Origin of the sequence: Mesorhizobium sp. M6A.T.Cr.TU.014.01.1.1 (assembly GCF_004022765.1) — a bacterium.
In the GTDB taxonomy this organism is placed as follows: Bacteria; Pseudomonadota; Alphaproteobacteria; order Rhizobiales; family Rhizobiaceae; genus Mesorhizobium; species Mesorhizobium mediterraneum.
The window spans coordinates 1-57430 of sequence record NZ_RZPG01000016.1 but is presented as its reverse complement, the minus strand read 5'-3'; the positions used below and the strand labels follow the sequence as shown (position 1 = coordinate 57430).

The following is a 57430-nucleotide window of genomic DNA, read 5'->3' as shown; positions in this document are numbered from 1 at the left end:
GCACGGCGGTGTTGCGCAGGCCCGGCCAGGTGACATAGCGGAAGGTCTGCCATTTCGAAGCCCCTTCGATGGCGGCGGCCTCGTAGAGCGTGGGGCTGATCGTCTGCAACCCGGCCAGCCAGATGACCATATGGAAGCCGACGGCCTGCCAGATCGACATGGCCATGATCGCGGGCAGCGCAGTCGAGGGATCGCCCAGCCAGTCGACGGGCTGGAAAAGACCGAAGCTGAGGCCCTGGAGAATGCTGTTCAACAGCCCGTTCTGGCCGTCATAGATGAACCGCCAGAGAAGCGAGACCACGACGATGGAGACCACCACCGGCATGAAGTAAATGGTCCTGAATATGCTGATGCCCCTGAGCTTCTGGTTGATGAGCAAAGCAAGCATAAGCGCGAGGCCGCCCTGCACCGGCGCCACGACCAGAACGAACAGGAAGGTGTTTACCAGCGCCTTCATGAACACAACGTCTCTGGCGATGACGACCATGACGTTCTCGCCGGACTGCCACCGAAACCACTCACGCATGCCGCGATATTGGGGATAGTCGTCGCTACGGGTGATCGCACGCAGGCGGGGGTACTGGATTTCGCCGGCCTCGTCTCGGACCACTTCGCCAGCCTCGTCGCGCTCTGGCTCGAGGGTCACCACCGCAAAGCCCAGGAGCTGACGATAGTTTTCCAACCCGACGAACTGGGTGGGGTTCGGTGACAGCAGTCGCTGATTTGTCAATGAGAGACCGATCGCGAAGAAAAACGGCAGGACGATGAATGTGAAGATGAGTGCGAAGCCCGGCAGGGCGAATGTCCAGCCCGTCCGGTTCGACAGGGTTAGTTTCGACGCCATTTGCGATATCCGCCCAGGAACCCAGAAAGCGTGGAGTCCGCGGCCGGCGAGGACCCCGGCGCGACAGAACTACCGATGGCCGTAGCCGCCGTTGCTTTCGATGTCGGCGTCGATCTCGTCGACCGCCGCATCAAGCGTGTCGGCCACATCGGCACCATTGGCAATGTCGGCCAGTGCCTTGGTGAAGACCTTGGCCTGGACCACGTAGCCCGGGGTCACCGGGCGCACCAGAGCTTGTGCTTTAGAGAGGTCGAAGAACATCGCGAGCGGGCCGCCGTCCTTGTAGTTCTTTGTCATCTGTGCCGCCGAGGGCGTGGGCGGGATCAGGCCGATGCCGTCGGAGAAGGCGGCCAGATATTTGTCCTGCGCGGCGAACTTGATGAACGCGGCAGCACCTTCCGGATGCTTGGACTTGGCCGAGATGCCGAACTGCCATGAGCCCGCGCCGATCTTGTTGCCCGCGCCGAAGTCGGGTGCTGGAAGGAAGACAACGTCATCCACGGCCGCCATCGTCGCCACCGCGCGCCAATTGCCGTTCCACTGGAAGGCGAACTTGCCGTCGATGAAGCCGGTCTGCTGATCGGCGGGGTCCTCACTGGTGCCAGGCGCATAGCCTCCGGTGAACAGCGATTGCCACCACTTGCCAAAGGCCTGTGCAGCCTCGCCGTTCAGCGCGCCTTCCGCGGTCCGGTAGGTCGAACGGTCGACGATGTCCCCGCCGAAGCTCTGCAGGAACGGCGAGAAGGCATAGGAATACCACTCGGCTTGGTCGTTCATGCCGAGATCGAGGGCAAATTCATACTTGCCGGAGGCCTTGGCGGCATCGAGCGCGGCCATGAATTCCTCACTCGACCAGGGCTTGTCGACGGTCGGGGTGCGCAGGCCCAACTCGTCCAGTGTCGATTGGCGTGCAAAAAGCGCCACCGCCGCGTCCCACAGACCGACCGAATAAAGCTTACCGTTCCACACACCTTTGGTGCCGGGCAGGAAGTCGGCGAATTCGCTCTCGTCGATCGGCAGCGGCTGCAGATAGCCGGCCCAGGCCCAATTGGGCATGATGGGCCCATCCACATCCAGGATGTCGGGCAGGTTGCCCGCCAGCGCCGCCGCCGCGACGGAATCGTTATAGCTCTTCTCTGGGAAGCTCTCGATACTCACCGTCCAGTCGGACTGGCTGGTGTTGAAGTCTGAGATGATCTGGTTGAGGGTTCGCGACTCCACCTCGTTGCCGGCGCCGTGATACCACAAGGTCAACTTCGTCTGCGCCAGCGCGGGCACACACAGACAAGTCGACGCGATCATCACACCGGCGAGGTGTTTTGTCAGGTTCATTGGCTATTCCTCCCTTTTGACGGACGCTGACTGAATTCAAGGTCACCCCCGAGGCCCGCCAGGACACCGGGCCGGAAGCCAGCGTCTTGGTTTCGGGTCGGCCGCTACGGGCCCTTGATGGGGTCCAGCAATGTTCGCGGAAGCCGGACGCATTTGCAATTGCGCAGTTTCACCTAGTCGGAGCAGGAGGTTGACGGCGATTTCCCCTCGTCAGTTCCCGGGGTACAACTATTGAGATAGCAGCTCACCTAGGACGATTTCGTCGTCCGTCAACTTTCTCCCGGCCGCGTTCAATATGCAGGTTGAGTGATTCCAAGGTGGATAGCGCTTAGTGATGTGTCCCCAACTGCCCGGCGGATCGCATGAACCGGGTCGTGGCAAACCCGGCGACGAGGCAGAAGTTCGAAGCGTAGGCGACCGCGAAGCGGATGATAGCTTCGCACTGGGAGCGGGTATTGGTGGGCGATGCAGGGATTGAACCTGCGACCCCACCCGTGTGAAGGGTGTGCTCTCCCGCTGAGCTAATCGCCCGCTCGTTGCCCGAAGGCCAAGCGCGCCGCGATATAAGGGAGGCAGGCCTGGGAAGTCAAGGCGATGTGCTGGCGTTCCGACGAAGACCGAATGCAACCCGCCGGGACACGCCCGGTCGCCGTCGTGCTCAGCGCCCCGCAGCGGCAATTAGGCGTTCTGCCAGGCCAAGCGTCAGCGCATCGAAATGCGAGATCACTGCCGACGGTTCGAATTCGCGCACATGGCGGTCGGTATAGCCGAAATCGACCGCCACCACGGGAATGCCGGCGGCTTTCGCCGTATCGATGTCGGTCTGCGAATCACCCACCATCAGCGCAAGATGTGGATTGCCGCCGGCCAGGGCGATGGTTTCGGTCAGATGGCGCGGGTCGGGCTTGCGGAACGCAAACGTGTCCTGACCGCAAATCGCTGCGAAATGCTTCGCCAGGCCGAGCGCCTCGATCAGTGCCACCGAGTTGGCTTCGTATTTGTTCGTGCAGACGGCCAAGAGATAACCGGCTGCCTCGAATCGGGCGATCGTCTCGACGACGCCGGGGTAGGGGCGTGATTTGCCCGGGATGTTGTCGGTGTAATGATCGAGAAACAGTTTCAGCAGCCGATCATGCTCCTGGCTTTCCAGCGATCTCTGCTGCGCGGCATGGGCGCGCTCGATCATCACCCGTCCGCCATGGCCGACGAAGCGCCGGAAGCCGACCTCGTCGACGGCTGCGAGTTCGCTGGCGGCAAGGCTGTGGTTGAGGCTGTCGAGCAGGTCCGGCGCTGTGTCGATCAGCGTCCCGTCGAGGTCGAACACGATGATCGGTCGGGTCATGGCCTGTCCTGTGGCGATTGCTTCGTTGGCAGGCGATAGCCGCTGCGATCCATTCAGGCAAGCCGGCTCAGTCAATCCACAGCCAAGGTCTTTGACCGGACTTGCAAAAATGCTAGGAGCGCCGAAACAAATTTTTTGGGGCGCGACACGCAGCATGGATGCGAGGCAACTGAAGGTCGAAGCCGCACGGGCAGCACTTGCCCATGTGAGCGACGGCATGCGGCTGGGCATCGGCACCGGCTCGACGGCGGAAGAGTTCGTGCGGCTGCTCGCCGAAAAGGTCGCTACCGGCCTCACTATTGTCGGCGTGCCGACCTCGGAGCGCACCGCCATCCTTTGCCGCGAGCTTGGCGTGCCGCTGTCGACGCTGGAGGAAACACCTGAACTCGACCTTACCGTCGACGGCGCCGACGAGATCGATCCGGCGCTGACATTGATCAAGGGCGGCGGCGGTGCGCTGCTGCGCGAAAAGATCGTGGCGGCGGCTTCCGCCCGCATGATCGTCATTGCCGACCGTTCGAAGATGGTCGAGACGCTCGGCCGTTTTCCGCTCCCCATCGAGGTCAACCCGTTCGGCCTGCGTGCCACGGAAATCGCGGTCGCCGCGGCGGCCGGAAGGCTCGGCCTTTCCGGTCCCGTCACATTGAGGATGACGGAGCGCGAGCCTTTTGTTACAGACGGCGGCCATTTTATCCTCGATGCATCTTTTGGCCGCATTCCGGATACAAGAGCGCTTTCGAATGCTCTCCATGCCATTCCGGGCGTGGTCGAGCATGGTCTTTTCATCGGGCTGGCATCAACGGCTATCATCGCGGGCGACGGCACCCAAACCGTCTATGCCGCCCGAAAACCAGGGAGTTTTATCGATCATGATGTTGCATAACCGGGTTCGCCGTTTTTCTGCCGTTCTGGCAGCCTCAGCCGTCTTTGCGTTTTCATCGCCGGCGTTTTCGCAGGACGTCACCGACGGGCATCTGAAGGCGGCGCGCGCCGCGGTCGCGGCTATCCACGCCACGGACCCGTTCGACAACATCCTGCCGCAGGCCGCCGCCGCGCTTCAGCAGCAGCTTATCCAAAAGAATCCGGACATGCAGGAGCTGATCGGCAGGACCATCAGCGAAAAGGCGATGGCGCTGGCCTCGCGCCGCGCCGATCTCGAGAAAGAAGCAGCCATGGCCTATGCCAAGGTATTTTCCGAAAAAGAGCTTACCGAAATCGCCGCTTTCTACAATTCCGATTCCGGCAAGAAGCTGCTCGACAGCGGCCCGGCCGTGACGCGTGAACTGCTCAAGGCCGCCGATATCTGGCAGAACGGTGTCGCTCGCGATCTCGCCCAGCAGGTCGGCGAAACGCTGGCCGCGGCGGCAAAGGCCGCAGCACCGGCAAATGCCGCGGCTCCTGCTGACGGCACGCAGCCGGAAGCACCGAAGAACTGAGCATATTTTCCGGCGGCGTTATCGCTGCTGGACCGGAAGCCCGGCCGCCGTTGCGCACATCCGACAGCATGCGTGGCGTGGTGGTCCGGGCTTTTCTTTTGATGGTTTGCAGCCTACCTGTCTCAGACATTTTGAAGGGCAAGGAGCCGCACCATGGCCGGTTACGACTACGATCTTTTCGTTATCGGCGGCGGCTCCGGCGGGGTGAGGGCGGCGCGCATTGCGGCGGCACTCGGCAAGCGCGTCGGCATTGCCGAGGAATACCGCTATGGCGGCACCTGCGTCATTCGCGGCTGCGTGCCGAAGAAGCTCTATGTCTATGCCTCCCAGTTTCCCGAACACTTTGCCGACGCCGCCGGTTATGGCTGGACCGTGCCGCAGGCGAGCTTCGACTGGCAAACACTGGTTGCCAACAAGGATCGCGAGATCAGCCGGCTGGAGGCTATCTACAGGAAGAATGTGCAAGGCGCCGGCGGCGAGACGTTTCAGTCGCGCGCCATGCTGGTCGATCCCCATGTGGTGCATCTTCTCGGCGAGGACCGCACCGTCACCGCCGACCAGATTCTTATCGCCACCGGCGGCCGCCCGGCACCGCACCCCGCTCTGCCCGGCCATGAGCACTGCATCTTTTCCAACGAGGCCTTCGACCTGAAGGAATTGCCGAAGGCAATCATGATCGAAGGCGGCGGCTATATTGCCGTCGAATTCGCCAACATCTTTCACGGCCTCGGCGTCGACACCACGCTTGTCTATCGCGGCAAGGAGATCCTCTCCCGCTTCGACATGGATCTGCGGCGCATGCTGCACGAGACGATGGAAAAGAAGGGGATAAGGATCCTTTGCCATGCTGTATCCGAATGGGTGAGGAAGCGCCCGGACGGACGGCTAGACGCCGTCGTCACTGGGGGCGAGGTGCTGACGATCGATCAGGTCATGCTCGCCATCGGGCGTCTGCCCAACACCGAGAACATGGGTCTGGAAGGTGTCGGCATTGAATTGTCGAAGACCGGCGCGATCCATGTCGACAAATACTCCCGCACTAATATCGACAACATCTGGGCGATCGGCGACGTCACCAACCGCGTGCAGTTGACGCCAGTGGCGATCCACGAGGCGATGTGTTTCGTCGAGACCGTCTTCAAGGGCAACCCGACCGCGCCCGACCACGATACGATCGCCACCGCTGTCTTTTCGCAGCCCGAGATCGGTACGGTCGGCCTGTCGGAAGACGAGGCCATAAAGCGTTTTTCCGACATCGAGGTCTACCGCGCCACCTTCCGGCCGATGCGGCATACACTGTCCGGCCGCGACGAAAAGATGCTGATGAAGCTGGTAGTCGACGGCGCCTCGAAAAAGGTGCTCGGCGCCCATATCCTCGGACCGGATGCCGGCGAAATGGCGCAGCTTCTCGGCATTCCGCTGAAGGCGGGGCTGACCAAGGATGACTTCGATCGCACAATGGCCGTGCATCCGACCGCGGCGGAAGAACTCGTCACCATGTACAAGCCGACCTACCGGGTGAAGGACGGCGAGCGCGTCTGACGCGCCAAGAACCCATCGCGGCAGCGAGATTGCCGCGACGGAAGCGCGAGAGTTGTTACAGCAGCGTGCCGCGCAGGATCACCAGCGCCACCGAAAAATAGATCACCAATCCGGTGACATCGACAAGCGTGGCGACGAACGGGGCCGACGCGCTGGCCGGATCGAAGCCGATCCGCTTCAGGGCGAACGGCAGCATCGATCCCGACAGCGAGCCGAAGGTGACGATCCCGATCAGTGCAGCACCGACGGTTGCGGCGATCAGTTGCCAGTGCGGGCCGTAATCATAGAGGCCTAGATACTGCCACAACGTGATGCGGCAGACGCCGACGACGCCGAGGATCGATCCAAGCACCAGTCCGGCCGGTAGTTCGCGCAGGGCCACCCGCCACCAGTCGCCAAGACCGATCTCGCGCAGTGCCAGCGCTCGGATGACCAGCGAGGTCGCCTGCGAGCCGGAATTGCCGCCGGAACTCATGATCAGCGGAATGAACAGGGTCAGCACAACAGCCTTCTCCAACTCGCCTTCATAGCTCTGCATCGCATTGGCCGTCAGCATCTCGCTGATGAACAGCGCGCACAACCAGCCGGCGCGTTTCTGGATCATGGCGAGAAAACTCATCTTCATGTAGGGCTCTTCCAGAGCCTCCATGCCGCCGAAACGATGGACGTCCTGCGTCGTCTCTTCGATCATCGTGTCGATGATGTCGTCGACGGTGACGATGCCGAGTATCTTCCCGTTCTCGACGACCGGGACAGCGAGCAGGTCATACTTGGAAATGAGGTGCGCAACCTTTTCGCGGTCGGTCAGCGGCGAAACGGTCACCGGCAAGCGATCTGGAGCGATCGCCATGATCGGATCGTCCGGCTCGCCGGTGATCAGCCGGCGCAGGCCGGTCGAGCGCACGAGGACGTGCGTCCGCGGGTCGACGACATAGATCGCGTAGACGGTCTCGCGGGTCCGCTCCACTTTGCGGATATGGTCCAGCGTACGGCCCACGGTCCAGTCCGAGGGCACGCTGACATATTCCGTCGTCATGATGGAGGCGGCGCTGCCTTCGGGATAGCCAAGAATCGTTAGCAGCGTCGCGCGCAACGGCGGCGCGAGGCCGTCGAGCAGCTCGCTACGTGCCGGCTCCGCCAGATCGCGCGATATGTCGGCGGCGCGGTCGACCGACATGGCGGCGAGGAGTCTACCCGCCTTGACACGAGGCAGCGCCTCGACGAGCTCGGACGCGCCATCAAGCTCGGGCTGGTCGAATATCTCGACCAGCCGCTCGAAAGGCACTTCACAGAGCAGTTCCGTCGCTGTTTCGCGAGGCTCCCGGTTCAGTGCCTCGACAATGTCGGCGACATGATCGTTTGCGAGGATACGGGCGATCGCGGTGGCATCGCCGCGCGCAACGAGGGAAGATTCGTTCATGGCTCACTCCTTGCCGCCCGGCAGGACGTGAACCGGTCAGGTCACGTTCAGGCGGACGGCGGTTGCGTTCGACTGTGACTGTCGCCAGGCATGGCGCGGTGACCTTTCTGCTCGCGGGTCAAGGCATGACCCCGAAAATCGAATTCGGCTTTCGGAAGAGGATCATGCCCAAAATCAAAAGTGCTACAGCGTCATTTGCGCGTCCAAAAGGATGAGCCGCGCTGTAGGTTGAAATTCTGCAAGCCGGCGGAACATAGGAGGGCGCCCGGCCGAGTCAATCGCAATGGCGGCTGAAAACGGCTGCGGATGGGTCAGATCGCAAGACTGTGATCGCTGTCGGATGCGCTGCGGCGATGCAGGACCGACAATGGGCAGCAATCGTCATGTCGCTGCTATTTCTGCCTGATGCGGCGAGGGAAGCGCAGCCATTTTTCCTCGACCGGCCTTGGGTGCGCGAGGATGGTGGTGAGCTCGAGCGGCAGGCTCGGCGCCAACGGCTTCTTGGTCGCGACACCGTCCGCGATGGTAACGATGCTGTGGTAGAATTCGGCGCCCGAAAGCGACCTTGGCGGCACGGCCTCGTGCATGATTGAGATCACCGTGACGTCTGGACAATTGTCCTTGATCGCCTGATGGAAAGCGATCTTCCCTTCGGGATCGAGCGCGCCGGTCGCTTCGTCGAGGAACAGCAGGCCCGGCTGCTGCAGGACGATACGAGCGACAACCAGCTTCTGTTTCTGGCCACCCGAAAGCACCTGGTCCCAGTTCATTCCCTCACGGGTTTCATCAGCCATGTGTTCGATGAAATCGCCAAGGCCCGCTCTGTGCAGAGCCGACGCAACCTGCGCGTCGGTGTGATCGTGCTCTGAGCCGGGCAGGCAGACCAGTTGCTTCAGCGAGACCTGCTGCAGCTTGACTTCCTGGGCGGCATAGAAACTTTCGACCCCTTCCGGGAATACGATGGTACCGCGGCCATAGGGCCACAAGCCGTTGATCGCCTTGATCAGCGATGTCTTGCCGCAGCCTGATTCACCCTTCAGGAACGTCCACTCGCCGCGTCGGAAGCGCAAATTCGCGGCGCTCAGGAAGGGCGAGGCGTCCTCGCCCTGATGGGTCAGCTCCAGCTTCTGGATGGTCAAGCCGAAAACCGGATTTTGGCGGTCGTAGCGGAAATCGGAGCAGCCGGTGAGACTGTAGAATTCCTGCGGATGCTGGACATTTTCGATCGCGTTGGCGAGTTCAGTCACGCGTTGGCTGTTAGCCCGCAGCGCCGCGATGGAAGGCATGACATGGATGAACCACGAGCATTGACTGATCAGCGAGTTGACCATCTCTGAGCCGGTTATGTAGCCCTTGAGGTCGAAACGGTTGTGGATGTAAGGCACGAGGCCCGGCCCATAGGCGACAATGCGGGCGCCGATGAAATTGTAGATCAGCTCGAACGAACGGTAGCCGGTGTTGACGATGTTCAGCCGCGCCCAGGTGCGGTCGATGTCGACATAAAGCCGGTCGTGCATCGTCTTTTGCACATTTTCGCCCTGTGACGCGGCGACGTGGAAACTACGGCGCAGGAACGTGGTCAGCTCGCCGCGATAACTGCCTTCGGACTGCTGCATCCTGATATTGAGCCGTTCCAGCAGTCTGCCGACCTTCACCGCGATCCAGGTGTTCAGTGGCACGTATATGGCGACCGCCAGGAAAGCCAGGACCGCGCTGCCATAGCTGCCGAGGAACTCAAGCCCTTTCACCTCTACCGAGGTTTCAAGCAGTTTCTGGCCGACGAAATAAAGCGATGTGGCGACAGCCATGACCCCAATGGCGAGGCCGATGGCTCCGCCGGTCATGTCCTTGATCGATTCCTGGACGCGCTGGTCGATGTTGTCGGGAGCGGCGGCGCCGGAGGACCCATGCTGGGCGTGGAAATGCGTATGGTTGGTGTCGAGAAGCGCTTCGTTGAAACGGCTGTCCAGCCAGCCGCGCCATTTGCGATGCAGCGTCGCCGAGACAAAGGTGCGGATGCCGGTAAAGCCCGCGTCCTTGAGCACGACCAGAAGGATGAGCATGCCGGCGTTGGTAAGCAGCGATGCGAGCGGCGTGGTGTTCGCGGCATCGTGATAAAAGGCGATCGAGTTGACCAGTTCCCCGGATGCTTCGGCGAACCAGACGCCGGCTTTGCTGGAGAGCGCGGTGAACAGCGCGATGACCAGCGTCAGCGTCCAGGCCTCCACCCAGCGGTCCGAGAACCAGTAGGCCCGCATCAGTCCCCAGAAGCTGCGCATCGAGGAAACCGGTGTCAGGAGCGGCGGCCTTGCGGCACCGCGGAGCCATTTTTCCGATATTGAATGTCGCTCTGGTCTACCGACCCGAATCACTATCCGCCCAAACCTCTTTTAGTTTTGTTACAGACAGTAACACCAATTGATCATTTTCCATTATCTTTTCTCGGCCTACCGGTGGATTGACCCACTCGGCGTTGCCATCAAGCAACAGAATTCAGGACCGCCATGTCATGCGGTCTCGTTCCCGAAGGCATATTGTCCCTATAATTTCAATGGCTTGTCGGCCCACATATGCGAACGCGAGCACTTTCCCTTAGGGAAGCCCTTCACACAGCTTTGTGAAAAGTCGATCAGCCGATTTTATGCTGCGGAAGACAGAGGCGCGCAAAAACGTGTCGTCTTCGACACGTCTTTGTTGGCATGTCGACCTGGCGGCGGCCGAAAAAGTGACCGGAAATGGCGCTGGCTGAAGCGCTGCTGCAGCGATGTCGCCAAGCTCGCCCACGGAAACAGCCGGAGCTAGGGGCCGTTTCCTGCAAGTCAGCCAGCCAAGGGATTGACCCGCACCAGCAGCAACGGCCACCGATTTTTAAGGTGACGGTGTATTCAGTTCGCCTTCTCCATCTCACCCCGCGCCTTGGCCGCCGCAACCTGGCGAATGGCGTCGGTGAGCGTATCGATGTCTTGCGCGCCCATCACCGCATACTTGCCTTCAAGCAGGAAGCACGGCACGCCCGTAATGCCCATGTGCGAAGCGGTGGCGATTTCGGTGCGCACCGCCTCGACATCGGCGTCCGTCGGCAAAAGCGTCTCGACCACGGATGCATCCATGCCGGCCTCGCGGGCGGCGTTGATCAGCACGAGATGGTCGCCGAGATTGGCGCCTTCCTCGAAATTCAACTGGAACAGACGTCGCACCAGCCGGTTCTGCACGACCTCGCCGACGGCACCAGCCCAGCGGATGACACGGTGCGCGTCCAGCGTGTTGGGCGCGACCTTGATGGCGGCGAAGGCGAAGTTGATCCCCTCGGCTTCGCCCAGTGGCTCGATGCGGGCGTGGATCTCGCGGATGCGTTCGTCGCTGCCGAACTTGGCCACCATGTATTCGCGGCGATCCTTGCCTTCGGGGGGGATGGTCGGGTCGAGCTGGAACGGCCGCCAGCGTATATGCACGTCGATATCGCTTGCCGCGGCAATCGCCTTGTCGAGCCGCTTCTGGCCGATGAAGCACCACGGGCAGACGACGTCGGACACGACGTCGACGGTGATGGAGTTCAGTTCGCTCATCATGATCTCCTGTCAGGAGGGGAAGCTTTTCTTTTGGGCATGACCTCATCCGGAGGTCGGCAAGCAGAACCGGGGGTCTAGTTTTCGCTGACGCGGACCTTCGGTTCGGATTGTATTCAGTTCGCCTTGCGCCACCACGTCGGCAGTCGATAGCCTGATATGGGCGTCTTTTCAGGATGTTCCAGGTAGCTCCAGTAGGCAAGCCATTGCTGCGTGTTGTGCTGCATCGGAACCATGTAGTTGCCGGAGATCAGCAACCTGTCGAGAACCCGGACGGCGGCAACATAATCTTCGCGGCTGCGGGCGTCGAGCATCGCCGTAAGTGCGGCATCTATTGCCGGATCGGCGACGCCGGCGAGGTTGAATGACCCTTCGGCATTGGCGGCAGCGGATCCCCAGCGCCCGACCTGCTCGATGCCGGGCGACAGCGAGTTCTCGAAGCCGCTGGTGCCGATCAGCACCTCGAAATCGAAACGTTGCTTGCGCGACTGGATCTGGTCGCCGTCAAGGCTGCGGATGGTGACATCGATGCCGATCTTCGCCAGCGTGCGCTGGTAGATGGCGGCAAGACGCTCCTCGTTCTGCGAGGCGGTCAGGATCTCGAAGCCGAAGGGTTTCCCCTCTGGATCGTGCATCGCTCCATCCTGCAAGGTAAAACCCGCGCCTTTCAATATATCGAACGCGGCCTTCAGCACCTTGCGGTCCTGACCCGAGCCGTCGGCGACGGGTGGCCGCCAGGTACCGTCCATGACATCGGCCGGCACACGGCCCGGGTAGGGTGCCAGAAGCGCCTTTTCTCTATCGTCGGCCGGATGGCCGAGCGCGGAAAGCTCGGAATTCTGCCAATAGCTCATGGTGCGCATGTACTTGCCGCCGAACAAGTTCTTGTTGGCCCATTCGAAGTCGTAGAGCATGCCGAGCGCGCGTCGAACGACCGGACTGGAAAACTTCGGCAGCCGTGTATTGAACAGGAACCCCGTCACCACTGGCGGGATGCCGGTGTCGAACGTTTCGGCGATCACGTCGCCCTTGTGGAAGGCCGGGAAGTTGAGATCGCGCTCGCGCTTGACCGGATCGCTGTCGTCATCGATGGCGCAAATGCCTTTCTTGAAAGCTTCCAGCTTGGCGTTGGCGTTGAGGAAATATTCGATGGTGATCTGGTCGTAATTATCGAAACCGCGCTTGGTGGGGATGTCCTTGCCCCAATAATCTGGGTTGCGCTTGAACACGATACGCTGGCCGGGCGCCACCTGCGCCACGGTGTACGGGCCACTGCCGATCACAGGTTTCAGCGTGGTCCTGTCGAAAGTCTCCTTGTTGAAAGCGTGCTTCGGCAGAATTGGCGTCAGCGCGATAATCAACGGAGTCTCGCGGTTGGCCTTGTCGTTGAATGTAAAGCGCACGCTGCGGTCGCCGGTTTTTTCGAGTTTGGCAACCATGCTCATACGGGCGCTGTAGGGTGGCCGGCCTTTTTCGGTAAAGACGTCGTAAGTGAATAGCACGTCGTCCGCAGTCACCGGTCGGCCATCCGACCACTTGGCCTTCGGATCAAGATGGAATTCGATGCTCTTGCGCTCTGGATCCATGTCGGCAGTGTCGGCAAGCAGGCCGTAAAGACTGAAGGCTTCATCGTCATTGCGCTGCATCAGCGGCTCGAAGACGAGATTACCGAAGATCTTATCCATCATTCCGCGCGCCGTCGTGCGCAGGCTCTTCAAGATGAACGGGTTGAGATTGTCGAAGCTGCCGACGACGCAATAGGTGATGCTGCCGCCTTTGGGCGCATCGGGATTGACGTAGTTGAAATGCGTATAGTCGGCCGGCAGCGCCGGCTCGCCTTGCATGGCGATCGCGTGTTTCGGCTCCGACAGAGCTGGCTGAAGCGAAAGGGTGATAGACGAGATCGCGGCGATCAGCCAAACAAGAACGCGGCCCATGACCGTCTCCTTACTGGGTCGGCTTGATGATTCGGAGCGCACCCTAACATGAGCCGGCCACCTGGCGGCCAATCGCGAGTTCAAGAATTGCGAGTATCGGGCTGGATTCGGCACCACTTGCGGTGTAACACGCCGTCCGAGTCATTCTGTTGCCTCATTTTGGCAACAGGTAGCTGGACCACACGGCGCGAAAAAGCCGGCCCTGGGATTATTTGAGAGGAAGTTCACGATATGACGAGCCTGAACAGCAACGCGTACCGCCTGTCGGTCCTGGCCGCTGGCGTGGTCGGCTTTTTGGGCGCACAACTTCCTGCTGCTTTTGCGCAGCAGCAACAGCAGATTCCGCAGGGCTGGTTCAAAGCCTGCACCAAGCAGGAAGACGTCGACATCTGCAATGTCCAAAACATCACCACTGCCGGCAACGGCCAACTCGTCACCGGCGTCAGCCTGATCGAGTTGAAGGGCAAGGTAAACCGCAAGGTGTTTCAGGTGACGGTTCCGACCGGTCGCCTGGTTCCTCCCGGCATTGGCCTTCAGATCGATACCGGAAAGGCGCAGAAGCTCGATTATGTGATCTGCTTCCCCGACCGCTGCGTGGCGGAAGTGCCGCTGACCGACCAGCTCGTCGCCTCCTTCAAGAAGGGTTCGAACCTGACGCTGACCTCGGTCAATTTCCAGAACCAGCCGAACCCTATTAAGATCGCGCTGACCGGCTTCAGCGGCGCCTTCGACGGGCCGCCGCTGCAGCAGTCGGATATCGAGGATCGGCAGAAGAAGCTTCAGGATTTTGTTGCCAAGAACAACCAGGACTTCGCCAAGAAGCTCAAGGAAGAGCAGGACAAGGCGAAGACCGCCAACTGATCGCGCCCAAGCGAACAAGAAAAAGCGGGGTCATGCCCCGCTTTTTTTCGTTCCGGCCGGCCATTTCCTGATCCCAGTCAGGCCCGCAATCTCGCCATGTCAATGTCTTGACTGGCGTCTCGGCGCGTAGCGCCCGTCCGGCCTCTTGTCGAACATCTCGCCGATCTGCGGATGCCGCACCGGTTCGCCAGACTGATCCTCGAGCAGGTTCTGCTCAGACACATAGGCGATGTATTCCGTTTCCGAATTCTCGGCGAGCAAATGGTAGAAGGGCTGGTCCTTGCGCGGCCGCACATCCGCGGGGATCGCCTCGTACCATTCGTCGGTGTTGGCGAACTGCGGATCGACATCGAAAATGATGCCGCGGAACGGAAACAGCCGGTGGCGAACCACCTGTCCGATCGAGAATTTGGCTGTCTTCATCGTACTCACCACTAAGTCCCGGGAATGCCGTGCGGCCTTGGAATGCGCAGACTCCCTAAGACCTTGAATTTACGCATTACGCTACAAAAATCGAGCCCGACTTTAGGGCTGATGCCTGGCTCTATTTGGCGCAGACGCCGCGTCAATTCAATGCCGAAGCGCTTGACGCCCCGTCAATCTACGGGCTAGCCCCGCCCGAGGGCGTGCTACCGCCGGATTTGTTTCCTTAATCCGCCGGCGAGCGCCGCAAAACCACTGCCGGGCAGCAAGCCCTCGCGCATGAAAAAGGCGCGCAGCGGCGCGAAGCCGCCGAGCACGCCGAGGCCGGCACTTCGGGCCATCTGTGCCGGCAGCATGTCCGAGAGCAGCGACTTGTTGAGCAGGTTGACCGCGCTGCTGCGTGCCACAATGTCGGGCCGACGCCTGAAATCATAAGCTGCAAGTGCCTTGACGGCGCCTGGATCGGGCCTGTTTTCGCAAGCAATTCCAATCAGATCGTCGATGTCCCTGATACCAAGGTTGAGACCTTGCGCGCCAATCGGCGGGAACACATGGGCGGCTTCGCCGACAAGCGCCACCCGGTTACGCGCGAAGCACCGCGGCGTCACGCCCGAAAGCGGGTAGATCTGCCGGCCGGGCTCGACAGACACCCGGCCCAGCATCGATTGCATCCGCAGTTCGACCCGCGTCGAAAGCGTCGCGTCGTCCAATGCGGCGAGTTCCTTCGCTGTTTCCGGTTCTACCACCCAGACAAGGCTGGACCGGTTGCCGGGCAGGGGAACCTGGGTGAACGGACCGGTCTCGGTGTGGAATTCGGTCGAGGTGAAAGCGTGATCGCTGCGGTGGCCGAAATTGAGAACCAATGCCGCCTGCGGGTAGGAACGGGCGGATGTCGAGATGCCGGCAGCCTCGCGGGCCGGCGACAGACGCCCGTCGGCAGCGACCGCCAGCGATGCCGCGATCTCACTGCCGTCAGACAGGACCGCATGGGCATGATCGGCGTCGAGGCGCCAGCTCTCCACCATCAATTTTCGCCATACGATGCCGGAATGCGCGGCAACAGCCCCGGCAAGCGCGGGGTTGAGCGCGCTGTTGGGTAAATTCAGCCCGAACTGCTCCTCGCCGATTTCGCTGGCGCGAAAAATGACCACCGGGCTGCGGATCAGCCGGCTGGTTGCATCGACGATGCGCATCACCTTCAGCGCTGCGGCCTGGGATCTCACCTCGTCGAGGACGCCCAACCGCTCAAGCATCTTCAGGGCCGGGTTCATCAAGGCCGTCGTTCTGCCGTCTTGGCCATTTGCCTCAGGTCCGACGAGCGTCACCGGAAAGCCGGCATCTGCGAAGCCAAGCGCCGCAATCAGCCCTGCCGGGCCGCTGCCGGCAACCAGTATCCGTGCTGTCTCCCGATGGTCCAAATTCGGCTTCCCGGTTGCGAGGCGAGGCGGTCGGTCCGACCTGATAGGCATATAGGTCAGATCATGCGGCTTGATCAACGCGGCGATTCGGCCCATTCGATTGCCATGACCGGCCAAGACCATGATTTCAGCCATCTCGACCGTGTCGGCCGTGCCACGGCAAGCGTCTCGCGCAATCCTCGACTGACGGTGAACATCGTCTTGGGGGCAGGCGTCCTCCTGGCATGGCTGCTTCTTGGCGCCATGGCGATACGTGGCGCCGAAAGCCGGGTTCCCGGCATCGATGCACCCGGCGACACGATGCTCAGATATCTGCCGGAGCTGCCGCTGCCGGATTTTCTCGAGCGCTTCTTCACCCTTTGTCTCGCACCCGCGCCGCTCGACGGAGGCGTCGGCGCGCAGGCCGGAGCGTTCATCGTCATGTGGTTCCTGATGGCGATCGCCACCATGCTGCCCTCGGCGGCGCCGATGATCCGTACCTATTGCGAGATCGCCGATACTGCGCGGATCAAGGGCGAACCGGTCGTCCATCCGCTGGTCCTGGTCGCCGGTTACCTCAGCGTGTGGTTGGCTGCGTCGGTAGTGTTTGCGGCGCTGACGCTCGCCGTCCACACCTTCGCCTCATCTGTGCAGATGCTCGATCCAGTGGTCGGAGCGACCGGAGCAGCCGCGCTTTTGGTTGCCGGCCTCTACCAGTTCAGCGGCCTGAAGGAAGCCTGCCTGACAAAATGCAAAAACCCGTTCTCGATCCTGTTTTCGAACTGGAGCGCGAGGCCCGGCCGCATTTTCCGGCTCGGCATGGAGCAGGGCGTCTGGTGCCTCGGCTGCTGCTGGGCGCTGATGCTGGTGATGTTCGCTGTCGGTGTGATGAACGTGTTCTGGATGGCGCTGATCGGCCTGTTCACCTTGATCGAAAAACAGACGGCGGGCAGGCTGCCAACCCGGGTCGCCGGTGCGATACTGCTTGTCTGGGCAACCGCCCTGCTAGTAGTCTCGGCATAAGGGGAGAGAATTCGATGGCAGATCAAAGCTGGGCAATGAAAGGAGAGCTGGTGCTCTCCTGCAATTGCACGGTTTTTTGCCCTTGCGTGCTGTCTCTCGGCAATCATCCGCCGACCGAGGGCTATTGTCAGACCTGGGCAGGGTTCCGCATCGATGCCGGCCATTTCGGCGAGGTCGACCTGTCCGGTCTCAACCTTGGGCTGGTCATGGAAATCCCCGGCTATATGAGCCGCGGCAACTGGACGGCCGGACTGTTCATCGACAAGCGCGCCTCGGTCTATGCGGTCAAGGCATTGACGAAAATTTTCACCGGCAAGGCCGGCGGAACCACCTCACTGCTCTCCATCTTGGTCGGAAAGTTCCTCGGCGTCGAGCAAGCGCCGATCACTTATGAGACGCGCGACAGGACGCGGGTCTTCCAGATACCGAAAATCATCGATGGGGCGGTGACGCCGATTGCCGGCAAGGACCGCGACAAGGATACGGTGATCAGCAATTCGGAGTACTGGATCGCACCGGAAATCATCGTGGCCAGGTCCGACAAGAGCAAGATGCGGGCCTTCGGCCGCAACTGGAATTTTGCCGGCCGCTCGGCCGAAATCTGCAAGCTGGACTGGCGGGGCCCGTGAGTAAAAAAATAACGGCCAGGAAAATCACGGACAGGATTCCAAGGCCGAAAAAGAAAGTCACGTGGCCGCAGGCACGCGCGTTTTCGGTCCACCTGCTGACCGCGTCGGGGTCGTTCCTGGCATTCCTGTCGCTGGTGGCTGCGAGCGAGCAGCGCTGGACAGCGATGTTCTGGTGGCTGGGACTGGCGCTATTCGTCGACGGTATCGACGGGCCGATCGCCAGGAAACTCGAGGTCAAGGAAATCCTGCCGACGTGGTCGGGCGAACTCCTCGACAACATCATCGACTACGTGACCTACGTGCTGATACCGGCCTTCGCGCTTTATCAGCGTGGCTTCATGGGCGAGGGCCTGTCGTTCCTGTCGGCGGCGATCATCGTGGTATCGAGCGCGATCTACTATGCCGACACCGGCATGAAGACGAAGGAAAATTTTTTCAAGGGGTTTCCGGTGGTCTGGAACATGGTGGTGTTCACGCTGTTCGTCATCGATCCGGGACAATGGGTTTCCTTCGCCGTGGTCGTGGTGGCCGGCATCCTGACCTTCATGCCGATCTATTTCATCCACCCGGTGCGGGTGGTGCGGCTGCGCCCGATCAACCTTGGCATGACGCTGCTATGGTGCGCTTTCGGAGCGCTGGCCCTGGCGCAGGCAGCTCTTGCCGCTTTCTACGACCAGATCGGCGTTTTGGGCGAGCAGGTGAGTGTCTTCACCAAGATCGGGATCACGGTCACCGGGCTTTACCTCGCTTGCATCGGCGGTATCATGCAGCTCTTTCCAAATCTCGGCGCAAAGCCGGATGACAAGAAAGCCTGATCCCCAAGAGCGCCTGATCCCGAGAGAGCCAGAAAATGTCCAAAGCGATCCGTATCCACGTCAATGGCGGTCCGGAGGTTCTGACCTATGAGGACGCCGAACCGGGCCAACCCGGCTCGGGGCAAATCCTGGTCAGACACACGGCGATCGGCCTCAATTTCATCGACGTCTATCATCGCTCCGGCCTTTATCCTCCGCCAGGCGGTTTCCCGCTTATACCCGGCAGCGAGGCGGCCGGATTGGTATTGGAAGTGGGCGCGGATATCGACTGGCTGAAGCCGGGCGATCGCATCGCCTACGCCGTGACGACTGGCGCCTATGCCGAGCAGCGCGTGATCGCCGCCGACCGCGTCGTGAAGGTGCCGGACGGCATCAGCGACGAACAGGCGGCCGCCATGATGCTGAAAGGGATGACGGCGGAGTATCTGCTGCGCCGTACCTTCAAGGTGAAAGCGGGCGACACGATCCTGTTTCACGCGGCGGCCGGCGGTGTCGGGCTGATCCTCGGCCAATGGGCAAAGCATCTTGGCGCAACCGTGATCGGCACCGCCAGCTCTGCCGAAAAGATCGAGCTCGCCAAGGCGCATGGCTTCGACCATGTCATCAACTACCGCGAGCAGGATTTCGTCGCCGGCGTCCTCGCCATCACCGGCGGCAAGAAGTGCGACGTCGTCTATGATTCGGTCGGCAACGACACCTTTCCTGCCTCGCTCGATTGCCTAAAGCCGCTCGGCATGTTCGCCAGCTTCGGTCAATCGTCAGGCCCGGTCCCGCCGTTCAGCATGTCGTTGCTGGCGCAGAAAGGTTCGCTGTTCGCAACCCGTCCAACGCTGTTCGTCTACAACGCCAAGCGCGAAGACCTGGAGGCGTCCGCCGCCGCGTTGTTCGAAATCGTGCTCAGCGGCGCGGTCAAGATCAAGATCAACCAGCGCTACGCGCTTAGGGATGCCGGCAGGGCGCATTCCGACCTTGAAGGTCGCAGGACGACCGGAACAACCATTCTTATCCCATGAGCCTACGCATGGTGCTTTTCCGAAAATCGATTTCGATTTTCGGGCCGATGCGCTAGGTTTCCGCTGAAATTCTTGAAGCTCTTTCAAGACGGGTGCCGCTTTGCGACGACAGCAGGCCGCGCATACCATGCCTGCGGGAACACAGAACATATCTGGCAAACCAGATGGGAGGCACTGTGAGTGCAAATCAGGACGGCGCAACCCTGCTTGAGGTTCGTGGCCTCACCAAGACGTTCGGCACGCTGACAGCGTGCGACCATGTCGATCTCAACGTCGCGAAAGGCGAAATCCACGCGCTGCTCGGCGAGAACGGCGCCGGCAAGTCGACGCTCGTAAAAATGCTGTTCGGAACACTGGAGCCCAATTCGGGCGAGATTTTCTGGAACGGTCAGGCGGTCACGATCACTAATCCCGGCTTTGCGAAGAAGCTTGGCATCGGCATGGTGTTCCAGCATTTTTCGCTGTTCGAGGCACTGACGGCGGCCGAGAACATCGCCCTGTCATTGGACGACGGTTCGCCGATCAGCACGATTGCCGCGAAGGCGAGGGCGCTTTCCTACAGCTATGGCCTGCCGCTCGACCCGCAATCGCTGGTCGGCGACCTGTCTGTCGGTGAGCGCCAGCGTATCGAGATCATCCGCTGCCTTCTGCAGACGCCGCAGCTCATCATCCTCGACGAGCCGACTTCGGTGCTGACGCCGCAGGAAGCCGACAAACTGTTCGAGACGCTCGAACGGCTGCGCTCGGAAGGAAAGTCCATCCTCTACATTTCGCACCGCCTTGAAGAGGTCAAGCGCATCTGCGACCGCGCCACCGTGCTGCGCCACGGCAAGGTGGTTGGCCATTGCAACCCGCGCAAGGAAACCGCAGCATCACTGGCGCGCATGATGGTCGGCAACGACGTGCAGGCCGTGGTGCGCGCGCCGGCCCAGGGTATCGAGACCGCGCAGCCGCTGCTTGAAATCCGCGCGCTCAGCCGCAAGCCGGCAACGCCGTTCTCGATCCCGCTCAGGAACATCAACTTGACGGTGCGCGCCGGCGAAGTGATCGGCATTGCAGGCGTCGCCGGCAACGGCCAGGGCGAGTTCTTCGAATCCGTTTCCGGCGAGGCGCCGCAGCAGGATGCCGCTTCGGTGCGCATCCGCGGCAAGGATGCCGGCGGCCTCAGCATCACCGGCAGGCGGTTGATGGGCGCTGCCTTCGTGCCGGAAGAGCGGCTCGGCCACGGTGCGGCGCCGCGAATGAAGCTCTCGGAAAACCTGCTTCTGTCGCGCCATGCCACCGATGGAAAGGTGTTTGTCGGCGCCGGTGGAATGGTCAAAAGCGACGCGATCTATGCCGCTGCCCAGCGCATCATCAAAGCGATGGATGTGCGCAAGAGCGCTCCGGATCCAGAGGCGGCAGCGCTTTCAGGCGGCAATCTGCAGAAATTCATCGTCGGCCGTGAACTCGACCGCAGGCCAAGCGTGATGGTCGTCAATCAGCCGACATGGGGCGTCGACGCCGGTGCTGCCGCCCACATTCGCCAGACGCTGATCGAACTGGCGCGCAGCGGCTCGGCAGTGCTGGTCATCAGCCAGGATCTCGACGAATTGTTCGAAATATCCGACGCGATCGCGGTGATGCACAATGGCGAATTGTCGAAGCCTTTGCTGATCGCTGAGGCCACGTTCGAAAAGATAGGACTGCTGATGGGCGGGGCCGAGCCCGGCCACGCCGAACACGCTCTGGAGACGTCATGATGCGCCTCGAACTCGTCAAACGGCCACAGCGCTCGATGCTGTTCTCGGCGCTGTCGCCCTTCATTGCATTCGTGTTGACGATCATTGCCGGCGCCATCTTGTTCGCGCTGCTTGGCGTCAATCCTTTGAAGGCGTTCCAAATTTACTTCATCGAGCCGATCAGTCAGGTCTGGCAGCTGCATGAGCTGGCGATCAAGGCGGCACCGCTCATTCTGATCGGGGTCGGCCTGTCGGTCTGCTACAGGGCCAATATCTGGAACATCGGCGCGGAAGGCCAATTCATCCTGGGCGGCATCGTCGGCTCGAGCATTCCGGTGCTGTTTCCGCAGTTTGAAGGCCCGCTGGTGCTGCCGCTGATCCTGCTGTTCGGCATGATCGGCGGCGCCGCCTACGCCGCCATTCCGGCTCTGCTCAAAGCGCGCTTCAACACCAACGAGATCCTGACCAGCCTGATGCTGGTCTATGTCGCGCAGCTGTTTCTCGACTGGCTGGTGCGTGGTCCCTGGCGCGATCCTAAGGGTTTCAACTTCCCGCAGACGATACAGTTCAACGACTCGGCCATCTTGCCGGAATTGATGCCGGCCTCCGGCCGCGCCAATTGGGGTTTTGTCTTTGCGCTGGTCGCGGCGGTGCTGGTCTGGATCCTGATGAGCCGCATGCTGAAAGGCTTCGAGGTCCGCGTGCTCGGCTCAAGTCCCAGGGCAGGGCGCTTCGCTGGCTTCGGCATCAACCGGATGGTGTTCTTCGCCTTCATGCTGTCGGGTGCGCTGGCCGGACTTGCCGGCATCTCGGAAGTCTCCGGCGCCATCGGCCAGTTGCAGCCGGTCATTTCGCCCGGCTACGGCTTCACCGCCATCATCGTGGCGTTCCTCGGCCGGCTCAATCCACTAGGCATCGTCGCGGCGGGCCTGGTGCTGGCGCTGACCTATCTCGGCGGCGAGGCGGTGCAAAGCGCGCTCGGCATCTCCGACAAGGTGGCGCGCGTGTTCCAGGGCATGCTCCTGTTCTTCGTGCTCGGCTGCGACACGCTCATTCACTACCGCATTCGTCTGATTGGCTTTGCCGCGCCGAAGCTTGAATCCGCACCGAAGCTGGAGGAGGCCCGCTGATGGACATCACCGTCAACATTCTTTTGACCATCGCAACCGCGGCGACGCCTTTGCTGATCGCGGCGATCGGCGAGCTGGTGGTCGAACGTTCCGGCGTGCTCAATCTCGGTGTCGAAGGCATGATGATCATGGGGGCGGTCGGCGGTTTCGGCGCCGGCTATCTCACCGGATCGCCGTGGATCGGGTTGTTGGCGGCGATCGCCTTGGGTGCGGTGTTTTCGCTGCTGTTCGCCGTCATGACGCTGTCGCTGGCCACCAACCAGGTGGCGACCGGTCTGTCGCTGACATTGCTCGGCCTCGGCCTTTCCGGCATGATGGGCACCAGCTTTGTCGGCCAGCCCGGCGCGAGGCTGCCAAACCTCGACATTCCCGGCCTGACAGCGATCCCGGTCATCGGCAGGTTGTTGTTCGGCCAGGACCCGATCTTCTACATCTCGATCGCATTGACCGCCGCCGTCATGTGGTTCCTGTTCAAGACCCGCACCGGACTCACGCTGCGCTCGATCGGCGACAGCCACACATCGGCCCATGCACTTGGCATCCAAGTCATCCGCTACCGCTATCTCTCAGTGATCTTCGGCGGCGCCTGTGCAGGCCTTGCCGGGGGCCACCTGTCGTTGGTCTATACGCCGCAATGGGTAGAGAACATGACCGCCGGGCGCGGCTGGATCGCGCTGGCGCTGGTCGTGTTCGCATCATGGCGGCCATGGCGGGTGCTGGCCGGCGCCTATATCTTCGGCGCGGTATGGATCGGCCAGCTTCATGCACAGGCTTTTGGCATTCCGGTTCCCTCACAACTGCTTTCTTCGTTGCCCTATCTGGCAACCATCGTGGTTCTCGTTCTAATCTCGCGCAACAAGCGTTTGACGATGATGAACACACCGGCTTCCTTGGGGCAGCCATTCGTTCCGGATCGTTGAATAATAAAAGACAGCCGGGAAGCTCCAAGGCTTAACTCAGAGAGGTAACACGATGAAAAAACTGCTTATTGCGCTGATGGCCACGGCGGCAGCATTGTCGCTGGCGGCGACCGCCGAAGCGCAGGAAAAGCTGAAAGCCTGTTGGGTCTATACCGGCCCGATCGGTGATTTCGGCTATTCGTACCAGCATGACCAGGGTCGCCTGGACGTAGAGAAGGCGCTCGGCGACAAGGTCGAGACCGCATACCTGGAGAACGTCTCCGAGGGTCCCGATGCCGATCGTGCTTTCGAGCGCCTGGCGCGCGAAGGATGCAAGATCATCTTCGGCACTTCCTTCGGCTTCATGGACCCCGAAGTGAAGGTCGCCAAGAAATTCCCCGACGTTAAGTTCGAGCACGCGACCGGCTACAAGACGTCGGACAATCTCGGCATCTACAATGCGCGCTTCTATGAAGGCCGCTACATCCTCGGCCAGATCGCCGCCAAGCAATCGAAGTCGGGCGTCGCCGGCTACATCGTTTCGTTCCCGATCCCCGAAGTGGTGATGGGCATCAATTCCTTCATGCTCGGCGCCCAGTCGGTCAACCCGGACTTCAAGGCGAAGATCGTCTGGGTCAATTCATGGTTCGATCCGGGCAAGGAAGCCGACGCCGCCAAGGCCCTGTTCGACCAGGGTGCCGACATTATCGTCCAGCACACCGACTCGACCGCTGCCCTGCAAGTCGCCGAAGAGCGCGGCCTGCAGGGGTTCGGCCAGTCTTCGGACATGATCAAGTTCGCTCCCAAGGCGCAGTTGACCTCGATCGTCGACGATTGGGGACCCTATTATATCAGCCGGGTGAAGGCCGTGCTCGACGGCACATGGAAGCCCGGCAACGTCTGGCTGGGCATCAAGGACGGCGCCGTTAAAATGGCGGCTTACACCAACATGCCCGATGACGTGAAGGCGATGGCGCAAGCCACCGAGAAGAAGATCGTCGAGGGCTGGAACCCCTTCACCGGGCCGATTGCCAAGCAGGACGGCACGCCATGGCTCAAGGACGGCGAAGTCGCCGACGACGCTACGCTGCTCGGCATGAACTTCTACGTCAAAGGCGTCGATGACAAGCTGCCGCAGTAAGCGCAAGCACTGGGGAGGGCGCCTTCGGGCGTCCTCTTTTCATGCGCAGAGTTTCGAAGGTTAACCTGCCCGACTGCGAGTCCCACTCACGAAAGTTCAGCGGGCGATTATCGTATGGACGCCCGCGGGCAGCCTGATGCGATCCGATGTGGGAGCGAGCGCCGGGCGCCCTTCCGTCGTGATCTGCCATATCTCGACGGCGCCGCCAAGGGGCGCTTCGTCATTGCGGTAACGGTTCACGCCGACGAAGAGCTTTTGTCCCGTGCGATCAAAAGCGAGTCCTTGCGGCAGCACACCTTCGAGCGGCCATTCGCCGTGCGGTGACAGCCGTCCTGTTTCAGTGTCCAGCTGATAGAGGCTGAGCGACGCGTGCTCCGTCCAGTCGCGCGAGCCGTCTGGCTTGCCGGTGCCGCGAAGGTTGGACGTGACAAGAAAGCGGCCGTCGGGGCTGAAGGCGATCGTCTCGGCGCCCCAGCCACCAAGCGCGATGTGAGGCACGGTGTGCCTTGCCGCGTCGCCCGTCGCGCCGACATCGGCAAGCCGGACTGTGGTGAGAATGCCCTCCTGAACGCCATAGAAGCCAGTTGCATCGATTCCCCACTGAACATCGGAGGTGATGTAGTAGCGGCCGTCGGGCGAAAAGCGGCCGATAAAGGGGAACTTGTTCGTCTGGACGCGATTGCCCCAGGGACGAATAGCAGAAACCGCCCCGTCCTTTCCGCGCAGCACCTCATAGAAGGCAACCTGACCACGGTCGACGAGATTGACCCCAATATACCGGCCGCTTGGATGCCACTGCACCCAGGTCGCCTTCAATGGAATGAAACCCGTTGACGGCTCAAGATCGAGACCGAAGCTGGATACGGGCCCGAACCGACCCTCCCTGACCGGTACGAAAGTGAGTTCGTGTTCGGCGTCGACAGTAATCGCGGCGATAAGATCGCCTGCAGGATTGAGATGAATCGCCTGCGGCTGGATTCCGATCCTCACGCTGTCGACCGCCGACGAGTGGCCGCCATCGAGCCGGAGCGATCTGATCGTGTCGCCTTGCTGCAACTCGTCGAGGCGGGTCGCCCGTTCGGGCCGTTGACGGAAAGTTTCGGCGACGAAAACGAACCGGCCATCCAGGGAAACGTCTAGTGCTCCGGGCGGCCCATAGGTTGAATTCGAAACCTCCATCATCGCGACAGAGCGAGACCGCTCCGTCGGCGAGGTGATGATGGACAGCGTATCCAGATAGTGAGGGGCTGGAGGCCCGAGCTCGCCCGTCTCGTAGACGGTCGGCACCATATCGAGATCCGACAACACGAAGACGGCCCCTCCGTGACCTTCGGCCGGCTGAGCACTTGAGAGGCTCGGCATCAGGAATAGAACGATAGCAGCGAGAGAACAGCGTCGCATCCATGTCTCCATATCTATTGGAAGGCGCCTATCTTCCGGGTTCGCTTTCAGTCGTCCAATCGATATTTGACATCTCAATATTCCCTTCAGTAATAAACTGTCGGAGGCCCAGTGTGAATCTAGCTGCCGTCGATCTGAACCTGCTTGTCGCCTTCGACGCCCTCCTCAGTGAAGGGAGCGTGAGCGCGGCGGCAGCCCGCATCGGGCTCAGCCAGCCTGCGATGAGCAAGCGCCTCGCCCATCTGCGTCGGCTTTTCGCCGATGATCTCTTCGTTCGTCATGCCGATGGCGTGCGGCCGACCGAAAAGGCGATCGATCTCGCCGATCCGATCCGGGCCGCGCTACGCCAGATCCAGGATGCGTTGGGAGGATTCGGCCAGTTCTCGCCGGAGCGATCGGGTCGCATCTTCAGGATCGCGACCACCGATCACATCGCGGCGACTTTGATGCCCAGACTGATGCCGGTGCTTCGTTCAGCGGCGCCTAGAGTTTCGATCGTCTTGCGCAGCTTACATCGCCAGGAGATCGTTGATTGTCTTGAGAAGGGCTCGATAGACCTTGCGATCACTATCCTGCCCGATGCGCCGACGACGATCAAACGTGCATCACTCTTCCACGTGAACTGGATATCGATCGTCTCGACCGAGCATCCTGAGATCCGCGGCGCGCTGACGCTCGAACTCTTTCTGAAGTATCCGCACTTGCTGGTCACTCATGTCGGCGATCTGAAAGGCTACATCGATCGTCTGCTGGACGACCGCGGCCTGAAGCGGACCGTTGCAATGAGCCTGCCTTATGCGCTCGCCGTGCCGGCGATCATCGCTGAGACGGACATGATCTGCACCTTGTCGGCAAACGTGATCCGGCTTACGAATTGGCCGCGCGTGCGCTCTTTTCCGCTGCCCTTCGACTACTTCGGTTATCAGGAAACTCTGCTTTGGCATCGGAGGAATGACAGCGATCCCGGTCACGCCTGGCTCAGGCGGATGCTTATCCGCGTAAGCGAAACAGTCACGTCCTAGCGCGCCTTGCGTTTTGGTCGAACCAAAACCGCGCTCTAACTCTCTATTTTAACGCCTTTTGTCGGACGCCAAACGAAGACGTTTGGCTGCAAAATGCTCTAGCAGAAGGGGTCTTCACCCCGCCGGCCGTCAGACCGCCGAGCCGTAGAGATCGTAAGCGTCGGCGCGGTCGATCTTGACGGTGACGATGTCACCGGCGCGCAACGGGCGCCGCGACTGGATATGCACCGAGCCGTCGATTTCGGGCGCGTCGTATTTGGTGCGGCCCTTGGCCGAGGTGCCATGCGCCTCGTCAATCAGGACAGGCAGGCGCTTGCCGACCTTCCTGGCGAGTTGCGTCGCCGAGATCTTCTGCTGGCGCTGCATGAAGCGGTGCCAACGCGCTTCCTTGATCTCCTGCGGTACCTGTTCGAGGCCGAGGTCGTTGGAGCGGGCGCCCCTGACCGGCTCGTATTTGAAACAGCCGGCGCGGTCGATCTTGGCTTCGTCCAGCCAGTCGAGCAGCATCTCGAAATCGTCGTCCGTCTCGCCGGGGAAGCCGACGATGAAGGTGGAGCGGATGGCCAGATCCGGACAGATTTCGCGCCAGCCGCGAATGCGGTCGAGCGTCTTTTCGCCATGGGCGGGCCGGCGCATGTTCTTCAGCACCTGCGGCGAGGCGTGCTGGAACGGGATGTCCAGATACGGAAGGATATTTCCTTCGGCCATCAGCGGGATGACATCGGCGACATGCGGGTAGGGGTAGACATAGTGCATGCGCACCCAGATGCCGAGCTTGCCGAGTTCCTCCGACAGATCGAGGAATTTTGCCCGCACTTCGCGATCGCCGAACATGCTGGTCTGGTATTTGATGTCGATGCCGTAGGCGCTGGTGTCCTGCGAAATGACCAGGATCTCCTTGACGCCGGCCTTGGCCAGTTTCTCGGCTTCGCGCAACACGTCGGCCGCCGGTCGCGAGACGAGACCGCCGCGCAGCGCCGGGATGATGCAGAAGGTGCAGCGATTGTTGCAGCCTTCCGAAATCTTGAGATAGGCATAGTGGCGGGGCGTAAGCTTGACGCCTTGCGGCGGCAAAAGGTCGACATAGGGATCGTGGCTCGGCGGCGCGGCCTCATGCACGGCAGCCATCACGCTCTCGTAGGCCTGCGGACCGGTGATGGCGAGAACGTTGGGATGTTTTTCGCGGATGACGTCCGGTTCGGCGCCGAGGCAACCGGTGACGATGACCCTGCCATTCTCCGATAGGGCGGAGCCGATGGCATTGAGCGATTCATCGCGAGCCGAATCGAGGAAGCCGCAGGTGTTGACGACGACCAGATCGGCGCCGTCATGCTTGCGCGCGATCTCATAGCCTTCGGCGCGCAGGCGCGTGATGATGCGCTCCGAATCCACGAGGGCTTTCGGGCATCCAAGGCTGACGAAACTGACGCGAGGGGCAGACATAAAGGTTTTCCGGCTTTTCAGGATTGGCGGCGCAGTACCACACTTATTGCGGCATTGGTATGGGCCCGCGGCATCCGCGACGAAACGCACGATGAATGTATCGGTGCCGACGACGGAAACGGCGGGACAGGCGGCGTCAGCTCACCGCATTGTTCACATGCGGCCAGACTTCCAGCGCGCCTCGATAGACCATGTCGAGCGCGACATACAGAATGATCAGCAGGCCGATATAGGCAATCCAGCGGTGGCGGTGCAGCAGCTTGGCGATAAAGGTCGCGGCCAGACCCATCAGCGCGATCGAGAGAACGAGGCCGATGATCAGCACGGAGAAATGATCGCGCGCCGCACCAGCGACCGCCAGCACATTGTCGAGCGACATCGACACGTCGGCGACGACGATCTGCAGTGCGGCCTGGCCCAGCGTCTTGCGCGGTGACTTGCCAGCCACGGCATCGTCCTTGTCGAGATCGGCATTCGACAGCGCCTCGGTCGCTTCCAGCTCGTCGGCATGGGAGGTGCGCAGTTCGCGCCACATCTTCCAGCAAACCCACAAAAGCAGGATGCCGCCGGCCAGCAGCAGACCGACGATCAAGAGCAGTTGAACGGTTACTGCTGCAAAACATATGCGCAGCACGGTCGCGGCCAGCACGCCGATGAGGATGGCCTTCTTGCGCTGCTCGGCCGGCAGGCCGGCCGCGGCAAGGCCGATGACGATGGCGTTGTCGCCTGCAAGTACGAGGTCGATGGCGATAACCTGGAGCAGGGCGGAGAAGCCTGCGGCGGTAAAAATTTCCATCAACTGGAAGTTCCTTGCTTGTTTGTCGATCGTCGGCGCCGAGTATTCGGACGCCTAACGTGTATGGTTCCCGCGCGTCAAGAGATCGCTTGAGGGCAAAGGCCGGCAAACCGCCTGATCGCGGTGGAAATAGTCGGCAGCAGGTGAAAGCTACCATGGTCGAGATACGCTGGCGCATGATCCGGAATCGGGAAAGGATCATACGCCGATCCAGTGTTGGAGTGTCCATTGCGCGTCCAGTTGGACGCGCAACGCTCTAATTGTAGAGGTTGTATTCCGACCAATCGGTTTCCGGAATCTCCTCGCCGATCCGATAGCGAAAATCCAGAACCTGCATGTGGTCCTGCGCCGTCCGGCATTTGAATTTCAGCCGGTACCATTGTCCCTTGCTGCGAAAGGCAGCCCCAGGACTTGTGATTGCGTCGGTCTCCATTTCGGGCGTCGCAAAAGCGTAGGCGACCACGCGATCGGCTTTGTATTTGTGGTCATCATGGGTGATCCGGTCGAGCACTTCAGCATCGCATCGCTGTTCGAGCCGGGTTTGCGGGTCGAGCTTCAACAAGCCGGTGCGCAACGCGCTATCCATCGCGTTAGCCGGCCACGCCAGCGTCACCGACGCCAGAACCGTAAGACAGAGCTTCTTCATGGGCGGGAGGAGCATCATATTTGGGCGGAGAAATCAACCGCGTGCCGTTCCGAGCCAGGGTTATGAATGATGAAGACGCCATGAACGGGGTTTGACACCGGGCGAATTTTCGGTCCCGTGCAATCGTCACATCTGCACGGACATTCCGCCGTCAACGGTCAGCACATGGCCATTGACGAAGGATGCCGCATCGCTGGCCAGGAACAGGGCGGCGCCGGCGATTTCCTCCGGCCGTCCCCAGCGTTGCAGCGGAACCCGCTGGCGGGCGAAGGAAAGCATGTCGGGATCTTCCGCCAGCGCGGCATTGGTCTCGGTTGCGAACATTCCCGGGGCAATGGCGTTGCTGGTTACCCCGTGCGCGCCGTATTCGACGGCGATGCTGCGCATCAGACCGGTCAACCCCTGCTTGGCGGCAGGATAGACGGCATCGCCCGGACGTGCCATCTCGCCGACAATCGAGGTAACGGCGATCAGCCGGCCATGCCCCTGCGCTTTCATGATTTCCGCCGCATCCCGCGCCAACGAGATCGCCGAAAGCAGATCTGTCCGGATCAGATCAAGGATATCGTCGTCGCCGAACGCAGCGAGCGGCCTCCTGTCGCGGGCTCCGACATTGTTGACGAGGATATCGAGCCGGCCGCGGGTTCTGCGGATATCCGCGATCACGGTGCGGCCGGCCGCCACGTCCGCTATGTCGAAGGCGGCCGCCTGAGCACTGCCGCCGCTCGTTGCGATGGCGGCGACGGCGCCGTCGAGCACCGCGGCCGTACGTCCGGTCACAACAACATGGGATCCCGCTTCCGCAAAGGCGCGCGCGATCTCGAAGCCGAGCCCGCGCCCACCTCCGGTGACGAGCGCCACACGGCCAGCCAAGGAAAATCTGTCGAAAATGCTCATGCCAAGCGATCCTCCGCAGGCATAGGAACGGTAAGCCGATCCCAGGTGGTAAATGGCGGGCCAAGCCCGACGATCGAGCACTATGTCTACGCTACGGCACTCTCCAGTGAATTTTTCCATTCGGCGGATGGCTGCGCAAGTGTCTTGAACGCGGCCGCGCAGAGCGCTCGAAAAAATCCCTTAGACAAGACAGCCGCCGGACTTGACCTTTCGTCGCCCACTTTCCCGACTCTGTTGGCGGTTGTCGTGACCGGCTCCACCGCTTAGAGTTCGCCGAGAGGGGCAATCACATGAACACGCAGAGTCGGCCTTCATCTTTGGCCGCTAGGATGCCGCAGACGTTCGTCCGCGCGCTGGAAGAAATGCGGTGAAGACACAAATGCATGCCCGCATTTTCACCGACAGTGTCAGCTTCATGGATATTTCCATGTTCCGTGTGGAAGGCATGCAGGTAACGATTACGCCTGGTTGGAAGTATAAACCTTGCGACGTCGCGGTGATGTATGGGCTTGCCAATCCGCCTCGACGCTCCCAGCAGGGGCGTCTCAGGAACGCCATCTATCGGGAACACAACGGACCCATCGTCGTCATCGAAAGCTCGCTGATCGGCCGGAGTTTCAATCAGCGCCTGCCCGGTTGGCTCGCGGCGTTGCGCCGTCGGCCGCTGCGCCCGCGGCAAGTTCACCCGTACTACCGCGTGGCTGTAGGCGGAGCGTTGGGCGACGACGCCGATTTTTGTGCAGAAAACAGCCCGCCGGATCGATGGGAAAGGGTGCAGGCCGAATTCGGGATCAAGCTGACGCCCTACCGAACCGAGGGAGATTACATACTCCTGGTTGGACAGGTGCCCAAGGATGCCTCGCTACGGGGCATCGACATGGTGAGGTGGCTACACGAGACCGCGGCGGCGATAAGGAAGATCAGCGATCGTTCAATTCTGATCCGGCTGCACCCCAGCACGCGATGGCGAGATCAAGAAGCCGTTGTCGATGCTTGCTCGACCGTGCCCAGGGTCACCATCTCGCGCGGCAGGCGGCCGTTCGCTGACGAGGTGGCAAATGCGTGGGTGTGCGTAACCTTGTCATCCGGTGCCGCAATCGATGCGTTGATCGCGGGCGTTCCGCCGATATGTCTATCTCCGGCGAGCCTCGCATACCGCCTTTGTTCCAACAGTCTCGATGATATCGAGCACCCGAAGCAACCGGAGCGCGAGCAGTTTATGCGCGACCTCTGTCACAGTCAGTGGACGCCGCGTGAGATGTCCGACGGAACCGCATGGAGACATATTTTTCCGGCGGTCGAACGAGAGATGGCGCGAACCGGCGGTGATTCCGGCGAGCATGGTGCAGGGCGTTCCCGGGTCATTTGGGCGGTACAGGCCGACCATCAGGGCTATCACCGACCAGAGACTGTCCTGTCGGCGTCGGAGAAGCAACGTTGGGCGAGGTCGCTTGCGCTTTGGACAGTCGCCGCCCGTATTCTCCCAGGCAAGCGAAAAAGATATCTGCACAGGCGGGCCACGGCTCTATTCATGCTCGGGCGTTACGGCGAGGCCGAGTTGGTGTTCTCGGAGCTTCGCAGCCGCAATCCAGACTTTCCAGGCGGACATGAAGGAGCAGCCCGTTCGGCAGAGAAGCTGGGCCACTGGGGTATCGCGGCGGAGGCTTGGGCGGCAAGCAGGCTCGCGCCTGGCCGCAAGGCACTCGCCGGACATGCCGCGGCCCTGCTGAAACTTGGAAAGCTGGCGGAAGCCGAAGCGGTTTTTGGCCTGCTGTGCGAACGTTTTCCGGCGGAAATCGCCGGATATCGAGGCCTGGAGCGGATCGCTTCCGAACGCGGCGACTGGCCACTCGCACTGCAAATGCAGGATATCATCTGGAAGACATTGAGCGACCCCGACGCTATGCGGCGCAAAGTTCTGTTGCTTGTGCGGCTACAGCGAATTGCCGAGGCTAAGGAGATCGTCAAGGAGTTGGAAGCGGGGAGCTCGCCACTTGCTTACCTGCTTGCCTCGATGCCACTTCTGGAAGCCACGCACGACTGGGCCACCATGAGCCAGCTTTTAGGCACGAACGAAGCGCTGCTCCTCGGGAATTGGCAGCTGCTGCATTCCTATTTAGGCGTTCTGGGAAGGCTCGGCCGGGCAGATGAGGCACTGGACGTGCTTGACCGCAGCCGCGCGGGTAAGGAGGCAGCCCGCAAGAAGCTTCGGATCAACTGCCTTATACAAGCGCATCGGTACTTTGAGGCCGGTGAATGCTTGCGTCAGATTTGGGAGCACGGGAGTATCGACGAGTTCTCGCCTGAAATCCTGTCGGCTATGGTGAGTGCAGCCTGGGAGGTCGGCGGGGCTGGTCTCGCGAACGTCGTTTTGGATCGCGTAGACGCGGAAGCTCCCCATACCGTAGCGGGGGAATTGCTGAGGCTGTCTGCAATTTTTCAGCGTACGAGACTGCGCTCCCTTAATTGTCTGGTTTCCTCATCTGAAAGCGCCTTCGATCAGGGGCCTCACATTGAGCAACTGGTTCGGGATCATCTCGCGCACAGCCCGGGATCGGTGGGGGCTGAAAATCGACGAGATGCAGTTCGCGACATCTGCGGGATTTTTGTCCGGCTTCGTTCTGGGCATACGGACTTCTTCCCAGATCCCTCCTTCGTCCTGAATGAAGCGCTTGAAGTTGCAACGTGCATTGCTGAGGCATTCGATGAACTGAAGCCTCTTTCGCTGATCAGGTTGGGCGATGGGGAAGGGTGCATGCTTCCCTACAGAACCGAACTGGAGGTGTTTCGCGAGACGGACAGGGAAGCGACCCAGCAGACCTGGTGGGGGCGCGCTGCCCAAGTGGATAACGCGCTGGAGTGGCAGCTGAAAGAAGCGATACGTTCCGCCGATGTCGTTGGGCTTCCTGATCTCGATCGCACTAGTCGCGGTATTTTGAGCAACTCCCTGGAGGCGTTGGGAGACGGCGGCAGAAATGCCCGCGGCCTCCTTGCATCGATCGATTTCGCTGCCGGAAACACCAACAAGCAAGCCGTGCTGACCTCCTGCCATATCCACCAATCCCTATCCTTCTGGGGAATTTGGGACCTGCTGCTCCCCAGGCTTGGAGCCGTGTCCCTGATCACATGTCATGCCAAGCTCGGCGGCGTTCTGGCGCAGCGACACGGGATAACTATCGAGACCGTCCACCTGGTTCCGCCGGAACACAAATACGCCGCAGGCTTCGCCAGCATAGCCGGCGATGCACACTATCCACACGCCTTCACAAGGCTGAGGGATCGATTGTCGGGGCCGCTGCGCGGTCGTGTTTTTCTCATTTCAGCCGGCATGCTGGGTAAAATCTACTGCATGTGGATCAGGCAAGCGGGGGGTATCGCCATCGACATCGGAAGTGCCGCGGATTTCTGGTGCGGACACGATACGCGCAGCGTCGCGGATATCGTGACCTACAGGAGTCCTGCCGGTGTGGCGGAACAGGTCCGGGATCTAGCGTCGGAGCATTCCCGATTCGCCCGGTTGCTACCGCTCGATACCTCGGCAAAGTTGTTGCTTGGAAATCCCGCTTGAGCGAGGCATCTCCCGAACTTGCCGTGGTGGTCCTTTCCGTTGGTGCACCGGTGGAATTGAAGACGGCAGTGGACTCGCTGCTGGCGCAACCAATTCCGATCGAGATTGTCGTCGTCAACTCAGGCGGTGGCGATCCCCGCTCCGTTCTTTCGAGTGAAGCCTCCGGTATCAGCGTCATTTCCACCCCGCAACTGCTGTGGCCAGGGGCCGCGCGAAACGTTGGCATCAGATCCACTCGCGCACCCTGGGTCGCATTTCTCGCCTCCGATCTCGTCGCCAGTCCGGGCTGGGCGGCCAACCGGCTCCTGCTTCACAAGAAAGGCCGCAACTCCGTAGCCTCGGCCTTGGTCAACAGCCATCCGCGGAACCTCTATGCATGGGCAAGCCATCTCTCGGTTTTGGTTCGCCGGATGCCCGGTGTGCCCAAGAGGAAGGCGCTCCGCTACGGCGCAAGCTATGCCCGAACGCTCTTCGAAAAATATGGCGGGTTCCGGGAGGACCTTCGGGTCGGGGAGGATACGGAGTTCCACCGCCGGATGAAGCGTGCCGATCGTCCGGTCTGGGCCCCTTCGGTTCAGGCATCGCACCTGAACCCAACCAGCTTCCGGCAGATGATCCAGGATCAGCTTGCCCGTGGCAAGCGCGCCGCAATCCACTGGCCTGCGCTCGACGAGAGCTCGCTGCTGAGGCGAGGCTTCAGCCGGTTCATGCTCATCGCGCCGCTTTCTTTCAGATCGGTTCGAGGGCTGGATCGCCTGTTCGTTGTCGCATCATGGCCGCTCGTCCTGGCGTGCACCTTCGCCTACGAGCGCGGCGTCGACAGAGGTAAGCGCGAATTGGCGCGGGCGGACGGAGCAGGGGCCGCGCGCGTGACGGTAGTGGCAATCCTCGACCGGGATGACTGGCAAGCGAACACGGATATCATGGTGGTTGTCGATCCGACCTACAGGCATCTCACCTGGATTCCCCGTGATCTTTGGGTACCCAGCCTCAACGATCGCATCAATGCGGCATTTGCGACCGGTGGCGGCGATCTTCTCCTGAAAGCGGTTCGAGAACTGGGGTTTCGAGCTGAGAGCCTGCTGTGTGTCAGGCGCGCCGCGACCGAGGCTGCGCTCGAGGCGGTCAGCGTCACTGTGCCAGTGAGCGAACCTCTCGACTTCTGGTATCCCTTGCATCCTACGCGCCCGATCGAGGAGGGACGCAAGGCCATCTCGTTCCGCCCCCCAGAAGAGCTTCTTTCAGGCGAGCGACTTCACCAGTGGATGGGGGCCCGGAGCATGATCAATCGCAGCGGGTCGGACCTGTTGCGGCTGGATCGTCAGCAGTTGTTGCTGAGAGTTCTGCTCGCAGCCGACTTTGATTTCCAGCGTGTGCTTCGGGACCCGAGCTTATACCGGACTTCCGGAAAGAATCCCCTGGCGGCACTGTCCAGGGTGAGGCCTGATTGGTACTTTTCCACTCTCGGTCCCCTCAAAGATGCGACGACTGATGGAAAGGCTGTTCTCGTAAAGGGGTAAACATCCCTGGTGCGAGACTCAAGATGGCGCGAGCCGAGCGCGGGCGTCGCGGGCCTCAGCTTACGACCGCTTCCGTGGTCATGCCGGCCATTCCACGATCTCTTGGTGGAATACTCGACAACTGCCTGGTTCTTCCTGACGTGGCATCACACCAGATGGAGCTTGATTGAGAACGACAACAGGGGTTGAAGCAAGCCGCCATCGCAATAGATTTCGGGACCGAAGAGTACGATGCCTGCGAAAGTGTTCCTCACAGGAGAGGCGCGTGACGCCCGACGACAACCCACCCGTCCTTTCCGGGGCGCCCATCCTTTCCGGGGCGCCCATCCTTTCCGGGGCGCCCGTGCTTTCCGGGGCAATCGGGGAATACCGCGAGTTTAATCCTCCGGCCGCACTCGAAGGGCATTTCCAGTGTGTCTGGTCCAATACATTGCGACCGGACGCGGGGAGCTTATCGGCCGTGGTTCCCGACGGCTGCGTCGACATCACCTGGATCGACGGCGATCTGGTCGTAGCAGGCCCCGACGTGGCCGTTGCCCTCTCTACGCTGACACCCGGCTCTACTGTGATCGGCGCCCGCTTCCGACCGGGTGCGGCAAGCCGATGGCTCGGCCCGCCGATGTCGGAGATCGTTGGCGGCCGGGTGGCGCTCAGCCACTTCTTGGGAGCGCTGGCGCGCGAAATCGCCCAGAGAATTGGCGATGCATCCTCCACGGCGGAGCGGGTGCGGGCGATGCAAGCGGCACTCTCCAGGCTTGCGCCCGACGTCGAGCCGCCGCCTCCGGACATGGGATTTGTCTTCAACGCGCTGAAAACGGAATCCGCCGGTCCGGGCATGGCGGTGATCCTCGACCGGCTCGACGTCAGCCGGCGAACACTTCGCCGCCGCTGCCAGGAGGCTTTCGGCTATGGCCCGAAGACGCTCGACCGCATTCTCCGCTTCCAGCGGTTTCTGGGCCTGGTGCGGCAGTCGGCTGAGCCGCGCCTAGCCGATCTTGCGTTCGAGGCGGGTTATTCCGACCAGGCGCATCTGACGCGCGAGGTGCGGCGCCTGTCGGACTTCTCGCCCGCGACGGTTCTGCGACAGCTCGGCGCCTGAGCTGGCCGTTTCGTTCAATACGCCGCCGCCAGTTCCGCCTAGTCTGCCTTCATTGGAAAGGAGGCAGATATGACCATCTACAAATCCCGCATCATCACCGTGTCCATCGACCGGGATTGGCGCGAAGTCTATGACTTCGCCTCCATCCCGGAGAATTTCCAGCGCTGGGCGGCAGGCCTCGGCAGACGCTTCGAGAGATCGGGCGAGGAATGGGCGGCGGAGGACCCCGACGGCCGGCCCATCCGCATCCGCTTCTCCCGACCCAATGAATTCGGTGTCCTGGATCACATCGTCTTTGCCGAGGACAAGGAAACCCGCAATGCGGTGCGTGTGGTTCCCAATGGGACCGGCGCGGAGGTCATGTTCGTGCTCTTGAGGGCACCGGACATGACGGAGGAGATCTTCGCTGCCGACGCCGCGGCGGTGCAGCGCGACCTCAACACCCTGAAGGCAATGTTCGAACGCTGAGCCTTCCCAAAGACCACGAAAGGAGAAGATCATGGCCAAATCCAGCAACGACAAGCGCATCGACTATGTCGAATTTTCCGTCGGCGACATCCCGCGTTCCCGCGACTTCTATGGCAAGGCCTTCGGCTGGTCCTTCAAGGACTACGGGCCGAGCTATTGCGAGTTCAACGACGGCCGCCTGACCGGCGGCTTCGCCCTCGGTGGCCAGAGCAAGGCGGCGGGCGGGCCGCTGGTGATCCTCTATGCCGACAAGCTCGACGAGACCCAGCGCCGCGTCGAGGAGGCCGGCGGGAAGATCGTCAAGCCCGCCTATTCCTTCCCGGGCGGCCGCCGCTTCCACTTCTCCGATCCGGACGGCTACGAGCTGGCGGTGTGGTCCGAGAAGTGAAGAGGTGGAGAGGGACGCCGGGCCCAGGTCCGGCGCCCCCATCAATTTTCCTTCTGCATGTCCGGCACCTCCGACGAAGGCACGACCATTTCTCCTACTGCGACTCATGCCGTTGGAAAAAATTAAGGACAAGCTGAAGTAGCGCTCAGCGAGAAAGCAATGCGCTGTTCAGGTCCTGTTAGTCGGCGCCTATGCCTAGAAAATAGCCAATCGCAATGCGCCTTGGGTGGTTAGTAGCTTGTGCTTTTCGAAGATCGCTAGCTTCTGCGGATAAGTGATCCGGACCTTGGCGTTGCACCCGTCGCATCTGATGTGCGCGATTGTTCTTAGCGCAGAGCCCTTCCTTACAGTCGGATGCGAGCAATCCGGACAAGCGAATGTGAGCGAAACATCAGACAAGTTTTCGGCTAAACCCATTTCCATCTCCCTCGCCAGCGCTCTGGCGACACCATTCAAAGCCGCCGCATGTGAAACTGATATGAAGGCGCTCACATAGTGACCGAAGAAGTTCGCTGCCCCGCAATCTGCGAGCCTCGCTTCGAATGTACCAGACCGATTTCGGCCCCAACTCGGGCGAGTCTCAATTTGCAATTTAGATGTCAATCCGATTGCAATTTAGATGCCAATCCGATCGTGCCAAAACGGGACGAGGCATGCCGAGAAACTTAGGAGACCGAGCGCCTCTTCGAAAGGGTTGGACGGGCCACCAAGGATCCGATTGCGCGGCTGGCTACCGCTGCGCTGACCCCTCGTCAAAGGGGCAAGCGCTGCTGTTTAAGCGATGTAACAATTATTGTCCGATTGCGTGGCGTTCGCATCGTATAAGGCTGGCCTGAGGACCATCGCATACCGCACCGCGCATGACGGAACCGACACGAACGACAATACGGCAAAGACTGTATGCCTTGTTGATCGCCGGCCTGGGCGGGCTGGCCGCATCGGCAATCTCGTTTTCGATGACGCTCTACGAAGCTGCCCATCCGCCAAAGGTGCCTGTTGTGCAAGCAGGCCAGCAGATCGATACCGGTCGCTGGTTTGTGACCTTGCTAACGGCACGTGTCGGAACAATGCCCCCGACAGGCGTTCCCCCATCACAGCCGGTGCAGCTTCTGATGGTGGATCTGGATGTGGTGAACCGTTCCGCCACTCCCAACAACGTGCTCTACCGCGTCGTCACACTCGGCGCGCCGGCGCAAAAGCTGCCGATGCCAACGGTTTATCTCGATCGCGACAAGTATCTGGCGGGATATTTCAACCCCAACATGCCGGAACGCACGACGATGGCTTGGGAATGGCCGGCCGGTGTGCCCGTGCCGGACAAGGTGACGATCACCGTCAGCGGCCAGATCTACAAGCTGCGCGACAATCTTTACGGCGCAAGCGGATGGTACGACCGTGACCCCGTTGCGACGGTCGATCTGCCGGTGGAGAAGGCGCCATGATGCGCATGGTACGTTCGGCACTTGCGCTGCTGTTCGCTGCCGCCGTGCTCTACGGCATGCAGCACACGCGTCCGCTTTACAGCGACATTACCTCGCCGATCGTCTCTTCGGGCGGCATGAACAAGCGTGTGGAGGCTAGCGCGTTCGCGCTTTCGCTGGACAGCGCCAGGGTGGCGCGTGTTCTAAATGTCGAGACCTTCGGGAAGTCAAAGACCTACACGAGTTCCGGCGTGTGGGTTGTGGTGGAAGGCGAGGCCGAGGCGAAATTCGAAACGTTGGGTCTCACATCGGGCGAGTGGCTGAGCGGCAGCGGCGTCCGTTATGTCCTGACCGACCGGGTGCCGGCGACGATCGAAATGATGCCGGGCGATGCCTACCAGCCCGGCCTGCCACGCCGTGTCCTTCTGATATTCGAAGTGGCGGAGGATGCCGTCGCTGGCGGGACCGTAGTGGTCGCACGCACAAAGTTGCTGCCGCTCGACGATGAGATCCGCATCGCCACGAATGTTTCCGGCAAGGACATCGAGCCCGCGATCACCATCCGCCGCAACCAGGAAGGACCGCCATGGACAGTTCTCCCACGGAGGTGACATCAACGCGGCGAGGCTACTGGCTGAGCATGATGGCGCTGGTGGTTGCACTGCCTGCCGCGCTCTCCGCGCAAACGTGGGGAAGCATCAAGGACTGGCGCTCCCAACATTTGCGTCAGCCGGTATCTGCGACCTTGGGGCAACCGATCGACTATGCCGGCGCAAGCTGGACCGTGACGCGCCTCACCAGGCTGGCAGGCAGCGAGGGAAGCGCCGTCGTCCTTGCCGAGTTCGAGGCGCTCGCTGCTGACCCGAAGGCGCTCGGCGCCATTCCATGCCAGGTGCGGCTTTCCGATGAAAACGGTCGCGAATGGCAGCCAACCTTGTTTGCCGATCCGGTGGTCAGAAAGCAATATCCGGAGGCCCAGCAACGGTCCCTGTGTGGTGGCAGCGCGTTTGCGGCGACGGAGCCCGGCAAGCCGGCCCGGATGGCTGCCAGCTTTTCGATTCCACCTGCAGCGAGCAGCCTCACGCTGTCGATCGCCCTCTATTCGGCGCTGCCAAATTATCTCAGCGTCAGCGAACCGCGGACCTGACGCCACTCGCTTCACCAGCCGTGGCGACCGCGGTCTCAAGCACGGCTGCAAGCAGCGCGACCCGGACCGCGTCGAGCAGGATTCCCCCGTCGAGATCGCTTGGGCTGCCGATGAACAGGCTGATGGTGTCGGCGAAGATCTGCCAGGTTGCGAGATCATGCGCTCCGATCAGCCTTGTCAGGCCATACCACATCCAGGCGCCGACCCAGGAGATCGCCTGATAGGCGATGACGAAGGTGACAAGCGTGGCAAGGCCGGCACTGAGCGTCAGCTTGAGGCAAGTCCAGACCGGCGAGTAGCGGCTGCGATAGCCGCCAACGAAATGGGTCGCGAAATCCTTCAGCCACCTCTGCCAGGAGGTCGTGCGCAATGGCGCAGGACCGGGAGCGGCCGGCGCGGAAAGTTCATAGCCGTTGATGATTGCCGCCATCACCAGCCAGACAATCGGCAGCAACGCGAAAAAGAATAGATTCTGAAGCTGCTCTCCGAAGGGAAGCGGTCGGAATTCCACGGGAACGAACTGGCCGGCCGCGGCCGCCGAAGTCACCGGCGCAAGCAAATCGAGGCTGAGCTGTTGCAGCGCGGCACCTGCGCCAAGCCAACGGATGAACTGGTCTTTCCATTCTCCGAGCGCGTAGAGGCCGATGAAGACCCAAGTTGCGTCCGTCGCCACGATCAGCAGCCGCCAGTAGGGGTGAGAGGCGCGCGCGTTCAGCCGCTTGGCGGCAAAACGCACCAGCCAGCAAATGACGATCGACAGTACCACGCCGCTTGACTGAAGAATGGCGAAGATATCGACGCTCTTGCCGAGATCGGCTTGGGCTAGCGCCATGCGCGAATACTCACGGACCGTATCGCCGAGAAAACCCCAGGCGGCATAGTAGGCGAAGAACGGTAGGATCGCGGCCGCGGTAATCGCCAGGATCGGCTCGCGTTTTGTTTCGTCCGCTCCCTTTTTCGCTTTTTGTCTCAATGCCGCCACCGCCGGCATGTGCGGCCGGAGCACCACGAACATCATGACCAGCACCGTCAGCTTGGCGAGAACCACCAGCGATAGTATGACCATTCCGCCTAGCGGGAATTGGAGGCCGACCGTCACGGCGCCCTGTAGCAGCAGATCACGAGCGATCATACCGAGGCAGCCGACAAGCAATAGCTGCGGCCAGCACTGGACAAGAAACCGCGCGGTTAACGCCAGCGGCCGGTATATGTCTTCAATCGTCGTGGTCATCGCGTCAGGTGGCTTTCGCGCTCCGCTCGTGGACTTTTCAATACGTCGTTTCGCCAGACGGTCCGCATCCATTCCTGCAGACCGTTGCGATCAAATTCAAACCCACGGGTTTGGATTTGATCGAAGGTAACGCAAGTTTACCTGATACGCCTTTCCGGCTTGACCGGTGGGCCTGTGAACCAAGATCCGGAGGTTCCCAGCTTTGGAGAATAGCGGCCAAGATGACCGTCTTTCAGCCAAATCGGCAGCACCTGGTGACAGCATTTCTTCAAAAGCCCGTACTTTTGCAGGGTTTGTGCACTTAGGGCCGGGTTGTATTGGCGGAGGGAGTGGTCGTCGAAGAGCCACATCGGGCGCCGATGTCGGCAGGGTGAAGTGCTAGTCGGTCAGGTTAGTAAAATCGTGGCGGCGCGCGCGGACATGTGCCAGCAAATTCGTTTCATTGACGACCCCGGATTGAAAGAGAGTCAGCGTGGTCGAGGCCAGAATCTGACCGTCTATCGAGGTGCTGTACCATTTAGCGTCGGCAGCTATCTGGTCGACCACCCGCTGGCAGATCGCCCGATCTTCAGGTCTCAGGAACTGGCTTTGCGGTGCTCGTAGCATCTCGACGCCTTTAAAAGGGGAGTTACTGTGTCTCCCACGCGACACAATGCGTGGTCGCGGACAATGGACCGTAAACGCATTCAGACAGAAAATTGCCATTCATTTGAGTGGTGCACGCGAGGCCTTAGTCAAGATGTCGCAAAATGCGAGACAACGCGCTTCGCTCTAGCGGGGACGGCCCAGCGGCTTGGTTGCGGGGGGGACTGGCAGCTGGAGGCCGCTGGGCCTGACCAGCGAGCCTTAAGGTGCTCGCCTGGCTGGCGAATACATGCGCTCAAGCTAATGGAATCGAAACATGCAAACGAACTACGTGGCGGTAATTCCGCTGTGTAGAAGCCATAAGGTGCCCCGCAATGGGTCAATACATCTGGCACCGCAATTGCACGGTCAGGTGTGGGGGAATGGGGTGGAGGCCCGTCGCTTCGCAAATGTAGCGGCGGGTCTTCTACATACCGGTCGCGTCCCAGCCTACGCACTCCCGTCCGTTTCGTGGCAGCATACGGATGGCCGGCGCCGCTTGGGGGCGTGGGGTAAGACGCTTGACGGGCGCCGGCCAGGCGGTTGGAGTCCGCCGCCGTTGAATAGTACCGAACTCGGCAATTCAAATAATTCTAATTTCGTGATCGGGGAATGTCAGCGATCGACGACGCTCAGTCCTTTGCATCGTCATCGTCTTGCACAGAGCCTTCGTTTTCATCTGCCGGCCTTTCTAACCCGGCCAGTTGCCGGTCGGCCATTTCTTTAGCGAGGCCCACCAAGGCATCGACCTCTTGCATCTGGTCCACGTGACCGCCATTGGCGACGCGTTTCCGGATCCTCTTCAGTTGGTCAGAGGTTCGTCGTAACATCTCGGCAATAGACGGCTTCTCGGCCACGCCTGCATCTCCTGCATCCCAACCCTTGAGACGAGCAAGCGTTCCGGCCCGAAACTTTTTACGGCAAAATCAACATTCAATCGACCCGCTTTTAAGCCGGGTCATGAAGTCCGCGCAATCCGTGGCGCAAGTTCGAGCGGCCCGGCAGCCCTATTGGGGGTGACCATCAGCAGGCCGCCGGGCCTTGACCAACAGCGAGCTTAAGAGGAGGCGCCGTGCTGGCTGATCAAAAGCCTAGCCTCAAGGCAACGGAAAAGCATCATTCGAACGAACACTGTTCGTCCATCTGGATCTCGTTGTTTTTGATGCCGGCCTCGCCGCCGGCAGGGGAGGGCGGGCGCGCCGCTGACTTCTTAGTCGCCCCCGGACCGCCGAACTTGACGATCCGTTCCGCTTTCGAAGCAGCCGGCGCCACGCACCACCTAAAATGCCGTGTCTTGCGGGCAGAGTTTACGTCTGCCCGCCTAAGTCCTTGAATGCGAGCCCGGCCTTTTTGAGCGACCCGAGGAAGAAATCGACGTCCTCTGGTCGATTGATCCGCATCGCGACCTCCTGCCGGAGGTTCTTGATCAAGCCTGGCGCGTTTTCTTCAAGCCAGATACGCTCGCGCCGGGCGTCCGCTTCATATCCGCCCTCGCCGAAAATCGCGGCCGCGATGGTGTGATAGTTCGCGTTGCCGGGAACCGTTGCTTTCCTGATCCACATGGCCGCCTGCTGATAATCGCCGCGAAAATAGGCGCAAAGGGCAAGCGCGGTCTCATAATAGGCTAAGGGACCCGGATTGCGTGTGCGGGCTTCCGCGACCAGCGGACAGCCGTCGTCCCAGCCTCCTGAAAGCGCCAGCCGATATCCGTATTCGCCCATCAGTTCGGTATCGTTGGGGTTGATGGTCAAGGCACGTTTGCCCACGGACAGCGCCGCCTCGATCTCTTGGCTGAAATAGAGCGCGAACATTTCCGCCTGCAGGCCGCGGATGTTGAGCGGGTCTAGTTCCACGGCCCGCTTGGCCGCGGTAAGAGCGCGAGTGATCGAGGCCGACGTCGCGGCTGCGTCGGAAGGATAGAGGAATCGAATCTCGTCGATATAGGCCTGCGACAGCAGACCCCAGGCCGTGGCGTAACCCGGGAAACGCTCAACGGCCTTCTCCAGGCACGCACGCACTGCTGGAAGTGCCCTTTGATCGAGCTTTGCCCGGTATGCGTAGAAGGAAAGCGTGCAGGAATAGGCAGCCCAATCGTCGGGAGGATTCGAGACGTTGAGCGAGGCGTCAGCCTGAAAAATCACACCGTATGTCTGGGCGAGGCTCGTCGCCACCTTCTGAGCGATGTTGGCCTCGGTCTCAAGAAGCGCGGCGACTTTCATCTCTCCATCATAACTGTCCGCCCACAGCACGGAGCCGTCGGCGCGGTTGATAAACCTGACCCGAAGCCGGAAGGCATCTGCCGACAGGTGAACGCTTCCCGCAAGAACAAAGCGCGATGGCACGACCGAATCTTCAGAAGACTGGACGACGATGACGTCCTTGAACTTCGAGAGTTGCCCGACAATTTCCTGTGTCAATCCACTCGCAATCGCACTGGAGGCTTCCGTTCCTGAAAGATCGTCAAACGTCTCAACCAGCAGTCGCGGAATCTCAGGAGAAGTCGGGCGGACGCCGCCACTCGCCAATCCCAATGCCGCAACAGCCAATGCCGCGACGGTAGCCGCAAGAACCACTGTCAGCCATGATGCCCTCATCCATCGAGAAGGAGTCGGGACTTCCTCTGCCCGGCTGACCGGCAGGGCCGGCTCAATGATCTCGGCTGGCGATCGCACCGAAAATATTGGAACGTAACCGCCTTTCGGGATCGTTATGAGAATTGGATCGGCGTGTCCGGCAGTGAGGTAGTAGCGCTCGAGCCCACGCCGGAGGTGGCCAGCCTCGATGCGGACAATCGGATCCGTTTGCGGGTCGAAGGATGTATCGCGGCCGAACACTTCGACTGCGATCGAATAGGCCTTGATACGATCACCGCGACCCTCCAACGTCTCCTCCACCACATGGCTGAGGAAGCGGCGCTCGCGACCGGTTGCATCGAAGTCTGCGCTGTTGAGGATCAGGGAAAGCTGGGCACGACAGTCCTCTGGGGCGAGCCTATGCGCCCTCCCTGCGGCTGGTTCCGCGCGAATCACCTTGGTTCCCTCACCTGACGTTCTGGGGTGACTACTCCCAGTTATATTTCTTTTTTCGCCGGTTACCTCTCGCTGCTTAATTTATACGCGCGAGCCAATTCTTGCAATACTCTTGGTAATCTGAACGGATAACACCCGGATGACAGCGACGATTTGTGCAATGCAGCGGCGGACGTCAACGGATCGACTGTTAGGCGGCCTCACCGGCAAGCGACGCAATTTGAATTTGCGGTTTTGTAGGCTTGGTGCCCCACCGCACTCGCTATGGGTGCAAAGAAATTACCCTGTTGCCCACGTAACTTACATTCCGCAGCCGCCTCCATGCGATAGGCTACGGTGGTTTCGGGAAAACACGAATCTGCGCTATGAGGATGGACGACGAACCGGCTGATAGACAAAGAGCGGTCTCGGCGGCGGTACGTCGATTCCCGCAGTTTGAATTGGCGATCCATCGGCTGGTGGACCGAAGTGAGGGCTTTCAGGATATGTGCGAGGAACTTGCTGAGGCGGAACTCGCACTGTCGAGGATCGACAAGGTCCCACCGGCATTGCGCGAGTCCAGACGAGCCGAATGGCAGGAACTGGTGGATCGACTAGTTGGGGAGGTCGGAGCCGTGCTGCACGCGGATGCCGCCCGGAAATCGCGTGTCATTCCTTGGCCGCCACGCCAGAACTAATCGGAGGGTGCTTGGAATTTCCGTTGGCAAGCGATCTCTACTTAGCGGACCCGACGGATCCGGATTCCGCACGGGAATTTCCCTGCTGTTCCCGAAGTAGGCAACGAAGAAATAAGCCGCTGTCGATATGAAAAACGATCGGAATCCGATATCCATTAGCTGAGCGGTGCGGATAGAGAATAGAGATATGTTGTTGTCACTGCGGGCGCGCGAAACGATCGCATCGGACATGAAGTAAAAGACAGACTTAGAGGGGACTTCGATATGGGAATCATCCGAGCTCTCGTGTTGGCTTGGGCGGGAACAGCGGCAGCGCTGGTTGCGGTGCCGGCGATCGCCGCTGACGCTGCGACGCAACTTCCTGAAACCGCACCCGCGCCTGCTGAAGCCGCGCCGGCCTGGACCTTCACGGCAGAGCCTTATTTCTGGATGGCAGGCATGAAGGGCAGGGTCGGCGTCAGGGGCCTGTCGCCGGTCGATATCGACGTCGATTTCGGCCAGATTTTCGACCACATCGATTGGTCTCCCCCGCCGGTCATGTTTGCCGGTGAGGCGCGCAATGGCCGCTACGCTCTGTTCACCGACTTCATCTACCTGGGACTCGAGGCCGATGGCACGTCGTCCGGCCCGTTAGGTCTTTCGGCCGAGGCGGACATGAACACGGTGGTGTGGACGTTCGGCGGCTCCTATCGGGTCGTCGACAACGGCACCGCCACCTTGGACGTTCTGGCCGGCGGACGGCTCTGGTACCTGGACACGGATTTGACTGTTACTGGTCCTCTCGCCACGAATGAAGCCAGCGGCAGCAAGACCTGGATCGACCCCATTCTCGGCGTGGCCGGCGATGTTGCTCTCGGCAACGGATTCGGACTCCATGGCGAAGCGGATGTCGGTGGCTTCGGTCTTGGCGCCGATCTCGATTGGCAAGTGCTGGGCACGCTTCAATACCGGTACAGCAATTCGGTCACGCTGGAAGCGGGTTACCGCTACCTTGCCGTAGACTATGACGACGACGGATTTGTGTTTGACATAGCGATGCAGGGACCAATCATCGGTGCCAGATTTCGGTTCTGATTGGATCTGAGCCTGGGATGACTTCGAAACGGGAGAAGAGTTTGAGGAACTGTTTCGTGAGCCTGCCCAAAGTCGGGTGTATCAGCAACGTTTTGTTGGCGTCGGCGTTGGTTGGCCTGCTGTTGGGGTGCGCGTCCCGTCCGACGAATGTGCTGCTGCCTGTGGCCGATACCTCGCCTTCCTCAAGCAAGGTGGAGATGCTGGTCGCAACGACACGCAGTCGTTCCTCCAATCCGGCACAAATGTATACGGGCGAGCGCGGACTGGCCCCCTCGTTCGCGGAAATTACGGTTTCAATCCCTCCGGCATCGGTCCGCAAGGTTGGCGAGGTCGCATGGCCCAAGAAGCTGCCATCAAACCCCGCGACTGATTTCGCAGTCGTGCGGGCCCAGGAATTGACGCTCCAGACAGCGAAAGGGTGGCTTAGCGCCTCTGTCAGGAAGAGCCCGGATCACAGCGTCCTCGTCTTCATTCACGGATTCAACAATCGCTTTGAAGACTCGGTCTATCGCTTTGCGCAGATCGCGAAGGATACGGACACGCAGAGCGTCCCGATCCTGGTCACATGGCCCTCCCGAGGCAGTGCGCTGGCGTATGGCTACGATCGTGAGAGCACCAACTACACGCGAAACGCGCTCGAACTGCTGTTCCAGTATCTTGCACGCGATCCCGAAATCAAGGAAGTTTCGATCCTCGCCCATTCGATGGGCAACTGGCTTGCGTTGGAAGGCTTGCGCCAGATGGCCATCCGCAATGGCGGCCTTCCGGCGAAGTTCAAAAACGTCATGCTGGCCGCGCCAGACGTCGACGTCGATGTTTTTCGTACTCAGATCGCCGACATGGGCAAACAGCACCCGCAGTTCACCCTCTTTGTCTCGCAGGACGATCGCGCGCTCAAAGTTTCGCGACGGGTCTGGGGCGATATCCCCCGGCTCGGATCGATCGATCCGGAACAAGCTCCATACAAGGAAGAACTCGCCAGCAACAACATAACCGTCATCGATCTGACGAAAGTCAAATCCGGCGATCCTTTGCATCACGGCAAGTTCGCCTCGTCACCGCAGGTCGTGCAACTGATCGGGGCGCGAATGGCCGGTGGCCAGACCTTGACCGACAACAGGATAGGCCTCGGCGACACGATCATCCACGCAACGACCGGTGTGGCGGCAGCGGCAGGCAGCGCGGCAGGGTTGGTGATTGCGGCACCTGTTGCAGCGGTCGATCAAAACAGCAGAGAAAATTTAGGCAATCACATCGGCGCCTTGACGGGTTCCCAGACCAGCCGGAAATCGAGCGCTGGCAAGGATTGCGCTGTCTCCTCTCCGACTATCAAAGACTGCAAGAAATAGCCATTCGTCGAAGCCAAAGCGGCAGCACTGAAGCCGATGACGGGGAGAGCCAACCTATCCGCAGGAATGTTGCCGCGGTCCCGTCTGGGCTGAAAAGGGGAATGAATGCGTCGCATCGCTCGGATCTCGCTTGCCATCATCCTTTCGCTAGCCGTCGCAATCTTGACTGCCTGGGTCGGACTTGCCATGTGGTATCGCCTGCCGGTGGCTGAGCTTGGACGGGCTATGGCCGGCGTCCTTTTCATCTTGTTCGGCCTCGCCATCGTCATCGCCCTCTTCAGCCGGTTTCGCATCAGGGCGCTTGTCCTGTTTGTGGCTGCGTTTGCTGTGGTTCTGGTTTGGTGGAGCACCATCAGACCTTTCGATCATGCGGACTGGGCGCCCGATGTCGCCCGTCAGGTGACCGGCACCCGCGACGGGAATCTGTTGACGCTGACGGACGTGCGCGACTTCGAATGGCGTAGCGACACTGATTTCACCGAACGCTGGACAACGCGGACCTACGACCTCTCCAACATTCAGACGGTCGACCTCTTCATGTCTTATTGGTCCGGGACCAAAATCGCCCATGTTATGATAAGCTTCGGCTTTGCAGGAGGTGACTACCTTGCCTGGTCGATTGAGGTGCGGCGCCAGGGAGGCGGCAAGTTTTCACCCATGGCAGACCTGTTCAAGAGCAATCCCCTGGTCATTATTGCGGCTGACGAGCGAGACGTCGTCGGCGTCAGGTCAAACGTTCGGGGAGAGGATGTTCAAATTTATCGACTAAAAGTGTCACCGGACGCGGCCCGGGCGCTCTTGCTGGAATACGTCCTGGACGCAAATGCACTTTCCACGACGCCGGAGTTCTATAATTCCATCACGACGAACTGCACGACCACGATCGTCAAGATGATGCGAGCCGTCGGTGACGTGGTCCCTCTTGACTGGCGCCTGATCGTTAATGGCTATCTTCCCGAATATGCGTATGCACGGGGTGCGCTCGACAGCCGCATGCCAATGTCGGTTTTGAGGGAGTTGGCCCACATTGACGGCCGTGCGCGGGAGTCAGGCCTTTCGCCAGACTTTTCGAGATTGATCCGGATTGGCGTGCCATCTCCCATCCCAAATGCGCATTGATCTGCATCATGTCCGGCGAACGCGTATGAATCGTCACGGACGACGACATATGGAGGGATTCCTGGACACCGGCGCGAATGCCGGTGGCCCAATTATGTCGCAACGAATTGCCGATTGACGCTGCGGGGCAGCGAGGGATTAACCGGGTTGTCTTGCCGCCATGGAGGGCCTCATCGCAGCGCGTGCTGCGCTGCTCTCGGCCGTCGCAGCGATCAATGCCGACATCAGAAAATGGCCAAGTTCCGCGGCCGACTGATGACGATCCCCGGCGTCGGCCATCTCATCGCGCTCGCAGTTACCGCCGTCGTGGATGATGCCGGCCGCTTCAGGAGCGGAGTCACTGCGTGAGGCACTTGTGGCCCATTGCCATTGCCTTGTAGGTCCCCTTCAGATCGACGACAAAGGCCCCCTTGGTTTCCGGGAACACGATCATTTCATATTTTTTCGCTACGTCGCGCTTGAACTTCGGGTCATCTGTCAAGATGTAGCCGCCAGAGTATCCACCCTTGAGTTCGCCGCTCGTGCTAGTGGCCACACCCTCATAGAGATGGCCGTCGATAGAGACGAAGATCTCCGACTTGTTCCCGTTCAGAAGGCCGATATCCTGCTTCGTGAACACGCCAAGATACCCGACCTCCCGATTTGCGGTAACGCCCATTTGCACCGAATTTGGGCCATCTGAGTGCACGATCAAGCAATCTCCGCGGGTTTGATTGGCATAGACGGTCCAGCCCTCGACGTCGTCCCCGTACCGGACAAGCACATCGCTGGCCTTGGGAAGCGGGTTTTGATCTTGTGCGTAGGCTGCCATCGTAGACGAAAGTGCTACTGACGTTGCCGCGATGAGTGTCATGAATTTCCGCATTGGTATTCCCCTTGTGTCAGGCTAAATTTTCGTTGGTTATGATACCCTAGTCGAATGCTCCAGAGGCAGCTGTCATCCTGCGGGGGCAACGCTATTGCGCGCTGTAGTGACCTTGGCCGATCGGCTCACGTCCGGGAACGTAAATAACTGTAACCTACGCACACATACGAACGCCGCCCAACGTCTTGCCGTGCGACCATGTTCGTCAGAACATCCGCAACGACGGCATGATGTCCGGTTTGACGCCATGGCGACCGTTTCTGAGAGATACCCGCAAGTGCAAGCCGTCTACAAAACGTCCCGCAAGTTGCTCGAGACCTGTCGTGAGCGATGTCATATCCGCGTCCTCCGACAGATTGTCGCTCACAATGGTCGTTCCATTTGCTGCCCAACGCCAATTCTGGTGTAGCCCCTTGCGAACGGCCGTCTTGTTTCCGCTCTTCGGGTTCAAGCGGACAGGGTCGGCGTCGTTTCGCGCGTGTTCAGGTCGACTGCGGCAATGGGGGCCGTCATCACCATTCCGGCAACGCCGCCGACCGTCGCTGCAGCCCCACTCGTCGTAGTGCTATTCGAGACCCTCCTCGCTTTGGGCGGCTACGGTCAATCCACGTAGATGACGACGTAACGGCCGCCATAGGGCTGGTAGTATGTCCCGCCGCACTGCCAAACCGCAGCGCCGTTGATGCTAATCCTGACGCAGGCGGGGGGGAGCGCCGCCACGTATATCGTCGAGCGGCGGACGACCCGGCGCGTTGTACGCCGCGCAACGCCGGCGACGCTGCCGGGCGTAAGCGGCCTGCCGACGCGCGCTTCCGCGCTGGAAACGATCGAACCTGCCGGAATGAAGTAACCGCCCATCAGGCTATCGGTCATAAGAAACGCCGTCATAAGAACGGCGACCGAGAGATGATTACGGATGCACCGCGCGTTCATTTGCTGCCCTCCAGTACAAGTTCGCCGACTTCGTCGGAGTCTATCCGCTCCAGCTTTTTCGCGTTGGCCGGAGGCTTGAACGAAAACAGCTCGGCGTCGACCTCACCGGCTTTCCAGTTGCTGAACCGCAATGAATATTGCGGCGCGCCCGTCACCCATTTGGTGGTGACCACATATCTGACAGGCAGTTTCTGGTCGCCTTTGCTGATCCAGATCTGCCAGTCCACGTCGTCATTGCGAAAAGCCAGTTGATCGCACTCGATGCCGCCGACAAAAGCCTCGCCGACCAATCTCCCCGACGTAACGCCTTCGGTCAAAACGGCATAAGGATCGGTGACCAGAAAATCGGCGCCCGCGACGTCGAGCCCGGTCGACACCCTGAATTCCTCGACCGCCTCATCAATCGACGCTCCAGGACTGTCCAACTGTGCATAGACGTTCAAGCCCTTGCCGTGGACAGAGATTACCTTACCGTCAAAGGTGAGTTCTACTTCGGCAAAAGGGCCTTTGCGGGTCATGTGAAAGCCGTCGCCGCGGGACGCCTGGACGGAGCCGGAAGCGCTGTACTGCAACTTCTGGCCGGCCAGATCGACGATCTCATGATCGGTGTCATAGTCGACCGTGAACGCCTGAAAGCCTTTGAGGTGGTTCGTCATGGCCACAAGGATAGCGTCAGCGTCGGCGTCGATGACGTTCTGACTCCACGACGGCGAAACGGAAAGCGCTAGCCCGATTGAGACTGCCGCAATTCCGATAAATCGCGGTCGCGATCTAAAGTGGGACTTCATTACTTGGTTCATGTTTCATCTCCAATCCGGCAATTCATTCGGAAACAGCAGCGTGATCCGGGTGCGAAAGCAAAATCCATTCACTTCAGCCGCGTAGGCCCATCGGTGGTTACAATATTATCGACGCCGTAAAGTTTGAGGCGATCGGATTCGACAGTTCTTGGCCAGTTCTCTACCGCTCATCAATTTCGGCAAATTGGCATGCGGAAGGGCGTCGCCGAGTAGGCCTGCTCCCCGCCAGGAGGCTTGCCGTTTGCTGCCATAGCGCCGTCCCTTATGCGCTAGAATGCGCATAGTCTTTTTGGTGGTGCCAGTATCAGTATGTAAGTTACGTAGTCGGGGGCTGGCGCTGGCGACGCTGTATGCGCCAATGGCCGATTGACATGCTTGTGGCAGGCGGTCCCCAAAGAACCCGCAAATATTCCCGATCCAACCAAGGCTATTGCGCGGTACTGTCACGGGAAGCTCGATCCCCAAGCGTTTGATGATGACTGGAGCCGAAGCCGCTGCGCCATCATCGTACGATCGCGGCTGCGATTTTCGGCGAAGGCGGATACGAAATGACCGCTGAGCGTGGACGCATCCGAAGTTGAATGCGAAAAAACGCGGACTGCGCATCCGCTCTGGCGGGCTAATTAGGCGAAGCTCCGTTCAGCACACCAACGAGGGCCTTCCCGTCCGTGTAATACGGATCGCCACCGCCGTTGCGGCCGTCCTCGGTAGCGCCGGTACCAGGGATCTCGTAACTGGAGGAAAGCTGTCCGGCCGCCGTCAGGTCGCCGATAACCATATTGCGTTCCGCGTCGACATTGGGGCCTATGTGGTGAGTGATCTGGCCGGTGTCATGGCTAAGTCCGACGCCGCGATCGAAACTGGCCGAACCCAGCCAAAGCGGACGGCCATCGCTGCCCAATTTCTTGGTCAGCCAGAAACGGACATGATTGCGCTGGTCCGCGCTGTCTCCGACCGGTTTTTCGAAAGCCAGGTCTTGCTTCCGCCCCTCAAAAAGCAAAGCACTGACAGGGGCCTCCAGATCGGGTCGACGGAGCACGACGCTGAGACCGATATCGATGGAAGAACGGAGCGTGATGGGGTCGGCGGGGTCCCAGTCGGCTGCCACGAATGCACGAATGACCTCTTCCTTCGTTCCGACGAGCCCGACGTTGATCGGATCGCCCGGGATATCCTGCTCGGTATGCGTGAGCATGCTGCCGAAGTCCGCTACGCGTGAGGCATCTCGAAACACCCAGATTTCCGGCACGACAAAATAGGCGAGGAGCAAATAGATGATGGCGAGAGCTAGTACGACCGTTGTGGCAGTCCGTGTTTTGGTTCGACGCGGCATGAGCAATTCCATCCTTCAATGCGCGACGGTCTTCGATCAGCTCAATAGCAGGCGGCTAAAGTGAGTGCCCGTAAGCCGGACGAGGAGGTGCTTGTGTCGCCCGCAGCGAGATCGGAGGCCGCCGGTGGGGGCTCCGTCCTGTTGGTCATTTTCCGATCCTTTGCCTGCAGTCCCAGCGAGGGTTTGCTTCACCTCCCGTGAACTTTGGCGGATCAATTGACGGGGCGGAACGTAACTAACTGTATTCTACTCGGAGAATTAAGCGCGGCAGGCCCACGAAGTCAGCAATCGGCGTCTCTCCGATCGCGGATGGAGGGATCACGCGGCCCGCAATTCTCAATTTGCCGAAATCGGTCATGATGCTTACCAGGACGCTAGCGTCCAACCGAATATGAACAACCCTGACATCGCTATAGTCTGTAATTCTATCTGTAGGATACAGTTAGTTACGTTCCCTAAAGCAAAGCAACCGGCCAAGGTGGCGCGTTCCTGCATGGATCGCTGCTTGGACGAACTTAAAAATCAAACGGGAGAAATGACCATGAACCTCAAGATGCTTTGCACGGGCGCGATGGCGCTTTCGATGATGACCGGCGCCGCACTTGCCGAGCACGGCGGCGCCCTCGACGAGCCGACTAAAATGGCGCCGTTCTACACCGCTGCCGATATGAAGACCTTAAAGTCGGAAACCGACTTCAAGGCCTCGTGGACGGCGTTGAAAGACGAGGATCGCACCGCGATAACGCAGGAATGCGGCGACATAGCCAGTGACCAGACGCATGGCGACTTCTGCACGATGGTTGGCCACCAGTAACACTCCCGGTTTGGTGAACTCGGAGATGGCGGGCAGCGTGAGCTCCGCGACTGACGTCATCCCGCGTTCCCACCGAACATCTTGCCAGGCCCCGGAGGCTCTGGTCACGCAACCCAAGGCAAACGTACGCTCCAGCGCTGGCTTGGGAACGAGGGGCACCCGGTATACCGTTGGCGATCCGGTGGAGTTGGGCACGACAGTCTTCCGCAGGGGGATTAAACTTCTTTCCTGCGGAGGCATCCGCCCGGATCACCGTACCCTCGCGTGTTGAGGTTTTCGAGCGGCCGCCGCGCCTCGTTTCTTCGTCAATTACGGGTTGGTCCACGTAACTTACATACTGCGGCTGGCACGTCACGAATGCCGAGCCTAGGTTGATTTGACAACGTGGCGCAATGCTAGCGAGCATCGGGCCAAACGGCAAAAAAGCATTTTCAGCGGCAGCGCGCCGGTTCCCGCAGTCGGAATTCTCAATCCGTCGGTTGATGGACCGAAGTGAAGCCTTTTGTGACATGTGCGAAGAACTTGCGAAGCGGAAGACGCATGGTCGAAGGTCGACATCGATCCGCGGAATTGCGCAAGGCGAGGGGGCAAGAATGGTAGGCAGGTTGACTGAGGAAATCGGGGACCGCACTGGACGGCAAGGACAAGCACGTGGTCGAGAAGCCGCGCCCGGACCGCTGATGAGTGGCAGTCGCCTCCTGCGAATGATAGGCTTTTTGGTTCCAGCCTTGCTCTTTGCAGGCGCAGCGTCAGCCCAGGACGACACGCAGGAACTCGCCAAAAAGCTGTCGAACCCGATCGCCTCGCTGATCAGCGTGCCGTTCCAATTCAATTACGACAGCGGCTATGGGCCGAACGACGGCGAGAAGGCCTATGTCAACATCCAGCCGGTCATCCCCGTCTCGCTTAATGCCGACTGGAACATGATCTCGCGCACGATCGTGCCCGTGATCTGGCAGAACGATATCGCCGGGCCGTCGGGCGAGCAATTCGGCCTCGGCGACATAACCCAGAGCCTGTTCTTCTCGCCGTCCCAACCGACGGAGTCCGGCATCGTCTGGGGCGTCGGCCCGGTGTTTCTGGTTCCTACCGCGACCGACGACCTGCTCGGCGGCGGCAAATGGGGCGCAGGCCCGACCGCCGTCGTGCTGAAGCAGAGCCATGGATGGACCATCGGCGCGTTGGCGAACCACATCTGGTCGTTCGCCGGCGACAGCGACCGCCGTGACATCAGTTCGACCTTTCTGCAGCCTTTCGTCTCCTACACGACGAAGGACGCCTGGACGTTCACGCTGAACACCGAGAGCAGCTACAATTGGGAGGCCGAGACATGGTCGGTTCCGGTCAATTTCCAGGTCTCGAAGCTGGTCGTCGTCGATAAGCAGCCGATCAGCCTCTTCGCCGGCGTCCGCTACTGGGCTGAAAGCCCCGACAGCGGCCCGGACGGGTGGGGCTTTCGCACCGGAATTACACTTCTGTTCCCGAAAAAATGAGAAGACCGGCGCAGCCCTGCCGGCGCGAAACTTATGAAACGAACGAATTCGATAACTCATCGAACAATAAAGGAGCACGGCAAATGTTGACGAAGCGAGATTTACTTCGCTCGGTCGCGGCGATTGCCGCTGGCGCCGCGATTGCGAACCCAAGCCTGCTGATGGCGCAGAGCTACCCCGGCATCATCGAGGCAAAGGACATCGCCGAGGAAGGCTTCATCTACGGCCTGCCGCTGGTGATGAATTATGCGGTGATGAACGAGTTCGCCGTTGACCCCAAGTCCAGCCAGTTCAAGGCGCCGTTCAACAAGATCGACAACCTCAACCATGTGGCGACCTACGAAGACACAGCGGTGGTCACGCCGAACAGCGACACGCCATACTCAATACTGTGGCTGGATCTTCGTGCCGAGCCGATGGTGATCTCCGTGCCGGCGGTGGAGAAGGAGCGCTATTATTCGGTGCAGTTGATTGACGGCAACACATATAATTTTGGCTACATCGGCAGCCGTGCCACGGGAAACGTTCCGGGTTCTTATCTGGTTGTCGGACCCGACTGGAAAGGCGAGAAGCCCGCCGGCATCAGCCAGGTCTTTTCCTCGACCACCCCGTTCGTTTTCGCCAACTTTCGGACCCAGCTTATCAACGCCGAAGATATGCCGAATGTGGAAAAGGTGCAGGCCGGCTACAAGGCGCAGCCGCTTTCCGCCTTCCTCAAACAGCCCGCGCCGCCCGCCGCGCCGACGATCGACTTCCTTCCCGCCACCACCGCCGGGATCAAGGAAAACTTCTTCCAGTATCTCGATACGGCCCTGCAATTCGTCCCCGAGACGCCAAGGGACAAGGAGATCCGTGCGAAACTGGCGAAGATTGGTATCGGTCCCGGCAAGACTTTCGAGTTGAAAGATCTATCGCTCGAGCACAAGGCAGAAATGCTGATAGGCATGAAGCAAGGTGACGATAAAATCAACAAATGGCTGACCATCGGAAACAAGCCCATCAACGGCTGGAACGTCAGCTCGCTTCTTGGCGACGAAGCCTTCTACAACGGCGATTGGTTGATGCGGGCAGGAGCAGTCAAGGCCGGCATCTATGGCAATGATGCCGTGGAAGCCATGTATCCCTTTACCCGTACGACTGCGACGGGCGATACACTCGACGCCAGCAAGCACAACTACACCCTCACCTTCGCACCCGGACAGCTCCCGCCGGTGAACTCTTTCTGGTCGGTGACGATGTATGACGGCAAGAGCCAGCTGCTGATCAAGAACCCGATCAACCGCTACCTCATCAACTCGCCGATGTTGCCCGGCATGATGAAGAACGAGGATGGCTCGCTCACCCTCTATATCCAGAAAGACAGCCCCGGCGCGGGCAAGGAAGCTAACTGGCTGCCTGCACCCAACGACACGATCTATCTCGTGATGCGCCTGTACTGGCCGAAGACCGAAGCGCCTTCGATCCTGCCCGCGGGCGAAGGGACGTGGCAGCCGCCCGGTATCGTTGTGGCGCAATAACTATCCCGACCAAACAATTATCCCGACCATGCTGATGCGTAGCGTCGGATGTCGATGAGGAGAGAGCAATGATACGCACCACGAGACTGCTTTACGCCACCGTTTCGGTAATGCTGATGGGCCTAACCGCTGCTTCCGCCGAAGCGCCAAAGATGAAGATGACGACGCCGATACCGGATTCGATCGTCACGCCGGAGAGTGTGGACACCAGGCTTGGCAAGTTGAACTTTTTCGATGGCTTCCCGGATGACGCCACCTCGGAGAAGATCTACGACAATCTCGATT

At 60.5% G+C, this 57430-nt stretch carries 51 protein-coding genes, 1 tRNA gene and 2 pseudogenes (1 of these 54 cut by a window edge); 30 read left to right on the top strand and 24 right to left on the bottom strand.

Going from position 1 to position 57430, the window contains the following annotated elements; all coding sequences use genetic code 11:
• The 4 genes from EN885_RS19000 to EN885_RS18985 all read right to left on the bottom strand — a co-directional run.
• On the bottom strand, positions 1-844 hold the 5' portion of the coding sequence (locus EN885_RS19000) for a sugar ABC transporter permease (RefSeq protein ID WP_095486818.1). 224 nt of this gene lie to the left of the window's left edge; the window shows 844 of its 1068 coding nt (coding positions 1-844); the start codon lies at positions 842-844; its stop codon lies beyond the left edge, outside the window.
• A gap of 69 nt (positions 845-913) precedes the next feature.
• Entirely contained in the window at positions 914-2176 is a 1263-nt protein-coding gene (locus EN885_RS18995) for a sugar ABC transporter substrate-binding protein (RefSeq protein ID WP_095486816.1), read from the bottom strand.
• Between the two features lie 456 nt (positions 2177-2632).
• Positions 2633-2707, bottom strand: a tRNA-Val gene (locus EN885_RS18990).
• A 127-nt stretch (positions 2708-2834) separates the two neighbouring features.
• Complete coding sequence (locus EN885_RS18985) at positions 2835-3518, bottom strand: phosphoglycolate phosphatase (RefSeq protein ID WP_095486814.1); 684 nt, start codon at positions 3516-3518, stop codon at positions 2835-2837.
• Between the two features lie 154 nt (positions 3519-3672).
• On the opposite strand from EN885_RS18985, the gene rpiA reads away from it, so the two are divergent.
• The 3 genes from rpiA (at position 3673) to gor (ending at position 6496) form a co-directional block, all read left to right on the top strand.
• Entirely contained in the window at positions 3673-4401 is a 729-nt protein-coding gene (gene rpiA, locus EN885_RS18980) for a ribose-5-phosphate isomerase RpiA (protein ID WP_128242249.1), read from the top strand.
• A complete protein-coding gene (locus EN885_RS18975; protein ID WP_127204534.1) occupies positions 4388-4954 on the top strand; it encodes a DUF2059 domain-containing protein in 567 nt (188 codons plus the stop codon). The genes rpiA and EN885_RS18975 overlap by 14 nt, the downstream gene beginning before the upstream one ends.
• A 153-nt stretch (positions 4955-5107) precedes the next feature.
• On the top strand, positions 5108-6496 hold the full coding sequence (gor, locus tag EN885_RS18970; RefSeq protein WP_128242248.1) for a glutathione-disulfide reductase: 1389 nt from the start codon (positions 5108-5110) through the stop codon (positions 6494-6496).
• A gap of 55 nt (positions 6497-6551) precedes the next feature.
• Here the strand turns inward: gor and mgtE are convergent, their stop codons facing one another.
• The 4 genes from mgtE to EN885_RS18950 form a co-directional block, all read right to left on the bottom strand.
• The gene (gene mgtE / locus EN885_RS18965; RefSeq protein ID WP_128242247.1) at positions 6552-7916 is read right to left on the bottom strand and encodes a magnesium transporter; all 1365 of its coding nucleotides are present in this window, start codon (positions 7914-7916) and stop codon (positions 6552-6554) included.
• Positions 7917-8308: 392 nt separating this feature from the next.
• Positions 8309-10195 carry an ABC transporter ATP-binding protein/permease gene (locus tag EN885_RS18960; protein WP_164897874.1) on the bottom strand — a complete coding sequence of 629 codons (1887 nt, stop codon included), beginning with the start codon at positions 10193-10195 and terminating at the stop codon, positions 8309-8311.
• Positions 10196-10801: 606 nt separating this feature from the next.
• Positions 10802-11482 carry a DsbA family protein gene (locus tag EN885_RS18955; RefSeq protein ID WP_127204530.1) on the bottom strand — a complete coding sequence of 227 codons (681 nt, stop codon included), beginning with the start codon at positions 11480-11482 and terminating at the stop codon, positions 10802-10804.
• 116 nt (positions 11483-11598) lie between these two features.
• On the bottom strand, positions 11599-13419 hold the full coding sequence (locus EN885_RS18950; RefSeq protein WP_128242245.1) for an extracellular solute-binding protein: 1821 nt from the start codon (positions 13417-13419) through the stop codon (positions 11599-11601).
• Between the two features lie 231 nt (positions 13420-13650).
• On the opposite strand from EN885_RS18950, the gene EN885_RS18945 reads away from it, so the two are divergent.
• The gene (locus EN885_RS18945; protein WP_095486806.1) at positions 13651-14280 is read left to right on the top strand and encodes an invasion associated locus B family protein; all 630 of its coding nucleotides are present in this window, start codon (positions 13651-13653) and stop codon (positions 14278-14280) included.
• A 99-nt stretch (positions 14281-14379) separates the two neighbouring features.
• Here the strand turns inward: EN885_RS18945 and hspQ are convergent, their stop codons facing one another.
• On the bottom strand, positions 14380-14703 hold the full coding sequence (hspQ, locus tag EN885_RS18940; RefSeq protein WP_164547210.1) for a heat shock protein HspQ: 324 nt from the start codon (positions 14701-14703) through the stop codon (positions 14380-14382).
• A 206-nt stretch (positions 14704-14909) separates the two neighbouring features.
• On the bottom strand, positions 14910-16121 hold the full coding sequence (locus tag EN885_RS18935; protein ID WP_127294911.1) for a UbiH/UbiF family hydroxylase: 1212 nt from the start codon (positions 16119-16121) through the stop codon (positions 14910-14912).
• 63 nt (positions 16122-16184) lie between these two features.
• On the opposite strand from EN885_RS18935, the gene EN885_RS18930 reads away from it, so the two are divergent.
• From EN885_RS18930 to EN885_RS18895, 8 genes are all read left to right on the top strand, one after another.
• A complete protein-coding gene (locus EN885_RS18930; protein ID WP_095486804.1) occupies positions 16185-17123 on the top strand; it encodes a DUF2182 domain-containing protein in 939 nt (312 codons plus the stop codon).
• Between the two features lie 14 nt (positions 17124-17137).
• Entirely contained in the window at positions 17138-17752 is a 615-nt protein-coding gene (locus EN885_RS18925) for a DUF1326 domain-containing protein (RefSeq protein WP_095486803.1), read from the top strand.
• Complete coding sequence (pcsA, locus tag EN885_RS18920; protein WP_164547211.1) at positions 17749-18567, top strand: phosphatidylcholine synthase; 819 nt, start codon at positions 17749-17751, stop codon at positions 18565-18567. Before EN885_RS18925 ends, pcsA begins: the two co-directional genes overlap by 4 nt.
• A gap of 35 nt (positions 18568-18602) precedes the next feature.
• Positions 18603-19580, top strand: a complete 978-nt coding sequence (locus EN885_RS18915; RefSeq protein ID WP_128242244.1) for a quinone oxidoreductase — start codon at positions 18603-18605, stop codon at positions 19578-19580.
• Between the two features lie 164 nt (positions 19581-19744).
• Positions 19745-21322, top strand: a complete 1578-nt coding sequence (locus EN885_RS18910; RefSeq protein WP_164897464.1) for an ABC transporter ATP-binding protein — start codon at positions 19745-19747, stop codon at positions 21320-21322.
• Positions 21319-22431: an ABC transporter permease gene (locus tag EN885_RS18905; protein WP_128242243.1), complete on the top strand. Its 1113-nt coding sequence runs from the start codon at positions 21319-21321 to the stop codon at positions 22429-22431. Before EN885_RS18910 ends, EN885_RS18905 begins: the two co-directional genes overlap by 4 nt.
• Positions 22431-23351 (top strand): ABC transporter permease, encoded by a 921-nt coding sequence (locus EN885_RS18900; RefSeq protein ID WP_095486799.1) that lies wholly within the window; start codon positions 22431-22433, stop codon positions 23349-23351. Before EN885_RS18905 ends, EN885_RS18900 begins: the two co-directional genes overlap by 1 nt.
• Before the next feature lie 52 nt (positions 23352-23403).
• Positions 23404-24471 carry a BMP family ABC transporter substrate-binding protein gene (locus EN885_RS18895; RefSeq protein WP_095486798.1) on the top strand — a complete coding sequence of 356 codons (1068 nt, stop codon included), beginning with the start codon at positions 23404-23406 and terminating at the stop codon, positions 24469-24471.
• A 96-nt stretch (positions 24472-24567) separates the two neighbouring features.
• On the opposite strand, the gene EN885_RS18890 is transcribed toward EN885_RS18895, so the two are convergent.
• On the bottom strand, positions 24568-25761 hold the full coding sequence (locus EN885_RS18890; protein ID WP_164897873.1) for a beta-propeller fold lactonase family protein: 1194 nt from the start codon (positions 25759-25761) through the stop codon (positions 24568-24570).
• 128 nt (positions 25762-25889) lie between these two features.
• Here EN885_RS18890 and EN885_RS18885 point away from each other — a divergent pair, with 128 nt between their 5' ends.
• Positions 25890-26894, top strand: a complete 1005-nt coding sequence (locus EN885_RS18885; RefSeq protein ID WP_164897872.1) for a LysR family transcriptional regulator — start codon at positions 25890-25892, stop codon at positions 26892-26894.
• 129 nt (positions 26895-27023) lie between these two features.
• Here the strand turns inward: EN885_RS18885 and rimO are convergent, their stop codons facing one another.
• The 4 genes from rimO to EN885_RS18865 all read right to left on the bottom strand — a co-directional run bounded on the left by rimO (position 27024) and on the right by EN885_RS18865 (position 30676).
• Entirely contained in the window at positions 27024-28337 is a 1314-nt protein-coding gene (gene rimO / locus EN885_RS18880) for a 30S ribosomal protein S12 methylthiotransferase RimO (RefSeq protein WP_128242240.1), read from the bottom strand.
• Positions 28338-28473: 136 nt separating this feature from the next.
• Positions 28474-29133, bottom strand: a complete 660-nt coding sequence (locus EN885_RS18875) for a TerC family protein (RefSeq protein ID WP_095486794.1) — start codon at positions 29131-29133, stop codon at positions 28474-28476.
• A 256-nt stretch (positions 29134-29389) separates the two neighbouring features.
• The gene (locus EN885_RS18870; RefSeq protein ID WP_128242239.1) at positions 29390-29797 is read right to left on the bottom strand and encodes a DUF930 domain-containing protein; all 408 of its coding nucleotides are present in this window, start codon (positions 29795-29797) and stop codon (positions 29390-29392) included.
• A gap of 108 nt (positions 29798-29905) precedes the next feature.
• The gene (locus EN885_RS18865; protein ID WP_128242238.1) at positions 29906-30676 is read right to left on the bottom strand and encodes an SDR family oxidoreductase; all 771 of its coding nucleotides are present in this window, start codon (positions 30674-30676) and stop codon (positions 29906-29908) included.
• Between the two features lie 379 nt (positions 30677-31055).
• Between EN885_RS18865 and EN885_RS18860 the strand changes: the two genes are divergently transcribed.
• From EN885_RS18860 to EN885_RS18820, 8 genes are all read left to right on the top strand, one after another.
• On the top strand, positions 31056-34244 hold the full coding sequence (locus EN885_RS18860) for a tetratricopeptide repeat protein (protein ID WP_128242237.1): 3189 nt from the start codon (positions 31056-31058) through the stop codon (positions 34242-34244).
• The gene (locus EN885_RS18855) at positions 34241-35764 is read left to right on the top strand and encodes a glycosyltransferase family A protein (protein ID WP_128242236.1); all 1524 of its coding nucleotides are present in this window, start codon (positions 34241-34243) and stop codon (positions 35762-35764) included. Before EN885_RS18860 ends, EN885_RS18855 begins: the two co-directional genes overlap by 4 nt.
• Before the next feature lie 265 nt (positions 35765-36029).
• Positions 36030-36863 carry a helix-turn-helix domain-containing protein gene (locus EN885_RS18850; protein WP_245493102.1) on the top strand — a complete coding sequence of 278 codons (834 nt, stop codon included), beginning with the start codon at positions 36030-36032 and terminating at the stop codon, positions 36861-36863.
• Positions 36864-36932: 69 nt separating this feature from the next.
• On the top strand, positions 36933-37331 hold the full coding sequence (locus tag EN885_RS18845; protein ID WP_128242235.1) for an SRPBCC family protein: 399 nt from the start codon (positions 36933-36935) through the stop codon (positions 37329-37331).
• 31 nt (positions 37332-37362) lie between these two features.
• Positions 37363-37719, top strand: a complete 357-nt coding sequence (locus EN885_RS18840) for a VOC family protein (protein ID WP_095486789.1) — start codon at positions 37363-37365, stop codon at positions 37717-37719.
• Positions 37720-38627: 908 nt separating this feature from the next.
• Positions 38628-39161 (top strand): hypothetical protein, encoded by a 534-nt coding sequence (locus EN885_RS18830; protein ID WP_206616830.1) that lies wholly within the window; start codon positions 38628-38630, stop codon positions 39159-39161.
• Complete coding sequence (locus EN885_RS18825) at positions 39158-39751, top strand: hypothetical protein (protein ID WP_128242233.1); 594 nt, start codon at positions 39158-39160, stop codon at positions 39749-39751. The genes EN885_RS18830 and EN885_RS18825 overlap by 4 nt, the downstream gene beginning before the upstream one ends.
• 29 nt (positions 39752-39780) lie before the next feature.
• Positions 39781-40287, top strand: coding sequence for a hypothetical protein (locus tag EN885_RS18820; RefSeq protein WP_095486786.1), 507 nt, complete (start codon positions 39781-39783; stop codon positions 40285-40287).
• Here EN885_RS18820 and EN885_RS18815 read toward each other — a convergent pair.
• The 4 genes from EN885_RS18815 to EN885_RS18800 form a co-directional block, all read right to left on the bottom strand.
• Complete coding sequence (locus tag EN885_RS18815; RefSeq protein ID WP_095486915.1) at positions 40268-41518, bottom strand: hypothetical protein; 1251 nt, start codon at positions 41516-41518, stop codon at positions 40268-40270. The genes EN885_RS18820 and EN885_RS18815 overlap by 20 nt on opposite strands.
• A gap of 378 nt (positions 41519-41896) precedes the next feature.
• Positions 41897-42124 carry a hypothetical protein gene (locus tag EN885_RS18810; protein WP_126106607.1) on the bottom strand — a complete coding sequence of 76 codons (228 nt, stop codon included), beginning with the start codon at positions 42122-42124 and terminating at the stop codon, positions 41897-41899.
• A 650-nt stretch (positions 42125-42774) separates the two neighbouring features.
• The gene (locus tag EN885_RS18805; protein WP_126106608.1) at positions 42775-42999 is read right to left on the bottom strand and encodes a hypothetical protein; all 225 of its coding nucleotides are present in this window, start codon (positions 42997-42999) and stop codon (positions 42775-42777) included.
• A gap of 450 nt (positions 43000-43449) precedes the next feature.
• Positions 43450-44688, bottom strand: coding sequence for a hypothetical protein (locus EN885_RS18800; protein WP_245493101.1), 1239 nt, complete (start codon positions 44686-44688; stop codon positions 43450-43452).
• A gap of 854 nt (positions 44689-45542) precedes the next feature.
• Here EN885_RS18800 and EN885_RS18795 point away from each other — a divergent pair.
• The 5 genes and pseudogenes from EN885_RS18795 to EN885_RS34305 form a co-directional block, all read left to right on the top strand.
• Positions 45543-45848 carry a hypothetical protein gene (locus EN885_RS18795; RefSeq protein WP_245493100.1) on the top strand — a complete coding sequence of 102 codons (306 nt, stop codon included), beginning with the start codon at positions 45543-45545 and terminating at the stop codon, positions 45846-45848.
• 324 nt (positions 45849-46172) lie between these two features.
• A complete protein-coding gene (locus tag EN885_RS18790) occupies positions 46173-46922 on the top strand; it encodes a hypothetical protein (protein ID WP_128242230.1) in 750 nt (249 codons plus the stop codon).
• Positions 46923-47017: 95 nt separating this feature from the next.
• Positions 47018-48271 carry an alpha/beta hydrolase gene (locus EN885_RS18785; protein WP_245493107.1) on the top strand — a complete coding sequence of 418 codons (1254 nt, stop codon included), beginning with the start codon at positions 47018-47020 and terminating at the stop codon, positions 48269-48271.
• A gap of 105 nt (positions 48272-48376) precedes the next feature.
• Positions 48377-49390 carry a DUF4105 domain-containing protein gene (locus EN885_RS18780; protein ID WP_128335204.1) on the top strand — a complete coding sequence of 338 codons (1014 nt, stop codon included), beginning with the start codon at positions 48377-48379 and terminating at the stop codon, positions 49388-49390.
• A gap of 129 nt (positions 49391-49519) precedes the next feature.
• Positions 49520-49720 (top strand): annotated as a pseudogene (locus tag EN885_RS34305) (IS110 family transposase); the annotation flags it as partial.
• Positions 49721-49727: 7 nt separating this feature from the next.
• Here EN885_RS34305 and EN885_RS18775 read toward each other — a convergent pair.
• The 5 genes from EN885_RS18775 to EN885_RS18760 form a co-directional block, all read right to left on the bottom strand.
• Entirely contained in the window at positions 49728-50255 is a 528-nt protein-coding gene (locus EN885_RS18775) for a hypothetical protein (protein WP_128335203.1), read from the bottom strand.
• Between the two features lie 205 nt (positions 50256-50460).
• On the bottom strand, positions 50461-50622 hold the full coding sequence (locus tag EN885_RS33650; RefSeq protein WP_164897871.1) for a hypothetical protein: 162 nt from the start codon (positions 50620-50622) through the stop codon (positions 50461-50463).
• A gap of 233 nt (positions 50623-50855) precedes the next feature.
• Positions 50856-51128 carry a hypothetical protein gene (locus tag EN885_RS18770; RefSeq protein WP_245493106.1) on the bottom strand — a complete coding sequence of 91 codons (273 nt, stop codon included), beginning with the start codon at positions 51126-51128 and terminating at the stop codon, positions 50856-50858.
• 56 nt (positions 51129-51184) lie between these two features.
• Positions 51185-51844: a DUF2092 domain-containing protein gene (locus EN885_RS18765; RefSeq protein WP_245493099.1), complete on the bottom strand. Its 660-nt coding sequence runs from the start codon at positions 51842-51844 to the stop codon at positions 51185-51187.
• A gap of 763 nt (positions 51845-52607) precedes the next feature.
• The gene (locus EN885_RS18760; protein ID WP_128244365.1) at positions 52608-53321 is read right to left on the bottom strand and encodes an LssY C-terminal domain-containing protein; all 714 of its coding nucleotides are present in this window, start codon (positions 53319-53321) and stop codon (positions 52608-52610) included.
• A 541-nt stretch (positions 53322-53862) separates the two neighbouring features.
• Between EN885_RS18760 and EN885_RS18755 the strand changes: the two genes are divergently transcribed.
• The 4 genes and pseudogenes from EN885_RS18755 to EN885_RS18740 all read left to right on the top strand — a co-directional run.
• The gene (locus EN885_RS18755) at positions 53863-54135 is read left to right on the top strand and encodes a hypothetical protein (RefSeq protein ID WP_128244366.1); all 273 of its coding nucleotides are present in this window, start codon (positions 53863-53865) and stop codon (positions 54133-54135) included.
• Positions 54136-54839: 704 nt separating this feature from the next.
• The gene (locus tag EN885_RS18750; RefSeq protein ID WP_206616831.1) at positions 54840-55628 is read left to right on the top strand and encodes a transporter; all 789 of its coding nucleotides are present in this window, start codon (positions 54840-54842) and stop codon (positions 55626-55628) included.
• Positions 55629-55711: 83 nt separating this feature from the next.
• Positions 55712-57145, top strand: coding sequence for a DUF1254 domain-containing protein (locus EN885_RS18745; RefSeq protein WP_128244368.1), 1434 nt, complete (start codon positions 55712-55714; stop codon positions 57143-57145).
• 68 nt (positions 57146-57213) lie between these two features.
• A pseudogene (locus tag EN885_RS18740) lies at positions 57214-57430 on the top strand (hypothetical protein); the annotation flags it as partial.

Excerpts from the sequence above, each read along its gene's own strand:
- EN885_RS18995 (WP_095486816.1), bottom strand. The coding sequence starts at position 2,176 with ATGAACCTGACAAAACACCTCGCCGGTGTGATGATCGCGTCGACTTGT.
- EN885_RS18985 (WP_095486814.1), bottom strand. The coding sequence starts at position 3,518 with ATGACCCGACCGATCATCGTGTTCGACCTCGACGGGACGCTGATCGAC.
- rpiA (WP_128242249.1), top strand. The coding sequence starts at position 3,673 with ATGGATGCGAGGCAACTGAAGGTCGAAGCCGCACGGGCAGCACTTGCC.
- EN885_RS18975 (WP_127204534.1), top strand. The coding sequence starts at position 4,388 with ATGATGTTGCATAACCGGGTTCGCCGTTTTTCTGCCGTTCTGGCAGCC.
- gor (WP_128242248.1), top strand. The coding sequence starts at position 5,108 with ATGGCCGGTTACGACTACGATCTTTTCGTTATCGGCGGCGGCTCCGGC.
- mgtE (WP_128242247.1), bottom strand. The coding sequence starts at position 7,916 with ATGAACGAATCTTCCCTCGTTGCGCGCGGCGATGCCACCGCGATCGCC.
- EN885_RS18960 (WP_164897874.1), bottom strand. The coding sequence starts at position 10,195 with ATGCGCAGCTTCTGGGGACTGATGCGGGCCTACTGGTTCTCGGACCGC.
- EN885_RS18955 (WP_127204530.1), bottom strand. The coding sequence starts at position 11,482 with ATGAGCGAACTGAACTCCATCACCGTCGACGTCGTGTCCGACGTCGTC.
- EN885_RS18950 (WP_128242245.1), bottom strand. The coding sequence starts at position 13,419 with ATGGGCCGCGTTCTTGTTTGGCTGATCGCCGCGATCTCGTCTATCACC.
- EN885_RS18945 (WP_095486806.1), top strand. The coding sequence starts at position 13,651 with ATGACGAGCCTGAACAGCAACGCGTACCGCCTGTCGGTCCTGGCCGCT.
- hspQ (WP_164547210.1), bottom strand. The coding sequence starts at position 14,703 with ATGAAGACAGCCAAATTCTCGATCGGACAGGTGGTTCGCCACCGGCTG.
- EN885_RS18930 (WP_095486804.1), top strand. The coding sequence starts at position 16,185 with ATGCGGCTTGATCAACGCGGCGATTCGGCCCATTCGATTGCCATGACC.
- EN885_RS18925 (WP_095486803.1), top strand. The coding sequence starts at position 17,138 with ATGGCAGATCAAAGCTGGGCAATGAAAGGAGAGCTGGTGCTCTCCTGC.
- EN885_RS18915 (WP_128242244.1), top strand. The coding sequence starts at position 18,603 with ATGTCCAAAGCGATCCGTATCCACGTCAATGGCGGTCCGGAGGTTCTG.
- EN885_RS18910 (WP_164897464.1), top strand. The coding sequence starts at position 19,745 with ATGGGAGGCACTGTGAGTGCAAATCAGGACGGCGCAACCCTGCTTGAG.
- EN885_RS18905 (WP_128242243.1), top strand. The coding sequence starts at position 21,319 with ATGATGCGCCTCGAACTCGTCAAACGGCCACAGCGCTCGATGCTGTTC.
- EN885_RS18900 (WP_095486799.1), top strand. The coding sequence starts at position 22,431 with ATGGACATCACCGTCAACATTCTTTTGACCATCGCAACCGCGGCGACG.
- EN885_RS18895 (WP_095486798.1), top strand. The coding sequence starts at position 23,404 with ATGAAAAAACTGCTTATTGCGCTGATGGCCACGGCGGCAGCATTGTCG.
- EN885_RS18890 (WP_164897873.1), bottom strand. The coding sequence starts at position 25,761 with ATGGTGCCGACCGTCTACGAGACGGGCGAGCTCGGGCCTCCAGCCCCT.
- rimO (WP_128242240.1), bottom strand. The coding sequence starts at position 28,337 with ATGTCTGCCCCTCGCGTCAGTTTCGTCAGCCTTGGATGCCCGAAAGCC.
- EN885_RS18875 (WP_095486794.1), bottom strand. The coding sequence starts at position 29,133 with ATGGAAATTTTTACCGCCGCAGGCTTCTCCGCCCTGCTCCAGGTTATC.
- EN885_RS18870 (WP_128242239.1), bottom strand. The coding sequence starts at position 29,797 with ATGATGCTCCTCCCGCCCATGAAGAAGCTCTGTCTTACGGTTCTGGCG.
- EN885_RS18865 (WP_128242238.1), bottom strand. The coding sequence starts at position 30,676 with ATGAGCATTTTCGACAGATTTTCCTTGGCTGGCCGTGTGGCGCTCGTC.
- EN885_RS18860 (WP_128242237.1), top strand. The coding sequence starts at position 31,056 with ATGCATGCCCGCATTTTCACCGACAGTGTCAGCTTCATGGATATTTCC.
- EN885_RS18845 (WP_128242235.1), top strand. The coding sequence starts at position 36,933 with ATGACCATCTACAAATCCCGCATCATCACCGTGTCCATCGACCGGGAT.
- EN885_RS18840 (WP_095486789.1), top strand. The coding sequence starts at position 37,363 with ATGGCCAAATCCAGCAACGACAAGCGCATCGACTATGTCGAATTTTCC.
- EN885_RS18825 (WP_128242233.1), top strand. The coding sequence starts at position 39,158 with ATGATGCGCATGGTACGTTCGGCACTTGCGCTGCTGTTCGCTGCCGCC.
- EN885_RS18820 (WP_095486786.1), top strand. The coding sequence starts at position 39,781 with ATGATGGCGCTGGTGGTTGCACTGCCTGCCGCGCTCTCCGCGCAAACG.
- EN885_RS18815 (WP_095486915.1), bottom strand. The coding sequence starts at position 41,518 with ATGACCACGACGATTGAAGACATATACCGGCCGCTGGCGTTAACCGCG.
- EN885_RS18810 (WP_126106607.1), bottom strand. The coding sequence starts at position 42,124 with ATGCTACGAGCACCGCAAAGCCAGTTCCTGAGACCTGAAGATCGGGCG.
- EN885_RS18795 (WP_245493100.1), top strand. The coding sequence starts at position 45,543 with ATGGACGACGAACCGGCTGATAGACAAAGAGCGGTCTCGGCGGCGGTA.
- EN885_RS18780 (WP_128335204.1), top strand. The coding sequence starts at position 48,377 with ATGCGTCGCATCGCTCGGATCTCGCTTGCCATCATCCTTTCGCTAGCC.
- EN885_RS18775 (WP_128335203.1), bottom strand. The coding sequence starts at position 50,255 with ATGCGGAAATTCATGACACTCATCGCGGCAACGTCAGTAGCACTTTCG.
- EN885_RS18770 (WP_245493106.1), bottom strand. The coding sequence starts at position 51,128 with ATGACCGATAGCCTGATGGGCGGTTACTTCATTCCGGCAGGTTCGATC.
- EN885_RS18765 (WP_245493099.1), bottom strand. The coding sequence starts at position 51,844 with ATGACGAACCACCTCAAAGGCTTTCAGGCGTTCACGGTCGACTATGAC.
- EN885_RS18760 (WP_128244365.1), bottom strand. The coding sequence starts at position 53,321 with ATGCCGCGTCGAACCAAAACACGGACTGCCACAACGGTCGTACTAGCT.
- EN885_RS18755 (WP_128244366.1), top strand. The coding sequence starts at position 53,863 with ATGAACCTCAAGATGCTTTGCACGGGCGCGATGGCGCTTTCGATGATG.
- EN885_RS18750 (WP_206616831.1), top strand. The coding sequence starts at position 54,840 with ATGATAGGCTTTTTGGTTCCAGCCTTGCTCTTTGCAGGCGCAGCGTCA.
- EN885_RS18745 (WP_128244368.1), top strand. The coding sequence starts at position 55,712 with ATGTTGACGAAGCGAGATTTACTTCGCTCGGTCGCGGCGATTGCCGCT.